This is a genomic window from Burkholderia sp. Ax-1724 (assembly GCF_011752995.1).
Lineage (GTDB): Bacteria > Pseudomonadota > Gammaproteobacteria > Burkholderiales > Burkholderiaceae > Paraburkholderia.
Genome location: NZ_VWWL01000003.1, coordinates 171,787 through 226,547, shown reverse-complemented (window position 1 = coordinate 226,547; position 54,761 = coordinate 171,787). Strand labels below are relative to the sequence as shown.

The 54,761-nt window shown below is 63.1% G+C and carries 65 protein-coding genes and 1 tRNA gene (2 of these 66 only partly in view); 37 read left to right on the top strand and 29 right to left on the bottom strand.

The annotated features are described in order from the left end of the window. A protein-coding gene (locus tag F3J19_RS05040; RefSeq protein WP_167038419.1) for a zinc-binding alcohol dehydrogenase family protein crosses the window boundary here: on the top strand, positions 1-470 show its final stretch. 547 nt of this gene lie to the left of the window's left edge; only the last 470 of its 1,017 coding nucleotides appear in the window; its start codon lies off the left edge, out of view; the stop codon is at positions 468-470. A 299-nt stretch (positions 471-769) separates the two neighbouring features. Continuing rightward, positions 770-1,318: a DUF6013 family protein gene (locus tag F3J19_RS05035; protein ID WP_167038417.1), complete on the top strand. Its 549-nt coding sequence runs from the start codon at positions 770-772 to the stop codon at positions 1,316-1,318. Positions 1,319-1,422: 104 nt separating this feature from the next. Here F3J19_RS05035 and fetB read toward each other — a convergent pair whose 3' ends face one another. Together fetB and F3J19_RS05025 are read right to left on the bottom strand one after the other, a co-directional pair. After that, positions 1,423-2,226: an iron export ABC transporter permease subunit FetB gene (gene fetB / locus F3J19_RS05030; protein ID WP_167038415.1), complete on the bottom strand. Its 804-nt coding sequence runs from the start codon at positions 2,224-2,226 to the stop codon at positions 1,423-1,425. Further along, positions 2,223-2,924: an ATP-binding cassette domain-containing protein gene (locus tag F3J19_RS05025; protein ID WP_167038413.1), complete on the bottom strand. Its 702-nt coding sequence runs from the start codon at positions 2,922-2,924 to the stop codon at positions 2,223-2,225. Before F3J19_RS05025 ends, fetB begins: the two co-directional genes overlap by 4 nt. A 316-nt stretch (positions 2,925-3,240) precedes the next feature. On the opposite strand from F3J19_RS05025, the gene F3J19_RS05020 reads away from it, so the two are divergent. After that, complete coding sequence (locus F3J19_RS05020; protein WP_167038411.1) at positions 3,241-5,784, top strand: AsmA family protein; 2,544 nt, start codon at positions 3,241-3,243, stop codon at positions 5,782-5,784. A gap of 402 nt (positions 5,785-6,186) precedes the next feature. On the opposite strand, the gene F3J19_RS05015 is transcribed toward F3J19_RS05020, so the two are convergent. After that, positions 6,187-6,678 (bottom strand): hypothetical protein, encoded by a 492-nt coding sequence (locus F3J19_RS05015; RefSeq protein WP_167038409.1) that lies wholly within the window; start codon positions 6,676-6,678, stop codon positions 6,187-6,189. Positions 6,679-7,050: 372 nt separating this feature from the next. Here F3J19_RS05015 and F3J19_RS05010 point away from each other — a divergent pair, with 372 nt between their 5' ends. The 3 genes from F3J19_RS05010 (at position 7,051) to F3J19_RS05000 (ending at position 11,361) form a co-directional block, all read left to right on the top strand. Beyond that, on the top strand, positions 7,051-8,661 hold the full coding sequence (locus F3J19_RS05010; protein WP_167038407.1) for an ATP-binding protein: 1,611 nt from the start codon (positions 7,051-7,053) through the stop codon (positions 8,659-8,661). A 109-nt stretch (positions 8,662-8,770) separates the two neighbouring features. After that, complete coding sequence (locus F3J19_RS05005) at positions 8,771-9,271, top strand: response regulator (RefSeq protein ID WP_167038405.1); 501 nt, start codon at positions 8,771-8,773, stop codon at positions 9,269-9,271. Between the two features lie 113 nt (positions 9,272-9,384). Further along, positions 9,385-11,361: a response regulator gene (locus F3J19_RS05000; protein ID WP_167038403.1), complete on the top strand. Its 1,977-nt coding sequence runs from the start codon at positions 9,385-9,387 to the stop codon at positions 11,359-11,361. Positions 11,362-11,578: 217 nt separating this feature from the next. Here F3J19_RS05000 and mscL read toward each other — a convergent pair whose 3' ends face one another. The 4 genes from mscL to mfd form a co-directional block, all read right to left on the bottom strand. Next, entirely contained in the window at positions 11,579-12,025 is a 447-nt protein-coding gene (gene mscL, locus F3J19_RS04995; protein ID WP_167038401.1) for a large conductance mechanosensitive channel protein MscL, read from the bottom strand. Between the two features lie 101 nt (positions 12,026-12,126). Further along, positions 12,127-13,161: a threonine/serine dehydratase gene (locus F3J19_RS04990; protein ID WP_167038399.1), complete on the bottom strand. Its 1,035-nt coding sequence runs from the start codon at positions 13,159-13,161 to the stop codon at positions 12,127-12,129. Positions 13,162-13,316: 155 nt separating this feature from the next. Then, positions 13,317-14,540: an acetylornithine deacetylase gene (gene argE / locus F3J19_RS04985; RefSeq protein WP_167038397.1), complete on the bottom strand. Its 1,224-nt coding sequence runs from the start codon at positions 14,538-14,540 to the stop codon at positions 13,317-13,319. Positions 14,541-14,815: 275 nt separating this feature from the next. Then, positions 14,816-18,298: a transcription-repair coupling factor gene (mfd, locus tag F3J19_RS04980; protein WP_167038395.1), complete on the bottom strand. Its 3,483-nt coding sequence runs from the start codon at positions 18,296-18,298 to the stop codon at positions 14,816-14,818. A gap of 122 nt (positions 18,299-18,420) precedes the next feature. On the opposite strand from mfd, the gene ispD reads away from it, so the two are divergent. Next, complete coding sequence (gene ispD, locus F3J19_RS04975) at positions 18,421-19,134, top strand: 2-C-methyl-D-erythritol 4-phosphate cytidylyltransferase (RefSeq protein ID WP_167038393.1); 714 nt, start codon at positions 18,421-18,423, stop codon at positions 19,132-19,134. 106 nt (positions 19,135-19,240) lie between these two features. Continuing rightward, positions 19,241-19,720, top strand: a complete 480-nt coding sequence (ispF, locus tag F3J19_RS04970) for a 2-C-methyl-D-erythritol 2,4-cyclodiphosphate synthase (RefSeq protein ID WP_167038391.1) — start codon at positions 19,241-19,243, stop codon at positions 19,718-19,720. Between the two features lie 231 nt (positions 19,721-19,951). Here ispF and F3J19_RS04965 read toward each other — a convergent pair whose 3' ends face one another. The 3 genes from F3J19_RS04965 to ompR all read right to left on the bottom strand — a co-directional run bounded on the left by F3J19_RS04965 (position 19,952) and on the right by ompR (position 22,995). Continuing rightward, on the bottom strand, positions 19,952-20,500 hold the full coding sequence (locus F3J19_RS04965) for a peroxiredoxin (RefSeq protein WP_167038389.1): 549 nt from the start codon (positions 20,498-20,500) through the stop codon (positions 19,952-19,954). 211 nt (positions 20,501-20,711) lie between these two features. Beyond that, positions 20,712-22,061, bottom strand: coding sequence for an ATP-binding protein (locus tag F3J19_RS04960; RefSeq protein WP_167038387.1), 1,350 nt, complete (start codon positions 22,059-22,061; stop codon positions 20,712-20,714). 208 nt (positions 22,062-22,269) lie between these two features. Next, on the bottom strand, positions 22,270-22,995 hold the full coding sequence (ompR, locus tag F3J19_RS04955; RefSeq protein ID WP_033379433.1) for a two-component system response regulator OmpR: 726 nt from the start codon (positions 22,993-22,995) through the stop codon (positions 22,270-22,272). Positions 22,996-23,231: 236 nt separating this feature from the next. Between ompR and F3J19_RS04950 the strand changes: the two genes are divergently transcribed. The 3 genes from F3J19_RS04950 to F3J19_RS04940 all read left to right on the top strand — a co-directional run bounded on the left by F3J19_RS04950 (position 23,232) and on the right by F3J19_RS04940 (position 26,868). Beyond that, positions 23,232-23,558, top strand: a complete 327-nt coding sequence (locus tag F3J19_RS04950; RefSeq protein ID WP_167038688.1) for a hypothetical protein — start codon at positions 23,232-23,234, stop codon at positions 23,556-23,558. A 301-nt stretch (positions 23,559-23,859) separates the two neighbouring features. After that, positions 23,860-25,494: a DUF1800 domain-containing protein gene (locus tag F3J19_RS04945; RefSeq protein WP_167038385.1), complete on the top strand. Its 1,635-nt coding sequence runs from the start codon at positions 23,860-23,862 to the stop codon at positions 25,492-25,494. A gap of 111 nt (positions 25,495-25,605) precedes the next feature. Next, on the top strand, positions 25,606-26,868 hold the full coding sequence (locus tag F3J19_RS04940) for a DUF1501 domain-containing protein (protein WP_167038383.1): 1,263 nt from the start codon (positions 25,606-25,608) through the stop codon (positions 26,866-26,868). A 190-nt stretch (positions 26,869-27,058) separates the two neighbouring features. Here F3J19_RS04940 and F3J19_RS04935 read toward each other — a convergent pair whose 3' ends face one another. Further along, a complete protein-coding gene (locus F3J19_RS04935) occupies positions 27,059-27,892 on the bottom strand; it encodes a squalene/phytoene synthase family protein (protein WP_167038381.1) in 834 nt (277 codons plus the stop codon). Positions 27,893-28,122: 230 nt separating this feature from the next. On the opposite strand from F3J19_RS04935, the gene F3J19_RS04930 reads away from it, so the two are divergent. Further along, positions 28,123-28,209, top strand: a tRNA-Leu gene (locus tag F3J19_RS04930). 47 nt (positions 28,210-28,256) lie between these two features. Here the strand turns inward: F3J19_RS04930 and F3J19_RS04925 are convergent. From F3J19_RS04925 to F3J19_RS04850, 17 genes are all read right to left on the bottom strand, one after another. Further along, positions 28,257-29,486 (bottom strand): site-specific integrase, encoded by a 1,230-nt coding sequence (locus F3J19_RS04925; protein WP_167038378.1) that lies wholly within the window; start codon positions 29,484-29,486, stop codon positions 28,257-28,259. A 168-nt stretch (positions 29,487-29,654) separates the two neighbouring features. Then, positions 29,655-30,020, bottom strand: coding sequence for a hypothetical protein (locus F3J19_RS04920; protein ID WP_167038376.1), 366 nt, complete (start codon positions 30,018-30,020; stop codon positions 29,655-29,657). Continuing rightward, a complete protein-coding gene (locus F3J19_RS04915) occupies positions 30,020-30,952 on the bottom strand; it encodes a hypothetical protein (RefSeq protein ID WP_167038374.1) in 933 nt (310 codons plus the stop codon). Before F3J19_RS04915 ends, F3J19_RS04920 begins: the two co-directional genes overlap by 1 nt. After that, the gene (locus tag F3J19_RS04910; RefSeq protein WP_167038372.1) at positions 30,949-31,140 is read right to left on the bottom strand and encodes a hypothetical protein; all 192 of its coding nucleotides are present in this window, start codon (positions 31,138-31,140) and stop codon (positions 30,949-30,951) included. Before F3J19_RS04910 ends, F3J19_RS04915 begins: the two co-directional genes overlap by 4 nt. Beyond that, positions 31,137-31,550, bottom strand: coding sequence for a hypothetical protein (locus tag F3J19_RS04905; RefSeq protein WP_167038370.1), 414 nt, complete (start codon positions 31,548-31,550; stop codon positions 31,137-31,139). Before F3J19_RS04905 ends, F3J19_RS04910 begins: the two co-directional genes overlap by 4 nt. Further along, positions 31,543-31,980 (bottom strand): hypothetical protein, encoded by a 438-nt coding sequence (locus F3J19_RS04900; protein ID WP_167038368.1) that lies wholly within the window; start codon positions 31,978-31,980, stop codon positions 31,543-31,545. Before F3J19_RS04900 ends, F3J19_RS04905 begins: the two co-directional genes overlap by 8 nt. Beyond that, on the bottom strand, positions 31,977-32,876 hold the full coding sequence (locus tag F3J19_RS04895; RefSeq protein WP_167038049.1) for a hypothetical protein: 900 nt from the start codon (positions 32,874-32,876) through the stop codon (positions 31,977-31,979). The genes F3J19_RS04900 and F3J19_RS04895 overlap by 4 nt, the downstream gene beginning before the upstream one ends. 14 nt (positions 32,877-32,890) lie before the next feature. Beyond that, positions 32,891-33,178: a hypothetical protein gene (locus F3J19_RS04890; RefSeq protein ID WP_167038366.1), complete on the bottom strand. Its 288-nt coding sequence runs from the start codon at positions 33,176-33,178 to the stop codon at positions 32,891-32,893. After that, entirely contained in the window at positions 33,175-33,855 is a 681-nt protein-coding gene (locus F3J19_RS04885) for an HNH endonuclease (protein ID WP_167038364.1), read from the bottom strand. The genes F3J19_RS04890 and F3J19_RS04885 overlap by 4 nt, the downstream gene beginning before the upstream one ends. Positions 33,856-33,884: 29 nt before the next feature. Further along, positions 33,885-34,061: a hypothetical protein gene (locus F3J19_RS04880; RefSeq protein WP_167038362.1), complete on the bottom strand. Its 177-nt coding sequence runs from the start codon at positions 34,059-34,061 to the stop codon at positions 33,885-33,887. Beyond that, the gene (locus tag F3J19_RS04875; protein ID WP_167038360.1) at positions 34,058-34,309 is read right to left on the bottom strand and encodes a hypothetical protein; all 252 of its coding nucleotides are present in this window, start codon (positions 34,307-34,309) and stop codon (positions 34,058-34,060) included. Before F3J19_RS04875 ends, F3J19_RS04880 begins: the two co-directional genes overlap by 4 nt. 87 nt (positions 34,310-34,396) lie before the next feature. After that, positions 34,397-35,440, bottom strand: coding sequence for a hypothetical protein (locus F3J19_RS04870; RefSeq protein WP_167038358.1), 1,044 nt, complete (start codon positions 35,438-35,440; stop codon positions 34,397-34,399). Positions 35,441-35,736: 296 nt separating this feature from the next. Then, positions 35,737-35,871, bottom strand: a complete 135-nt coding sequence (locus tag F3J19_RS32955) for a hypothetical protein (RefSeq protein ID WP_275692052.1) — start codon at positions 35,869-35,871, stop codon at positions 35,737-35,739. Next, positions 35,871-36,074, bottom strand: coding sequence for a hypothetical protein (locus F3J19_RS04865; RefSeq protein ID WP_167038356.1), 204 nt, complete (start codon positions 36,072-36,074; stop codon positions 35,871-35,873). The genes F3J19_RS32955 and F3J19_RS04865 overlap by 1 nt, the downstream gene beginning before the upstream one ends. A 13-nt stretch (positions 36,075-36,087) precedes the next feature. Further along, positions 36,088-36,390 (bottom strand): hypothetical protein, encoded by a 303-nt coding sequence (locus tag F3J19_RS04860; protein WP_167038354.1) that lies wholly within the window; start codon positions 36,388-36,390, stop codon positions 36,088-36,090. A gap of 144 nt (positions 36,391-36,534) precedes the next feature. Continuing rightward, positions 36,535-36,927, bottom strand: coding sequence for a hypothetical protein (locus F3J19_RS04855; RefSeq protein ID WP_167038352.1), 393 nt, complete (start codon positions 36,925-36,927; stop codon positions 36,535-36,537). Between the two features lie 270 nt (positions 36,928-37,197). Continuing rightward, positions 37,198-37,728, bottom strand: coding sequence for a helix-turn-helix transcriptional regulator (locus F3J19_RS04850; protein WP_167038350.1), 531 nt, complete (start codon positions 37,726-37,728; stop codon positions 37,198-37,200). A gap of 93 nt (positions 37,729-37,821) precedes the next feature. Between F3J19_RS04850 and F3J19_RS04845 the strand changes: the two genes are divergently transcribed. Beyond that, entirely contained in the window at positions 37,822-38,049 is a 228-nt protein-coding gene (locus F3J19_RS04845; protein ID WP_167038046.1) for a hypothetical protein, read from the top strand. A gap of 60 nt (positions 38,050-38,109) precedes the next feature. Here F3J19_RS04845 and F3J19_RS04840 read toward each other — a convergent pair whose 3' ends face one another. Beyond that, the gene (locus tag F3J19_RS04840) at positions 38,110-38,511 is read right to left on the bottom strand and encodes a hypothetical protein (protein ID WP_167038348.1); all 402 of its coding nucleotides are present in this window, start codon (positions 38,509-38,511) and stop codon (positions 38,110-38,112) included. 32 nt (positions 38,512-38,543) lie between these two features. Here F3J19_RS04840 and F3J19_RS04835 point away from each other — a divergent pair, with 32 nt between their 5' ends. The 24 genes from F3J19_RS04835 to F3J19_RS04720 form a co-directional block, all read left to right on the top strand. Beyond that, positions 38,544-38,738: a hypothetical protein gene (locus tag F3J19_RS04835; RefSeq protein WP_167038346.1), complete on the top strand. Its 195-nt coding sequence runs from the start codon at positions 38,544-38,546 to the stop codon at positions 38,736-38,738. A gap of 95 nt (positions 38,739-38,833) precedes the next feature. After that, on the top strand, positions 38,834-39,229 hold the full coding sequence (locus F3J19_RS04830; protein WP_167038345.1) for an XRE family transcriptional regulator: 396 nt from the start codon (positions 38,834-38,836) through the stop codon (positions 39,227-39,229). Positions 39,230-39,271: 42 nt separating this feature from the next. Next, entirely contained in the window at positions 39,272-39,574 is a 303-nt protein-coding gene (locus F3J19_RS04825; protein ID WP_167038343.1) for a DUF4406 domain-containing protein, read from the top strand. 76 nt (positions 39,575-39,650) lie between these two features. After that, the gene (locus F3J19_RS04820; protein ID WP_167038341.1) at positions 39,651-39,920 is read left to right on the top strand and encodes a hypothetical protein; all 270 of its coding nucleotides are present in this window, start codon (positions 39,651-39,653) and stop codon (positions 39,918-39,920) included. Next, positions 39,917-41,023, top strand: coding sequence for a hypothetical protein (locus tag F3J19_RS04815; protein WP_167038339.1), 1,107 nt, complete (start codon positions 39,917-39,919; stop codon positions 41,021-41,023). The genes F3J19_RS04820 and F3J19_RS04815 overlap by 4 nt, the downstream gene beginning before the upstream one ends. 62 nt (positions 41,024-41,085) lie before the next feature. Next, positions 41,086-41,523: a hypothetical protein gene (locus F3J19_RS04810; RefSeq protein ID WP_345891004.1), complete on the top strand. Its 438-nt coding sequence runs from the start codon at positions 41,086-41,088 to the stop codon at positions 41,521-41,523. Then, the gene (locus tag F3J19_RS04805) at positions 41,524-41,805 is read left to right on the top strand and encodes a hypothetical protein (RefSeq protein ID WP_167038337.1); all 282 of its coding nucleotides are present in this window, start codon (positions 41,524-41,526) and stop codon (positions 41,803-41,805) included. Positions 41,806-41,807: 2 nt separating this feature from the next. Beyond that, complete coding sequence (locus tag F3J19_RS04800) at positions 41,808-42,305, top strand: hypothetical protein (RefSeq protein WP_167038335.1); 498 nt, start codon at positions 41,808-41,810, stop codon at positions 42,303-42,305. A gap of 198 nt (positions 42,306-42,503) precedes the next feature. Further along, positions 42,504-43,247 (top strand): terminase small subunit, encoded by a 744-nt coding sequence (locus tag F3J19_RS04795; protein ID WP_167038333.1) that lies wholly within the window; start codon positions 42,504-42,506, stop codon positions 43,245-43,247. After that, entirely contained in the window at positions 43,168-44,772 is a 1,605-nt protein-coding gene (locus F3J19_RS04790) for a terminase (protein WP_240158744.1), read from the top strand. Before F3J19_RS04795 ends, F3J19_RS04790 begins: the two co-directional genes overlap by 80 nt. An 11-nt stretch (positions 44,773-44,783) precedes the next feature. Further along, a complete protein-coding gene (locus tag F3J19_RS04785; RefSeq protein WP_167038331.1) occupies positions 44,784-44,993 on the top strand; it encodes a hypothetical protein in 210 nt (69 codons plus the stop codon). A 113-nt stretch (positions 44,994-45,106) separates the two neighbouring features. Next, positions 45,107-45,541, top strand: a complete 435-nt coding sequence (locus tag F3J19_RS04780) for a hypothetical protein (RefSeq protein ID WP_167038329.1) — start codon at positions 45,107-45,109, stop codon at positions 45,539-45,541. 26 nt (positions 45,542-45,567) lie between these two features. Then, entirely contained in the window at positions 45,568-47,277 is a 1,710-nt protein-coding gene (locus tag F3J19_RS04775; protein ID WP_167038327.1) for a portal protein, read from the top strand. 178 nt (positions 47,278-47,455) lie between these two features. Next, entirely contained in the window at positions 47,456-47,659 is a 204-nt protein-coding gene (locus F3J19_RS04770; RefSeq protein ID WP_167038325.1) for a hypothetical protein, read from the top strand. 19 nt (positions 47,660-47,678) lie between these two features. Then, positions 47,679-47,927, top strand: coding sequence for a hypothetical protein (locus F3J19_RS04765; protein ID WP_167038323.1), 249 nt, complete (start codon positions 47,679-47,681; stop codon positions 47,925-47,927). Position 47,928: 1 nt separating this feature from the next. After that, positions 47,929-48,624, top strand: coding sequence for a glycosyltransferase (locus tag F3J19_RS04760; protein WP_167038321.1), 696 nt, complete (start codon positions 47,929-47,931; stop codon positions 48,622-48,624). After that, positions 48,593-48,949 (top strand): hypothetical protein, encoded by a 357-nt coding sequence (locus F3J19_RS04755; protein WP_167038319.1) that lies wholly within the window; start codon positions 48,593-48,595, stop codon positions 48,947-48,949. Before F3J19_RS04760 ends, F3J19_RS04755 begins: the two co-directional genes overlap by 32 nt. Further along, positions 48,942-49,694 carry a hypothetical protein gene (locus F3J19_RS04750; protein WP_167038317.1) on the top strand — a complete coding sequence of 251 codons (753 nt, stop codon included), beginning with the start codon at positions 48,942-48,944 and terminating at the stop codon, positions 49,692-49,694. The genes F3J19_RS04755 and F3J19_RS04750 overlap by 8 nt, the downstream gene beginning before the upstream one ends. 97 nt (positions 49,695-49,791) lie before the next feature. Then, the gene (locus F3J19_RS04745) at positions 49,792-50,832 is read left to right on the top strand and encodes a major capsid protein (RefSeq protein ID WP_167038315.1); all 1,041 of its coding nucleotides are present in this window, start codon (positions 49,792-49,794) and stop codon (positions 50,830-50,832) included. A 66-nt stretch (positions 50,833-50,898) separates the two neighbouring features. Beyond that, the gene (locus F3J19_RS04740) at positions 50,899-51,333 is read left to right on the top strand and encodes a Bbp16 family capsid cement protein (RefSeq protein WP_167038313.1); all 435 of its coding nucleotides are present in this window, start codon (positions 50,899-50,901) and stop codon (positions 51,331-51,333) included. 70 nt (positions 51,334-51,403) lie between these two features. Beyond that, positions 51,404-51,661, top strand: a complete 258-nt coding sequence (locus F3J19_RS04735; protein ID WP_167038311.1) for a hypothetical protein — start codon at positions 51,404-51,406, stop codon at positions 51,659-51,661. Between the two features lie 26 nt (positions 51,662-51,687). Then, complete coding sequence (gp10, locus tag F3J19_RS04730) at positions 51,688-52,017, top strand: capsid staple protein (protein ID WP_167038309.1); 330 nt, start codon at positions 51,688-51,690, stop codon at positions 52,015-52,017. Between the two features lie 3 nt (positions 52,018-52,020). Next, positions 52,021-52,737: a hypothetical protein gene (locus F3J19_RS04725; protein WP_167038307.1), complete on the top strand. Its 717-nt coding sequence runs from the start codon at positions 52,021-52,023 to the stop codon at positions 52,735-52,737. Position 52,738: 1 nt separating this feature from the next. Further along, a protein-coding gene (locus tag F3J19_RS04720) for a hypothetical protein (RefSeq protein WP_167038043.1) crosses the window boundary here: on the top strand, positions 52,739-54,761 show its 5' portion. 1,007 nt of this gene lie beyond the right edge of the window; the window shows 2,023 of its 3,030 coding nt (coding positions 1-2,023); it begins with the start codon at positions 52,739-52,741; the stop codon falls past the right edge of the window.

Genomic DNA, 54,761 nt, shown 5'->3' with positions numbered 1-54,761 from the left:
CGCGGCCCGAATCGGCGAAGTGGGTGAAGGAGCTGGGCGCCGATCACGTCGTCGATCATTTCGGCGATCTGCCCGCGCAACTGAAGGCAATCGGCGTCGAGCAGGTCGACTACGTGCTGATCTTCAACGACACCGACCGCAATTTCCCGGCTGCCGCGCAGCTGGTCAAGCCGCAGGGCGGCATCTGCACGATCGTCGAAAACGCTGCGCCGCTGCCGGTCGAACTGCTGAAGGCGAAGAGCGCCGCGTTTCACTGGGAGTTCATGTTCACGCGCTCGATGTTCGGCACGCCTGACATGATCGAGCAGCACAAGCTGCTGACCGAGGTCGCGCGTCTGGTCGATGCGGGCACGCTGCGTACGACGCTCGGCGAGAACCTCGGCCGGATCAACGCGGAGAATCTGCGCCGCGCGCACCGGCAGCTCGAGCAGGGGCGCGCGATCGGCAAACTGGTGTTGAGCGGGTTCTGATCCGGCGATTCGATTCAGCCGGGCACGGACGGCGACGCGTTGACCATGACAGCGAGATGACGCCTCGCCGCGCCGGCCCGACACGCGCAGAAACCGCCGCACCGCAAGCGGGTTAACACCCGAGCTTGCGCGACACGCGCGGCGTCGCGCTTGGCGTTAGACTGGCGGTGCATCATGCTCCAGAACGGTTGCGTGTCCCGCGGCCAGGCTGGCCGGCCGCACCGGTTCGATCCAGCCGGGCAGGGCGCGGGCAGTCGCGCGAAGGCGGGCGCGCAGCGGCACAACAACGAGGTGACAGTATGGGCTTCAGCTTCAAACTCTCCGCCGTTTCCGTTGTCGCTTCTCTCGCCTGCGCGCTCGTACCGGCGGTGCACGCCGCCACGCCGATCACGGTCACGTCCCAGTCCGCGCTCGACGGTCCGATCCGCTACACCGTGCGCGTCACGTCGAAGCAATTCGGCAATTCCCAGGAAACCCGCACGATCCGCTCCGGCGAATCGGACGACTTCACCTGGAAGACCGTGCCGCCGGGCGGTCCCGTGGCCGCGACCGATACGTGCCCGAACTATGCGTCGCTGGCGCTCGACGCGAACGGCGCGATGATCCGTCAGACGCAGATCCGCTTCGCGCCGGTCGTCGCCAAGGACGGCACCGCGAACGTGCAGCTGAGCTTCCAGGCGCAGACGCCGCGCGGTGTCAAGAGCGTGACGAGCGGCGGCAAGACGCTCAAGTGTCCGAACGATGTCCGCATGAGCCAGATCGTGCGTTTCACGATGCCGGTCAACGGCACCACGAAAACGCTGACGCTCAGCGACGGCACCGAAGTGGCGATCAGCGCCAAGCGCTGATCGGCTTCGCGGGTTGGAGCGGGGGCTGACCGTGTGAACCGCAAACGCGGGTCCGCCTCGGCCCGCGCGTGCCGCTTCGTGTACCGCTTGGCCCAACGTCTCGCCTAACGCTTCGCCGCGCGCTCCACGAGCCGCGCCGGCAGAAACTGGTGTTCCGCCGAAAAGAGCCGCCGGTACGTGAGCAGCACCGCGCCCACCGTGCCCAACGCCGACGACGCGGCGATCAGAAACATGATGACGATCTGATACCGCACCGCCTGCAACGGCGACTGGCCGGCCAGCACCTGGCCCGTCATCATGCCGGGCAGGCTCACGACGCCGACCACCGCCATCTGGTTCAGGGTCGGCATCATGCCGGCGCGCACCGCCTGGCGCGCGGGCCCCTGAGCCGCTTCCCAGCGCGTCGCGCCGAGCGCGAGCGCCATCTCGACGCGATCGCGCCGCGCGGTCAGCTCCTCGGTCATGCGTTCGATGCCGAGCGAGACGCCGGTCAGCGTATTGCCGAGGATCATGCCGAGAATCGGAATCGCGTATTGCGGCTCGTACCACGGGTGAATGCGGATCACGACGAAGAGCCCCACGGCCGCGACGAGCCACGAACTGACCCAGATCGACAGCACGCTGTCCGCGCGTTGCCCGGCATAGGTGCGGCTGCCGCGCTGCGCGCCGGCAAAGCCGGCGATCAGCGTCATCACGACCATGAGCGGCAGCACGACGTACCAGCGGTCGTACTGGAACACCCAGCCGAGCACGTAGCCGATCGCGAGCAGTTGCACCACGGTCCGCACCGCGGCCCACGCGAGCTTGCGTTCGAGATCGAGCTTCAGCGCCACCGACACCGCGCCGTTCACGACGATCAGCAGCGCCGCGATCGCGACGTCCCACAAACCGAGATTCTGCAGGCTCATCGAGGCGACTCCTCGGGCGAGGTGGCTTCTTCGAGCACGCCGGCGCGCATCGTCAGATGCCGGCCGCTCATGCGCGCGGCCTGCGCGAGATCGTGCGAGACCCACACCGACGCGTGACGTCCCGGTGCGGCCTCGAACCAGGCTTCCACGAGCGCTTCGATCGCGAGCGACGACGCGGGATCGAGCGCAGCGGTCGGCTCGTCGAGCAGCAGTACTTCGGGCACGAGTTGCAGCACGCGGATCAGCGCGGCGATCTGCGCTTCGCCGCCCGACAGCTCGCTCGCGGGCTTGCCGAGAAAGTCGCTGCTGCGGCCGGCCTGTTCGGCGAGCAGGCTGGCGCGTTCGCGATCGAAGCGCACGTCGCGATAGACGCCGAGCTCGAACGGATAGCGCAGATTGTCCTCGACGCTGCCGTCGACGAGCGCGGGCCGCTGGCGGATATACGCGACGTTGCGCCGGTAGCGCGGAAGCGCGGCGCGCCCGAGCGGCGCGCCATGCCACAGGATGCGTCCGGCATCGAGCGGATCGAGCAGCGCGAGCGCGCGCAGGAACACGCTCTTGCCCGAGCCGGACGGCCCGGTGATCGCGACGCGCTCGCCGGCGCGCAGCGCGAAGGTGGTCGGCTGCAACAGCGTCTGCGCGCGCTGCGCATCGCGCCGCGCGATGCCGTCGGCGAGAACGAGGGGAACGTCGGTCATGGTTGGATCGGGGTGGGGAGCGTGAGGCACGATGCGTTATTCGATGTGTGCTTGAAGTGTGCGTGGTGCGTTGTGGCTGGCGCGAGCGGCAATCTGCAGAGCAATCTGTCGCCGAACCGTGCGCCATGATAAAACGGCAAGGTCGAACGCAAACGCAAACACAAGCGAAAACGCAGGCACGAGAACGAACACAAGTGCCGGCTCAGACGCATGCGCCGCGATAGACAAGGCGACAGACAGGGCGACTCATCGCTCACGTCCGGGCACGCTATCTGCTGTCCGGTGTACAACATAGAACAACACGCGGAGCCTCTCAATGGCAGTGTCGAGCAGCATCGGACGACGGATCGGAAAAATCATCGCATGGCTGCTGGCGGCGCTCGTCATCCTGATTGCCGCACTCGTCATCTTCATTCTGAGCTTCGACTGGAATCGCGCCCGGCCCTACATCAACGACAAGGTGACGCAGGCGATCGGCCGGCCGTTCGCGATCAACGGCGATCTGAAGGTGGGCTGGCAGAAGCCGGCCGGCGAAACGGGCTGGCGCGGCTGGGTGCCCTGGCCGCGCTTCTCGGCGGCCAACATCACGCTCGGCAATCCCGACTGGGCCAAACAGCCGCAATTCGCGACGCTCGACGAGATCGACTTCGAGGTCGAGGTGCTGCCGCTGCTCGCGCACGACATCGTGATCCCGGCGATCAATCTCGTGAATCCGTCCGTCGATCTCGAACGCATGCTCGACGGGCGCAACAACTGGACCTTCAAGCTGCCGTCCTCGAGCGGGCCGTCCGAATGGACGCTCGATCTGCACGACATCGCGTTCGCGAAGGGCAATATCGCGCTGTCCGATCAGCAGATGAAGGTCGAGTTGCGGATGGCCGTCGACACGCTCGGTCAGCCGATTCCGCTCGGCGAGGCCTTGAAGCAGCAGGAAGCGGCGTCGCGCAGCGCGTCGGCGCAGGCGATCGGCAAGGCCGGCGCGAGCAGGCTCGCTGCGCAGGCCGAGGCGCAGGCGGCGTCGGAAGCGAAGGCGGCGTCCGAGGCGGCGGCTTCGGCGGCTGCGGCGAATGCGTCGGCGGTATCGGGGGCTGACGGGGCAGCGGGCGCGGCGGCCACGTCCGCGACTTCTGGCGCGCCCGCCGCGAGCGGTGCCTTGGCGACCGGGGCGAGCGGTGGCGCGAGTGCGGGTGTCGGTGCAGGTACAAGCACAAGTGCAGGCGCTAGTGTAGCGGCAGCCGAAACAACCTCAGCCGCGAGCGTCCCCGCCACCGCGCCCGCCGCCCCGCGCGCGACGCCGCTCTACGCGATCGCGTGGACCGTCAAAGGCAGCTACAACAAGACGCCGGTATCGGGTAGCGGCAAAGTCGGCGGCGTGCTCGCGCTGCAGGACGCGGACCGGCCGTTTCCGGTGCAGGCCGACGTGAAGGCTGGCGATCTGCACGTCGCGTTCGTCGGCACGATCGGCGATCCCGCGCATCTCGCCGCGCTCGATCTGCGCCTCTGGCTGCAAGGCAACAGCATGGCGCGGCTCTATGCGCTGACCGGCGTGACCTTGCCCGACACGCCGCCGTATGCGACCGAAGGACATCTGATCGGCCACTTCAGGTCGGGCGGCAACGTCTTTACGTACGAGAATTTTACGGGCCGGGTGGGCGGCAGCGATCTGAACGGCTCGCTGACCTATACGGCGCGCGAACCGCGTCCGCTGCTGCAGGGCGAACTCGTCTCGCATCTGTTGCAGTTCGCCGATCTCGCGCCCGTGATCGGCGCCGATTCGAATGCGAGCAAGGCGAAGCGCGGCGACGCCACCGCGCAGCCGGGCGGCCGCGTGTTGCCGGTCGAGGAATTCCGCACCGACCGCTGGAAGGCCATCGACGCCGACGTCAAGTTCACGGGCCGGCGCATCGTCAAGAGTTCGAAGCTGCCGATCACGGACCTCTACACGCACGTCGTGCTGAGCAACGGCGTGCTGTCGCTCGAACCGCTGAAGTTCGGCGTCGCGGGCGGCTCGCTCGCCTCGGACATTCATCTGGACGGCAGCGCGACGCCGCTGAAGGGCCGCTTCTCGACCTCGGCGCGGCATCTGAAGCTCAAGCAATTGTTCCCGGACTTCAAGACGATGCAGAACGCGCTCGGCGAGGTCAACGGCGATGCCTCGCTGTCCGCGACCGGCAACTCGCCGGCGGCGCTCGCAGCGACCTCGAACGGCGAGGTGAAGGCGCTCGTCACCGACGGCACCGTGAGCCGTCTCTTGATGGAAGCGGCGGGGCTCAATGTCGCGAATGTCGTCTATGAAAAGCTGTTCGGCAATCGCGACGTGAAGATCAACTGCGCGGCCGCCGATTTCGTCGCGACCAATGGCGTGCTCGAACCGCGCGTGTTCGCGCTCGATACCGACGACGCGGTCATCAACATCGACGGTCACGTGAGCTTGCGCGACGAGACGCTGGACCTCGGCGTGCATCCGCATACGAAGGGTTTCCGGGTCTTTTCGCTGCGCTCGCCGCTGTACGTGAAGGGCACCTTCAAGGACCCGCACGTGGGTGTGGACGCGGCCGCGCTCGCGTTGCGCGGCGGCGCGGCGATCGGCCTCGGGCTCATCAACCCGTTTGCGGCGCTGATTCCGCTGCTCGCGCCGAGCAACAACAAGCCGTTGCCGTGCGGCGAACTGCTCGCGCAGGTCAGGCAGCGGCCGACCGCGCCGCCGCCGGGCGTCCGCCAGCAGCCGAAGGCGCCGCTTTCGCTCGATGGCGCGCCGGCCGGCAAGTCCCCGGGCGGTGCGGCGGCGCCGGCCGCACCGCGCTCGCAGCGGGGCGCGGATCGCAAGCCCGTGACCGCCGCCGAATACAAGGGCAGCTGATAGCGTCGCTGCTATGCAGTTGGCCCGCGCACGGGTGGAGATGGAGCGTGGGCGGTGGGCGTGGTGTCGTGTTTCCGTGGCCGATCAGCGTGCCGTCCGCGCGCGATCATGTCGACGATGCGATGAGCGAACAAGGGGCGCACGGCTATCGGATGGCACCGTCACGGTTTCGGCCGGAGGCTGCGGCGCAGGACACAGAGCACAGCGAAAGAGAAAAACAAGGCCGCGGTGTTCGACACGGCGGCCTTGCTCGAAAAAGAACGATAAGAGAAACGGCAACGCGGGAAAACCCCAGCACGCGACAGTCGGCCGCGTCACACCCGCAGCCCGTCAGCAGCCCTGATCTTCAGCCAGCCTGAAGTGTTGGCTGACGTGTCGCGCTAAAGACGCTACCCGAGCACGCTACCTGAGCGAACGCGGCGTGGCGTCTCCCGCCGCATCGAGGCGCCGCACGCCGCGCCGGGTGCCGGCCCGCGTCGCGCCGAATTCGGTCAGGATCTTGCTGCGCGCGCGGCTGGCAAACACGAGGAAGCCGAAGCCATCCGCCTCGTACCAGTAGCCGCCGTTCTCGAGCCCGTCGAGCGGCTGTTCCAGTGCGTTGGTGATCGATTCGATGCAGCGCCGCCGCAATTCGGCCGGCGCGGGATAGGGCGGCTGCGCGCCGCGTACGCTGCACAGAAGCACGTCGAGCCCGGGCAGCACATGCGCATAGAGAACCGGCTCGTCTTGCGAGCGGGCACGCGCAATCTTGGTGTCGAGCTGACCGAACGGCTTGAAATGCCGTAGGACCGCGAGGAACGACTCGTCGCCGTCCACCTTCGCGCGCCTACGCTTTTTCGGGAAGGACATAAAAATTCGCCTGAAAAAGAATTGCAAGAAACGCTGCGTCCTCATGCGACCACTCCCGGCTTTCGCGCGCCGCACGTCGATCTTTTATAGCATACGAGAAGGCCGGATTCACGATGATTCGACTGCCTGCGTCGCCTCACCGTTTCCCGCACGAATCATGCCGAATCGCCTTGCTGCGCGCTTTCGCTTCCCAGCACATGTTCTCTCCATCATAGACTCACGAGGCGCCGAAAAAACATCCCGTGCCAATAAAAAAGTCATTTTTGTGTGCGAGAGCGCTTCTTGACGCTACGTTGAAATATCTCGAATTCACGTCGATAATGGCCCGTCTGGTCGCGCTGCGCCAGCATCGCGGGCGCGACGGGCGCGCGCGAGCCGCCACGGTTTAAACGGCCGTCTGAACGCGCTTGCGGGAACATGAAACTATTCACCAAGGGTCTGCTGCTGATTGCGGTGCCGAGCGTGGTCGAACTCGCGCTGCTCGGCATCGTCTTCGATACGCAGGAGCAGACCGCGCAGGCCGCGCAATGGGTCGATAACAGCAAGCAGATTCTTTACCAGTCGTCGGCCATCGTCGATCCGCTGCTGCGCCAGGCGGCGCGCGTGCGCACGGCCATGGTGACCGGCGACGCTTCGTTGATCGACCGCCGCGCGGTGTGGGTCGACCTCAGCGACCGGCTCGCGAAGCTCGACACGCTGGTCGCCGACACGCCGCAGCAGGCCGAGCGCGTGCATAACATGCGGCGCGCGATCGACGCCTACCGCGAGCAGAGCGTCGCGATCTCGCAGGCGCTGCACGAGCGCCGCAGTCTGAGCCCCTACCTCGCGCTCGAAAGCGGCCCATTGCCGCAGCAGGTCGCCGGGTTTCGCGACGAGCTGGCCGCGTTCGGCGCCGAGGCGTCGCGGCTCGACGTCGAGCGCTCGATCGCGCTCGCGCAGCGGCGCGAGAGCCAGCAATACGCGCTGATCGCCGCCGTGTTCGGCTCGATGCTGATCTGGGCGGCCACCGCGATCGTGTTCGCGCGCAGCATCGGCCGGCGTCTCGAAGTGCTGACCGATAATGCCGAGCGTCTCGGCAGTGGGCGGCCGCTCGCGGCGCCGCTCTCGGGCAGCGACGAAATCGCCGCGCTCGACGTCGTGCTGCATCAGACCGAGGCGCGTCTGCGCGAGGCCGAGGCCGAGCAGGCTGCGCTGAAGGCGCAACTCGAAGCGCGCGCGCACGAACTGGCGGCGGTCAATGACGAGTTGCGCCAGGAAACGCAAGACAACGAAATGTTCATCTACAGCGTGTCGCACGATCTGCGCTCGCCGCTCGTGAACCTGCAAGGCTTTTCGAAGGAGCTGCACGTCTCGTGCGACGAGCTGGACGGCATCGTCGCGAGCGCCGGACTGCCGGCGGGCGAAGAGCACCGCATGAAGCACATTCTCGATGGCGACGTGCGCGAGTCGCTGTACTATCTGCGCACCGCGGTGGCGCGCGCGGCGTCGATCATCGACGCGCTGCTGCGCATTTCGCGCGCGGGCCGGCTCGAATACCAGTGGCAGCGCGTGAGCGTCGGGCGTGCGGTGGACCGGGTCGTCGAGGCGCTGCAGGGGACGATCAGTCAGCGCGAGGCGGTCGTCACGGTGCGCGATCTGCCGCCCGCGTGGGGCGATCCGGCGGCGGTCGAGCAGATCTTCGGCAATCTCATCGGCAATGCGCTGAATTTTCTGGACCCGGCGCGGCGCGGGCGCATCGAGATCGGCGCGCTCGAACTCGAACCCGTCGACGCCAGCGAGCCGCGCGCGGTGCGCATGCGCACGTATTACGTCCGCGATAACGGGCTCGGCATTCCGGCCGCGTATCTGTCGAAGGTGTTTCGCGCGTTCCAGCGTCTGCATGGCGACGTGGCGAGCGGCGAGGGCATCGGCCTCGCGGTGGTGCGGCGCACGGTCGAGCGGCATGGCGGGAGCGTATGGGTCGAGTCGGCCGAAGGCGCGGGCTCGACGTTTTTCGTGGTGCTGCCCGAGCAGCCGATACGGCTTTGAGGCAGAACGAACGCAGCACAAATGTTGCACAAACGCAGCACAGAAGCGATGCGAACGTCGGCAGCAGTCAGCCTGACCGGTCGCCGGCACGGTTCAGCAGGGAGAGCATATGAGTCACGCGAGTCACGCGCAAACGGTCAGCATCGTGCTGATCGAAGATGACGACGGCCATGCGACGCTCGTCGAGCGTAATTTGCGTCGCGCCGGCATTTCGAACGGTTTCGTGCGCTTTCGCGACGGCCAGCAGGCACTCGATTATTTTTTCGGCCCGGCATCCGCGGGCGCCCCGCGCGATACCGACGGCAATCCTTTTCCGCCGCACGAAACGCTCGAAAACCTCGTCGTGCTGCTCGATCTGAAAATGCCGCGCGTGGACGGCTTCGAGGTCTTGCGGCGTCTGAAGGAAGCGCCCGAAACCGCTGCGGTGCCGGTGATCGTGCTGACCACGACCGACGATCCGCGCGAAATCGCGCGCTGCTACGAGCTCGGTTGCAACGTCTACATCTGCAAGCCGGTCGAATACGACGTGTTCATCGAAGCGGTACGCCGGCTCGGCTTTTTCCTGCAAGTGGTCAAGCTGCCGCCGGGGCATCGGTTGGCGCCGTCCTGACCCGGCCGCCGGCGCCCACGGTCTATGGGACAAGTCCGTGGACAGGCCGCATGAAGCTGACCGAAAGCCATTCGTGACAAGATAAGCACCGAACCTAGCCAGAGAAGACCTGCATGACCGACGAAGTATCCACGCCGCATGCCGCCTATGTGCTCGTCGTCGACGACGACGAAGGTATCCTGCGGCTCGCGCGCAAGTCGCTCGAACGCGCCGGCTGCCGGGTGGCCATCTGCGCCGGCATCGAGGCCGCGCGCGACCGGCTCGCGAACGGTGCCCCCGATCTGCTGGTGCTCGACTATCAGCTGAGCGGGCCGGAGACCGGGCTCGATTTCTTCCGCCGCCTGCGCGCGGAAGGCGTGCGCATTCCGGCGATCCTCGTGACCGGCTTCACCGACGAATCGCGCGTGATCGAAGCGCTGCGCGCCGGGGTGTCCGACGTGGTGCCGAAGTCCGGCGACTATCTCGACTATCTGCCCGAGGCCGTCGAGCGCGTGCTGTCGCAGGTGCGGCTGCAACGCGCCTCGGACGAAGCGTGGCTGTTGCGCGATCGCGAGCTGCATTACCGCACGCTGTCCGAGGCGCTGCCGCATCTGGTGCTGACCTGCAACGCGGCCGGCGATTGCGATTTCCTCTCGAAGCAGTGGTACGACTACACGGGCATGGCCGAGCCCTGTCCCGCTCACGGTCTCGCATGGCTCGACGCGGTGCATCCCGACGATCGCGAGGAGATTCGCTGCAGCTGGCTCAAGGCCGTCGCCAGCCAGAGCGGCGACTATCGCCACGAGATGCGGATTCGCCGTCACGATGGCGAGTACCGCTGGTTCGACGTGCGCGTGGTGGCGATGCGCGACGCCGAGCACAACGTCAGCAAATGGTTCGGCAGTTGCACGGACATTCATTCGCAGCGCGAGGCGATCGAGGAGCGCGAGCGGCTGCTCGCGTCGGAGCAGGCCGCGCGCCAGGCCGCCGAGGAAGCGAACCGCGCCAAAGACCGCTTTCTCGCGATGCTGTCGCACGAATTGCGCACGCCGCTCACGCCGGTGCTCGCGGGCGCGAGCGTGCTCGAGATGATCCCCGATCTGCCCGACCAGGCGCGCGGCAGCGTGCGCATGATTCGCCGCAACGTCGAACTCGAGGCACGGCTCATCGACGATCTGCTCGATCTCACGCGCGTCGCGAACGGCAAGCTGCGGCTGTCGCTCGAAACCGTCGACGTCCACGAAGTGATCGACAGCGTGCTCGAGCTCTTTCGCAGCGAGATTCAGGTCAAGCAGCAGGACGTGCATATCGACAAGCACGCGGCGCATCACTACGTGCTCGCCGATCGCGCGCGTCTGCAACAGATGCTGTGGAACCTGATTCGCAATGCCGCGAAGTTCACGCCGGACGGCGGCCACATCTACGTGCGCACGCGCGACGAGCGCATGCACGTGCAGATCTCGGTCGAGGATACCGGCATCGGCATCGAGCCGGAGCAGATCGGCAAGCTGTTCAATGCGTTCGAGCAGGGCGACCAGAACATGACGCGGCAATTCGGCGGCCTCGGTCTCGGCCTCGCGATCACCAAGGCGCTGACCGACGTGCATGGCGGCAGCGTGATCGCGCAGAGCCCCGGCCCGCACTGCGGCGCGACCTTCACGATCACGCTGCCGACCGCGGCCGCGCCCGCCGCGGCGCGGCCCGTGGTGGTGCCGAGCACCGTGCAGCCGGCGAGTCCGCTGACCGTGCTGCTGATCGAAGATCACGCGGATACCGCCGAGGTGATGGCGCAGCTCATCCACAGCCTCGGCCATGAGGTGACGGTGGTCGGACGCGTCGATGACGCGCTCGCCGCGACGCAATTGCAGCGCTTCGATCTGATCGTCAGCGATGTCGGCTTGCCCGACGGCACCGGCCTCGATTTCGTCAAGGCGTTCCGCGAGCATTCGGATGCGCCGGCCGTGGCGCTGACCGGCTTCGGCACCGACGAGGACGTGCGCCGCTGCCTGAGCGCGGGCTTTACCTCGCATCTGACCAAGCCTGTCAATTTCGGCCAGCTCGAAACGATGATCGACAGCGCGGCGCAGTTGAAGGCGCGCAAGGACGGCTGAGGGGTCCGTGCTTTGATCTGACGTAACGTTTAACGTTTCGGCATGCGCTGGCGTACGCGTGGCGCGACGGCTGGTGCATACCGGCTGCTTCGTGCAGAAAAAATCGGGAAAAACACAAAGGCCTGTTGCGACGGCAATCGCAACAGGCCTTTGTGTTTGTATTGCTTCGACTCCGGCTTTCAGTCTTTAAACCGCGAACCGGAGTTTCACTGCCTCTTCAATGCTGTTGATTCTTCAGCGAATCGCGAATCTCGCGCAGCAGCAGCACGTCTTCGGGCGTCGCCGGCGGTTCTTCCGGTGCGGCTTCGGCCGGCTTGCGCAGATTGTTGATGAACTTGACCATCAGGAAAATGATGAACGCGAGGATGATGAAATTGATCAACACCGTGATGAACGAACCATAGCCGATCACCGCGACGCCGGCCGTTTGCAGGTCCTTGTACGAACCGGGGCTGCCTTTGTAGGTCGCCGGAATATCGCCGAGGCGAATGAACATATTGGAGAAGTCGAGGCCGCCGGTAGCGAGCCCGACGATCGGCATGATCAGGTCTTTGACGACCGAATTAACAATGCTGGAAAAAGCGCCGCCGATAATCACACCGACAGCGAGATCCATCACATTGCCCTTGAGGGCAAATTCTTTAAATTCTTTAACTATGCTCATAGAAGTACCTCCCCAGATATGAATAGCCGAATAATACCAATCTGAGGCGGATAGGCTAGTGTTTTAGCCGCAATACGAGCAACGCTTTCAGATGGCACGCGCTAGTGCGGAAACTGTGACGCGCTATGACGCGCGCGTTCGAGATGCGCGGCAAAACTGACCGGGTCCGTGTTGGTGCCGCACAGCAGGACGCCGACGCGCCGGCCATGCAACGGTTCGCGCAATGGTCCGAGCAATGCCGCCGTGGCGGCGGCGCAAGCGGGTTCGACGGCGAGCTTCAGTTGCTGGAAGAGAACCAGCATCGCCGCGCGCAATTGATCGTCGGAAACGGTGACGAGCCGATCGATATGACGGCGGCAGAGTTCATAGCTGAATTGCTCGGTATGCGGCGACATCAATGAGTCGGCAATGCTGTGCATATGGCCCATTCTGACCGTATGGTTGGCGGCAAAGCTCTTGCTCATCACGTCCGCGCCTTCGGGTTCGACGCCGTACACGTGGATGTTCGGGTTCGCGAGCCGCAGCGCCGTGGCGACACCGGCGGCGAGCCCGCCGCCGCCGACCGGCACGATTGCCGCTTCGAGGTCGGGCGTTTGCGTCGCCCATTCGTAGCCGAGCGTGGCCGAACCGAGCACCGTGCGATAGCCGTTGAACGGATGCACGAAATAGCGGCCTTCCTCGGCTTCGATGCGGCGCACCAGTTCGAATGCCTCGGCGAGATCTTCCGCATAGACGATGTCGGCGCCGTACTCGCGGCATAGCGCGACGCGCGCCGAATTCGCCGCGCTGAACAGCACGACCTTCGCGCCGATGCCAAGACGCATCGCCGCGTACGCCACCGCCACCGCATGATTGCCGCCCGACACGCAGGTCACGCCCGCGCTCTTTTGCGTATCGTCGAGCGCGAGCAGGTTCGTGAATGCGCCACGCGCCTTGAAGCTGCCGCCCGCCTGCAGCAGTTCGAACTTGAAATTCACCGGCGTGCCTTGCAGCGATGCAAAATCGAGCCGGTCGAATACTGGCGTGCGCACGACCCACGGCGTCAACGCAAAGTGCTGCGCGGCGATTTCGTCGAGCGTGGGGATCGGTTCGCCGTCGATCGTGTGATCCGTGTGCTGAGGCATGGCGCTTGACATGGCGTGAGCTCCGGCGTCGTCGATATGGCTGAGACCCGTTTCGCGGCGTGCAGTTTCAGTGCGACGGACCTTGCCTCACGACTTTGTGCCGCCCGGCGTTGCCTTGCCGCGCTGTCTTGTGCACCGTTGCTGCGCGCACCGCTACTTCGCGCGTCTCATCGAGCCGCCTCGACCGACATGCTATGAATGAACTTGCCGAGAAAACGCTCGCAGGCCGCGAGCTGTTCGAGTTCGACGAATTCGTTGGCCTTGTGCGCCTGCTGGATGTCGCCGGGGCCGCACACGATGCTCGGAATGCCCGCGTTCGAAAACAGTCCGGCTTCGGTGCCGTAGGCGACCTTGCGCTTGTCCTGATCGGCGGTGAGCGCGCGCACGAGCTGCGTGATCGCGGCCTGTTCAGACGAATCGAGTCCGGGCGCCGCGGCGATCTTCGTGATCTCGATCGCGGCCGACGGATGCTCGCGCAGCATTTTCGGCAGCAGCGTGTCGCGCGCGTAGGTCTCGATGCGCGCGAAAATCTGCTCGGGATCGAGCGTCGGCAGATTGCGGAACTCGAACTGGAACTGGCATTCGGCCGGTACCGTGTTGATCGCGTTGCCGCCCGAGATCGTGCTGGTTTGCGCGGTGCTGAACGGCACGTCGTACAGTTCGTCGAACGGGCCTTGCTCGCGGAACTGGTCGGCCATGTCGCGGATATAGCAGATCAGGCGCGCGGCGTACTCGATCGCGTTCAAGCCCTTGGGCGTCAGCGATGAATGCGCGGCCTGGCCGCGCACGCAGCACTGATACGCGTTGATGCCTTTGTGCGCGATGATCGGGCGCATGCTGGTCGGTTCGCCGACAATGCAGCCGTCCGGCTTCACGCCGCGCTTCATCAGATCGGCGATCAACAGCGGCGCGCCGACGCAGCCGACTTCCTCGTCGAACGACAGCGCGAAGTGAATCGGCTTCGCGAGCTTCGTGCGCTGCATGTCCGGCACGAGTGCGAGCGCCGCGCCGATAAAGCCTTTCATGTCGCAGGTGCCGCGGCCATAGAGCTTGTTGCCGCGAATCTCGGGCTTGAACGGATCGCTGTCCCACTGCTGGCCGTCCACCGGCACCACGTCGGTGTGGCCCGACAGCACCACGCCGCCATTCGTTTCGCCATCGTGCGCGGGAATCGTCGCGAACAGATTGGCCCACTTGCCGCCCTTGCCGTGCGTGAGCGTCGCGTCGATGCCGGCCGTGCGCAATGCGTCGCGCACGGTTTCGATGAGGCCGAGATTCGGGTTGCGGCTCACGGTGTCCATCGAGACGAGGCGGGTGACCCAGGGGAGGGAAATCGGCGAAGCGGGAGCAGAAGACGTGGAGGATTGCGCTGCTTCAGCGGCATGAGACATGACTGGACTCCGGCATTTTAGTCTGTCGATCATATCCCAAACGAAAGCGGGCAAGCGCATTCGTCAGCTGAAGCGGCATTGGCGCAGCGCAGCATCGACAGACAGAAAACGGGGGGACGTCCCCCGTTTTCTGCATCGTCCGTACGTGGCGTACGTAATGCGGCGTGCGTGAGCGATATGCTTCGTTGCACGATCCGCCTCTCATGCGCGACTCGACTCAACTCAACTTGACGCATCGGCCATGTGCGCACCATGCCTGCGCACACCCCGGCGCCTCAACGCGCAGCCGTGGCGGCTGCCGTATCGCGGCTCGGCGAACCGAGCGCGCGCAAGGTCTCCTTGACGGTCGCGACGCGCACTGCGAGATCGGGGCTGCGCGTTTCGATGCGCAGCTTGTCCTGACCCGCGAGCTTGATGTGCTTGTGCTTCTGCACCATCTCGATGATCCGCATCGCGTCGACGGGCGGATTGGGGATGAACTGCAGCCCGATCACCGCTTCGCCCGCATCGATCTTCGAAATGCCGAGCGGCTTCGCGGCGAGCCGCAGACGGTGCGTTTCCACGAGCGCATGTGCCGGCGGCGGCAACTTGCCGAAACGGTCGATCAATTCTTCCTGGATGCCGTCGATCGAATCGTTGTGTTCGCAGTTCGCGAGCCGCTTGTAGAGCGACAGACGCTCCTGCACGTCGCCGCAATAGTCCGACGGCAGGATTGCCGGCGTGTGCAGGTTGATCTCGGTGGTCGCGGCAAGCGGCGCGGTGAGGTCAGGCTCCTTGCCGTTCTTGAGCGCCTTGACCGCGTCGTTGAGCATATCGGTATACAACTGGAAGCCGATCTCGTGAATCTCGCCCGATTGCTTGTCGCCGAGCACTTCGCCCGTGCCGCGAATTTCGAGGTCGTGCATCGCGAGATAGAAACCCGAGCCGAGTTCTTCCATCTGCTGGATCGCTTCGAGGCGGCGCTGTGCCTGCTTGGTGAGCCCCTGCGGATCGTGCACGAGCAGATACGAATACGCCTGGTGATGCGAGCGCCCGACGCGGCCGCGCAACTGGTGCAATTGCGCGAGCCCGAACTTGTCGGCGCGATGGATCAGGATCGTGTTCGCGCTCGGCACGTCGATGCCGGTTTCGATGATCGTCGTGCACAGCAGCACGTTCGCGCGCTGCGCGACGAAATCGCGCATCACGCGTTCGAGTTCACGCTCGTGCATCTGGCCGTGCGCGACCGCGATGCGCGCTTCGGGCACGAGCGCTTCGAGCATCTGTCGGCGATTCTCGATCGTCTCGACCTCGTTGTGCAGGAAGTACACCTGGCCGCCGCGCTTCAGTTCGCGCAGCATCGCCTCGCGAATCACGCTGTCTTCCTCGCGGCGCACGAAGGTCTTGATCGCGAGGCGCTTTTGCGGCGCGGTCGCGATGACCGAGAAATCGCGCAGGCCTTCGAGCGCCATGCCGAGTGTGCGCGGGATCGGCGTCGCGGTCAGCGTCAGCACGTCGACCTCGGCGCGCAGCGCCTTCAGCGCTTCCTTCTGGCGCACGCCGAAGCGATGCTCCTCGTCGATGATGACGAGCCCGAGCCGCTTGAACTGCACGTCCGACGAGAGCAGCTTGTGCGTGCCGATCACGATGTCGACCGAGCCTTCGTTGATCTGCTGGATCGCCGCGTTGACTTCCTTGGCCGACTTGAAGCGCGACAGTTCGGCGATGCGCACGGGCCAGTCGGAGAAGCGGTCGCTGAAAGTTTGCGTGTGCTGCTCGGCGAGCAGCGTGGTGGGCGAGAGCAGCGCGACCTGCTTGCCGCCCATCACCGCGATAAAGGCCGCGCGCAAGGCGACCTCGGTCTTGCCGAAGCCGACGTCGCCGCACACGAGCCGGTCCATCGGCTTGCCGCTCGTCATGTCGCCGATCACGGCCGCGATCGCGGCGGCCTGGTCCGGCGTTTCCTCGAAGCCGAAGCTCTCGGCGAACTTCACGTAGTCTTTCGGTTCGAGCCCGAATGCGTGGCCCGAGCGGGCGGCGCGGCGCGCGTAGAGATTGAGCAGTTCGGCCGCGGTGTCGCGAATCTGCTGCGCGGCCTTGCGCTTGGCCTTTTCCCACTGGCCGGAGCCGAGCGAGTGCAGCGGCGCGCTTTCGGGATCGGCGCCGCTGTAGCGCGAGATCACGTGCAACTGCGCGACCGGCACGTAGAGCTTGCTGTCGCCCGCGTATTCGAGGTGCAGGAACTCGGTTTCGCCTTCGCCGAGGTCCATCGTCACGAGCCCCATATAGCGGCCGATGCCGTGCTGCGAATGCACGACCGGATCGCCGACCTTCAGCTCGGACAGGTCGCGCACCATCGAATCGACGTTGCTCGCCTGTTCCTGGCGGCGGCGTCCCGCGCGGCGCGCGAGCGGCCCGTACAGCTCGGTTTCGGTGATGATCGCGAGGCCGTCGCACGGCAGCGCGAAGCCGTTCGCGAGCGGCGCGACGCCGAGCGAGAAGTGTGCGTCGCCGGTGAGCCAGTCCTGGAAGCTGTCGGCCGAGGCGGGCTTCAGATGATTGTCGGCGAGCAGTTGCAGCAGCGTTTCGCGGCGGCCCGCCGATTCGGCGGCGAACAGCACGCGGTTCGGCGTCGTGCCCAGATACGCGCGCAAGGCCGCGACGGGGTCGTCGGCGTGGCGGTCGATCGCGAGGTTCGGCAGCGCGACCGACCAGGCGCCGCCGCCGTTGATGGGCAGCACGAGCCGCCCGAACGGCTTGGCGAGCGTGAAGAAATCCTCGTCCGACAGAAACAGCTTCTGCGGTTCGAGAATCGGCCGGTCACGATCGTGCGCGAGGAAATTGAAGCGCTGCTTCGTGTCGTTGGTGAAGCGCCGGATCGCCGCGTCGAGATCGCCGATGAACGCAAGCTGCGAGCCGTCGGGCAGATAGTGGAAGAGCGTGGCCGTGTCGTCGAAAAACAGCGGCAGATAGTATTCGATGCCCGCCGACGGCACGCCGTTGCCGATGTCCTTATAGATCGACGCGCGGCTCGGATCGCCCTCGAAGGTCTCGCGCCAGCGGCTGCGGAATGCGGTGCGCGCGGCTTCGTCGAACGGGAATTCGCGGCCCGGCAGCAGGCGCACGTCCTTGACCGGATAGAGGCTGCGCTGCGTGTCGGGATCGAACGCGCGGATCGAGTCGACCTGGTCGTCGAACAGATCGATCCGGTACGGCAGCGGCGAGCCCATCGGGAACAGATCGAGCAGCGAGCCGCGCACGCAGTATTCGCCGGGCCGCACGACCTGGCTCACGTGCTCGTAGCCGGCGAGCGTCAGTTGCGCCTTCAGCTTCGCCTCGTCGAGGCGTTCGCCTTGCGAGAACGAGAACGTGTAGGCCGCGAGGAACGAGGCGGGCGGCATGCGGTACAGGGCGGTCGTGGCCGGCACGAGCAGGATGTCGCAGCGGCCCTCGCCGAGATCGTGCAGCGTCGCGAGGCGCTCGGAGACGAGGTCCTGGTGCGGTGAAAACGTATCGTAAGGCAGCGTCTCCCAGTCGGGCAGCAGACGCACGCGCGCTTCAGGTGCGAAGAAGCCTATTTCCTGCGAGAGCCGCTGCGCATCGACCGCGCTTTCGCAGACGACGGCCAGCAGCGGCATCTTCTCGCGATAGGCGAGATGGTAGCGGGCGATCAGCAGCGCGTCGGACGAGCCGCGCGTGCCGTCGAAGGCGAAACGCTGGCCGGCCTTGACGAGCGCGACGGGCGGGGAGGACTGCGAGGATGCGGCGATGTCTGACATAAAGAAGAGAAAAAGCGGCTCGGTCTCACACGAACGGCCAAGTTTACGCGTGTCGGAGCATGGATGGCGAAGGACCTATTATAAAATCCGTCCTTTACTTTGACTTCGCGGCATCCGCACTCGTGACTTCCCGTCTCTTCGCCCTGATTCCGTGCGCAGGCACCGGCAGCCGTTCCGGCGCCGCGATGCCGAAACAATATCGCACTGTCGCCGGTCGCGACATGCTCCATTACTCGCTCGCCGCGTTCGATGCGTGCAGCGAATTCACCCAGACCCTCGTCGTGATCGCGCCCGACGACCAGCATTTCGACGCGCGCCGCTTCGGCGGCCTGCGCTTCGCGGTGCGCCGCGCGGGCGGTGCGTCGCGCCAGGCGTCGGTGCTCAACGGCCTCCATGCGCTCGCCGAATTCGGCGCCCACGACGACGACTGGGTGCTCGTGCATGACGCCGCGCGTCCCGGCATCACGCCCGCGCTGATCCGCACGCTGATCGGCTCGCTCAAGGACGACGCGGTCGGCGGCATCATGGCGCTGCCGGTCGCCGATACGCTGAAGCGCATCGACGGCGCGTCCCACGATGGCCGCATCGCCCGCACCGAAGCGCGCGACGGGCTGTGGCAGGCGCAGACGCCGCAGATGTTCCGCATCGGCATGCTGCGCGAGGCGATCCTGCGCGCCCAGGCCGAGGGCCACGATCTGACCGACGAGGCCAGCGCGATCGAATGGTCGGGCCATGCGCCGAAGCTCGTGCAAGGCAGCCTGCGCAATTTCAAGGTGACGTATCCCGAGGATTTCGAGCTGGCCGAGGCGATTCTGAGCCGCGGCGCGGCGTCGTGAGATTGCTCGTCGGCGTTGGATCGGTGCCGGGTCGGCGGTTCGCCGGCCGGCATCGACGACGATTCAAAAAAGCTTTAAAGCTTCAGTACTTGAGGATGTGACGCAAATGGATTTCAGGATTGGGCAGGGCTATGACGTGCATGCGCTGGTGCCGGGGCGCGCGTTGATTATCGGTGGCGTGACGATTCCGTACGAGCGCGGGCTGCTCGGCCACTCGGATGCGGACGTGCTGCTGCATGCGATCACCGACGCGCTGTTCGGCGCGGCCGCGCTCGGCGATATCGGCCGCCATTTCTCCGACACCGACGCGCAGTTCGCCGGCGCGGACAGCCGCGTGCTGCTGCGCGAATGCGTGGCGCGCGTGAGGGCGGCGGGCTTTTCGATCGGCAACGTCGACAGCAGCGTGATCGCCCAGGCGCCGAAGCTTGCGCCGCATATCGACGGCATGCGCGCGAATATCGCGGCCGATCTCGGTTTGCCGATCGAGCTCGTCAACGTCAAGGCGAAGACGAACGAGAAGCTCGGCTACCTCGGCAGGGGCGAGGGGATCGAAGCGCAGGCCGCGGTGCTGCTGGTCAGGAAGTGAGCGGGTCTGCCGGCAGCGGCATCGCGCGCTGCCGGGAAATACAGCACGAGCGACAACACGAGCGCGCGTGCCTGTCATCAGGCGCAACTCGCCCGAGATTTTTCCCCGCCAGGGGAATGGATAAAGAGGCCCACCGTTATTGCAGACCGGTGGGCTTTTGTCATGTCATGTCATGTCGTGTCGTGTCATGTCGTGTCATGTCGTGTCGTGTCGTGCGGCCGGCGGCAGCACTTACAGCGTTGCGCCGCCGATCGTCCGGTTGCTCGGACACAATTCGTCCGTGAGCAAGCCGTCGAGAATCCGCAGCACTTCCATGGGGCTACGGCCGACGTTCAGATTATTGACCGACACATGCTGGATCGTGTTGTCCGGATCGACGATGAAGGTTGCGCGCAGCGCGACGCCCGCTTCCTGGTCGCGCACGCCGAGCTGGTCGATCAGTTCGCCCTTCACGTCGCCGAACGAGTAGTGGTTCAGCCGGTCGAGTTCCTTGTTTTCGCGGCGCCACGCGAGCTTCACGAATTCATTGTCGACGCTGCCGCCGAGCAGCACCGCCTCGCGGTCCTCGAATTCCTTCACGAGCTTGCCGAACTCGACGATTTCCGTCGGGCAGACCAGCGAGAAATCCTTCGGATAGAAGTAGATGATTTTCCACTTGCCTGGAAACGACTGCTCGGTGATGTCCTCGAACGCCGAGACGCCGTGTTCCTCGTGATGATTGAAGCCCGGCTTGGCGGCAGTGACCGTGAACGCTTCGAGTTTATCGCCAACGGTTTTCATGCGGGTGCTCCTTCGGAAGTCGACAACGGCATGCCTGGAAGTTCACGGGCCATCCCGCGCGGCGGGTGCCACCGGGTTCACTCTAGATTTATCGGGCCGTCGCTTCAAGAGCCGGCTGCCGACGAATCGGTACGCGGCGGCGGGCGTCGAGCCGCATTGCGCGCGATTCGGGCTTCATGCCGGGGCGGCATGGCGCCGCGCGCGCGTCGGCTCAGGCGCCTTTCGCGAGCGGAAATTCGATCGTGACTTCGAGCCCCGGTCCGGGCGTGCGATTGCGCAGCCGCAAGGCGCCGCGATAGCGCGCGACGAGCCGTTGCACGATCGCCATGCCGAGGCCCGTGCCGTTGGCCTGGGTGCGCGCCGAATTGACGCGATAGAACGGCCGTGTGACGAGCGCGAGCTGGTCTTCGGGGATGCCGGGGCCTTCGTCGACGACCGACAGTTCCACCCGCGAATGCGAGACACGCGTTTCGAGAATCACGTGCGGAATGCCGTCCTCGTCGCTGCTGCCGTATTTGCGCGCATTCTCGAGCAGGTTGCCGACCACGCGCCGCATATCGGTTTCGTCGGCCTCGATCACCGCCGACGGCGCGAGCCGCGTGATGAGCCGCATACTGTCCTCGCTCTGCATGCGCGCGGCGATCTCGCCCGCGATCACGGAGAGATCGACGGGCTCCGGCACGCGCTGCACCGGCCGCGCGTAATCGAGGAAGCGGCCGATGATCATGTCCATCTGCTCGATGTCGTCGACCATCGCGTCCTTCGTGCTCTGATCGGACGGGCTCATTTCGGTTTCGAGGCGCAACCGCGCGAGCGGCGTGCGCAGATCGTGCGAGATGCCCGCGAGCATCAGCGCGCGGTCGGCTTCGAGCTGTTCGAGGTCGCGCACCATCTGGTTGAAGCTGCGATTGGTTTCGGCGGCCACGCCCATGCCGCGCTCCGGCAGCGGCTCGGGCGACTGCCCCGAGCCGACCTTGCGCGCGGCCATCGCGAGACGCGCGAACGGCCGGTTCACGAGACTCGTGATGAACGCCGCGCCGAACAGCGACAGCGCCAGCGCGAACACGCCCCAGCCGGCCCATTGCAGACCCGTGGCATTGTCGAGCTGATCGCGGTCGAGCGCGACCCAGTAGTCGTCGTCGTCGATCTTGAAGCTGATCCATACGCCGTTGATGTCGTTCACGCTTTGCGCGATCACGGTGTCGTCGCCGAGACGGCCGCGAATGTCGTGCTCGATCAGGCGGTTCAGCGATTCGTCGGGCTGGAGCTTGTATTTGTCGGTGGCTTCGCGCGGATACACGCGCACCCCTTCATTGCTCTCCAGATCCTGCAGCAGCGCGCGCCGCAGGTCGGGGTCGGAATAGAGGAGTGCGGTGCGCGTGAGCTTGACGATCGCGACGAGTTGCAAAGCCACGCGCTGCGCGCGCGGCTCGCGCTCGATCACGCGAAAGCTCTGGAACCACGCGGCGAGACTGACTGCGATCAACAGCGCGATCAGCAGAAAAGTCCGCCAGAAAAGGCCGCCGAACGCGAGCGTCAGGAGGCGCCGGTCGATCCGCATGGGCCCTTCTTATGAGAGATCAAGGACAGCAACTATTTTGTGTGAGATCGGAGCGGGTGCTTTGCACTTGCTCCGGTCGAGTGCGGCGGGGCGCATGGGATCAGAGTAGGCGCTGACGCGCCAACTCTGATCGACCGCGACAAAGCGCATGGGACCGGAGTAGGCGCTAAAGCGCCAACTCCGGTCGACACCGCCGTGGGGTGCATGGTCAGGCTGCACCGTCGGGGATGAACACGTAGCCCAGACCCCACACGGTCTGAATGAAGCGCGGGCTGCCCGGATCGGGTTCGATCAGCTTGCGCAAACGCGAGATCTGCACGTCGAGGCTGCGGTCGAAAACTTCGTATTCGCGGCCGCGTGCGAGCTCCATGAGCTTTTCACGCGAAAGCGGTTGACGCGGATGACGCGCGAACACCTTGAGCACCGAAAATTCGCCCGTGGTCAACGGAATTTCCTGGCCGGCCTTCGTGAGCGTGCGCGTCGCGAGATTGAGCGCGAATTCGCCGAACTCGAATACTTCGGTCGTCTCCGAGGGCGCACCCGGCAATTCGGACGGCGACTGGCGACGCAGCACCGCGTGAATGCGCGCGACCAGCTCGCGCGGATTGAACGGCTTGGGCAGATAATCGTCCGCGCCCATTTCAAGGCCGACGATGCGATCGACATCCTCACCCTTGGCCGTCAGCATGATGATCGGCGTGCGGTCGTTGCTGCCGCGCAGACGGCGGCAGATCGACAGGCCGTCCTCGCCGGGCAGCATCAGATCGAGCACCAGCAGATCGAAGCGCTCGCGTACCCACAGCTTGTTCATCGACGGCGCGTTTTCGGCGACGTAGACATTGAAGCCTTGTTCGCCGAGGTAGCGGCGCAGCAGATCGCGCAGGCGTGGATCGTCGTCGACGACGAGGATTTTCGAAGGGTTTTTGGTTTCCATGGTCGGCATCTTAGCGCGATTAGAAAGTGGTGCGCGGTTACACCATTTCTGGGGTTACAGTCAGTTACAAAATTTACCCGCAGTGTGGCACGACGTAAAGTAGGGGCGTTTAGACTTCTTTACTGAAGGCGGCCGTTCGGTGGATACTTCACTCGACAAAACTTTCGTACCCGGCTGTTACCGGGGTTTGTACACGCATCTGAGGTAGCCGGTTGCCGCGCCACGAAGGGAACAACATGAAGGGAGGGGTTTGGCCAAATGTGCGCCTGAGCGTGATTGCACTGGCGGTAGCCGGTACGCTCGCAGGATCACTGAGCCCGACGCTCGCCCATGCGCAGCCGCTCGCCGACAGAGCCGCGAGTGAACGCGCGCCCCACCCGGGCAATGGCCGAGCCAATCACCACAACATGGCCATCGATCATCCTGCATCAGACGTGATGATGCGCACCGTGGTTCCCCCCGATCTCGATCAACGCCGTCGCGACGGCCATATGACGCCCGAAGAGCGGCGTCTGCTACGTCAGCATATCGAAGACGCCGTGCGCGAGCTGTATAAGCGCTAGCCGAGCGCGGGCGTGGGTGCCCGGTTTGTGCCTGCGCAGAGGCATTTTCCATCCACGCAAACGTTCGCGTACCGGTGTGTTTCAAGGTGCTTGTGTCAAGCGATGCGTCAGGCCATGCCGGCTTGATGCCTGCGTAATATCCGCCCGATACGAATCGCGCCGCCTGAAAAATCCTGTTGCATCTTCAGCGTCAACTTCCTGTTCCGTTGTGCCGTTGAGCCGTCAGTGCATGGCCCATTTCGCCTGCACGTTTGCGCGAAAGCCTCGACGCGTGACGTCGTGAAAACCCGGATCAGCGATCATGAAACTTCTTCGACGTGTTGGCTGCAAGCCGTGGTTTTTCGTTTCGGCGACGGCACTGGCCGCATTGACCTACGGTGCAACGGACGCGCTCGCGCAGCAGCGCGTCGTGCACGGCGCGCATCGCGCGCCGGCGGCCGCGGCGACCGCATTGCCCGCGGCCGGAAGCGCGCAAAGCATTCTCGATCCCGACGACGCGCGCTTTTTTCTGACGCGTGTCGGCTTCGCGCCCGATAACGCCGAGCTCGCTCAATACGCGGGACTCACGCGTGAGCAGGCCGTCGACAAGCTGCTCGCGAGCACCCGAAGCGAAGCGCTCGTGCCGCCTCCCGACTGGATCGCCGAACCGATTCCGACCCGAGCCGAACGTCAGGCATGGACGCCGGAACAGCGTATCGAGCAACAACGCCTGCGCACCCAGCGTTACGAACTATTACGAGCATGGTGGCTGCGCGAGATGCTGAGCACCCCTTCGCCGTTGACCGAACGCATGACGCTTTTCTGGCACAACCACTTCACGTCGGGGCTGGACAAGGTGCAGTTTCCGCAGCAGATGGCGCAGCAAAACATGTTGTTGCGTCGTCACGCGCTCGGTCATTTCGGCGAGCTGCTGCACGATGTCGCGAAAGACCCGGCCATGCTGCAATACCTCGATGGCGCGAGCAATCGCAAAGGCAATCCCAACGAAAATTTCGCGCGCGAAGTGATGGAGCTGTTCACGCTCGGCGAGGGGCATTACACGCAGCGCGACGTCGCGCAAGCCGCGCGCGCCTACACGGGCTGGAGTCTCGATCCCGATACGCAGACGTACGTGTGGCGCGCCAACCAGCATGACGACGGCGAGAAGACCGTGCTCGGGCAAACCGGTACGTTCGACGGCGATCAGGTGCTCGACATCCTGCTTGCACAGCCCGAAACGGCGACGTTCGTCACCACGAAGCTCTGGCGCGAATTCGTCTCCGACACGCCCGACCCCGCGCTCATCGAGCCGATTGCTGTGCAGTTTCGCGCGAGCCGCTACGACATCAAGGTCGCGCTGCGCGGGCTCTTTCTGAGCGACGCGTTCTGGAGCGACGACAATCGCGGCGTGCTCGTGAAGTCGCCGGTCGAGTTCGTGGTCGGCACGCTGCGCGCATTCGATATCGGCTACGACAACACCGAGCCGTTCGCCGCGCAGGTTCGCACGCTCGGCGAGAACCTGTTCTATCCGCCGAACGTCAGAGGCTGGCCGGGTGGCACGACGTGGATCAATAGCTCGACGCTGCTTGCGCGCAAGCAGTTCGTCGAGCAACTGTTTCGCGCGACCGAAACCGCGATGCCCGCGCGCATGAGCGCCCCGGCGAGCGCGAAGAACGAGGCGCGCGGCGCGCGGACAGCGGCAGCCAGTCAGGTAAGCGCGACGCCGCCACGCACGATGTCGATGGCGCGCAAGGGGCAGGGTGGCGTACGCTTTGACATCGCGAGCTGGCTTGCGCACTACAACACTTCACCGACCGCGAGGCTCGGGCTGTCGGCCGAATTGCAGTTGCAGCACGCGGTGCTGCCGTTCACGCCGGTGGATGCGATCGCAACCGATTCGACTGCGAGCGCGTATCTCGAAGCGTTGCTGATGGACCCGGCCTATCAGCTGAAGTAAGCGTTGAAGCAGGAATTGAAGCAGGAGTTCAAGCGAGCGGTGCCTGGAGATTGTCGGCGCCGGCCGCGCGGCGGTGAAACTCGCGCCGGCACAATCACGACGAGGTGCAGCATGAAACGACGCAGCTTTCTTTCGATGAGCGCGGCAGCGAGTGCCTCGCTATGGCTGCCGCGCGCGTTCGGCGCGGGGTTCTCCGATGCGCCGAATGTCGCGAGCGCGCCGGCTTCGACGGGGCGCGGCTACGACAATCTGCTGATCCTGATTGAGCTGAAAGGCGGCAACGACGGCTTGAACACTGTGATTCCGTTCGCCGATCCCACCTACTACGCGCTGCGCAAGAACATCGCCATCCGGCGCGAGCAGGCGATTCAACTCGACGAGCGCACTGCGCTGCACCCCGCGTTGCAGCCGCTCATGCCGCTGTGGCGCGGCGGCCAGCTCGCGATCGTGCAGGGCGTGAGCTACGCGCAGCCGAATCTTTCGCATTTCCGCTCGATCGAGATCTGGGACACGGCTTCGCGCTCCGATCAATATCTGCGCGACGGCTGGCTCACGCGCGCGTTCGCGATGAAGCCGGTGCCGGCCGGTTTTGCAGCCGATGGCGTGGTGATCGGCAGCGCCGAAATGGGGCCGCTCGCAAATGGCGCGCGCGCGATTGCGCTCGTCAATCCTGTGCAATTCGTCAGGGCGTCGCGGCTCGCGGTGCCGGTGTCCCTGCACGAGCGCAATCCGGAGCTCGCGCATATTCTCGACGTCGAAAACGACATCGTGAAAGCCGCGGACCGCCTGCGTCCAGTGCAGGGGCAGCCGCCATTGAAGACCGCGTTTCCGGGCGGCGCGTTCGGCAGTTCGATCAGAACGGCGATGCAGGTGCTCGCCGCGAGCGAGGCGGCGCAGCCGGTGCCCCCTGCCGGCACGCCGAGACGGCAGCCACGGGGCGGGCAGGGCGTGGCCGTGATCCGCCTGACGCTGAACGGTTTCGATACGCATCAGAACCAGCCGGGTCAGCAGGCCGCGCTGCTCAGGCAGTTCGCGGAAGGACTCGCGGCGATGCAGGCGGCGCTCGTCGAACTGGGCCGCTGGAACGATACGCTCGTGATGACGTATGCGGAGTTCGGGCGCCGTCCACGAGAGAACCAGAGCAACGGCACCGACCACGGCACGGTGGCACCGCATTTCGTGACGGGCGGCCGTGTGCGCGGCGGCCTGTATGGCGTGCCGCCGATGCTGGCGCGGCTCGATGGCAACGGCAATCTGCCGGTCGGCGTCGATTTTCGCGAGCTTTATGCGACGGTGCTCGGCCCCTGGTGGGGGCTCGATGCGCCGGCGATTCTGCAGCAGCGATTCGAGCCGCTGCCGCTGCTGCGCGTTTGAGTTGGCGCGGTCGGGGCCGTTCGGGTTTTGCGCGCGATCCGACGCACCTCGATGCTGCGTGCCGGTGTTGCGTTGCGGTGGCGTTCTGATTGCGGCGTTATCGCGGGCTTATTGCGGTTTTATCGAGTCGCCGCTGCGAGTTCGCCATGACCGTTCGTGCTGATTGATGTTGATTGGTTCTGACTGGAGCCTATTTGGCGCGCCAGGCGATCCAGAGCTTGCGGATCGGCGTCAACGCGATGCGTTGATGCAGCACGTGATAGCCGTCCCGTTCGATCTCGTCGAGCAACGCCAGGGCGAGCGCGGCCAGCGCGAGCAGCGTGCGCTGCGCGCGGCGCGCGCCAGCGGGCACCGCGGCGAGCGCGGTCTGCACCGCATCGCGCGCGCGGCTCGTTTCGAAGCGCATCAGCTCCGTGAACGCGTCGGTGTATTTGCGGTTGATCAGATCGGCCGCGGTGACGTTGAAGCGCTGCATCTCGTCGATCGGAATGTAGATGCGCCCGTGGCGTGCGTCGTTGCCCGTTTCCGCGACGAACTGCGCAAGCATCAGCGCCTCGCCGAGCGGCGCGGCCCAGTTCGAATCCGGTGCGGCGTCGTGGGCGGCAGGCGCCGCGGCGCGTGAAACCAGCGCCGCAAAGCTGCCGCCGACGCCGCGCACGTAGCGCCGCAGATTCGGATAGTCGAGATAGCGTGCCTGGTCGAGGTCCATCTCGAAGCCGCCGAGCAGTTCCTGCAATGCCGGATATTCCATCTTCACATCGGGCAGATACGCAGCCAGCGCCTTCGATACCGGATGCGACGGCGAGCCTCCGGCCAGCGCGGCGATTTCGTTTTGCCACCAGGCGAGCTTCGTGCGGCCGATGGTGGGGTCGCTCGTTTCCTTGACCGTCTCCTCGAACTCGCGGCGCAATGCGAAGAGCGCCGTCAACAGCGGCTGACTGGCCGCGCGCGCCTGGCGAAGCGCATAGTAGGTGCCCGATCCTGGCGGCGCCGCTTTCTGCTGGCAGTATTCGTCGAAATTCACTGGCTTGGCGTGTGAGGAAGGACTGACGGGAAGAGTGCTCGGCGGATGTCGCGGCGCCTTTGCATCGAGCCGAAAATTGTAGCATCGGCGCCGCTCGCGCAGATATCGGCAGGGGCAGACAAGCGCGAATCAATCGGTTAGAATCTCGCGCTTACGCTTTTGGGCGCGCCTTGTGCGTGCTTTTGAGCGAACAGGACAAGCGGGCAAGACGCATCGCGGCGTGCCCGGCTGCGAGGGTGGCGAAATTGGTAGACGCACCAGGTTTAGGTCCTGACGCCCGCAAGGGTGTAGGGGTTCGAGTCCCCTTCCTCGCACCATTAACTATTTGATTTTTAACGAATCTGATATTTTTGCCGTTAAAAATCTAGCCAGTTTTTGCCGGGTTTACGGAAGATTTGCCAGCAAATATGCCAGTATTTCCCGCGAACTTTTCGACGGCCTTGTTTCCGGCTTCAGTGTCTGCAGACGGCATCCAGCGACCGTATACGCGCGCGATCATCGTCCAATCCCGGTGGCCCATCTGCTTTGACACCCACATCGGATGCTCGCCGGCCGAGAGCATCATCGACGCGTACGTGTGACGGGTTTGATAGGGGCGACGATACCGCACGCTCGCGCGCTTCAGTGCTGTTTTCCATACCTTGCGAATCTGTTTCGGCCCAGTGAAGCGTTCGCGCGTCGTCGGGTTGATAAATACCGCGCCGTCGGCGTCGGCCATATACGTCAACACCTTCTGTGCAAGCAGGGCGGCGCGCGCGGGTGCGAGCAGCTTCACGTCTCGACGCCCGGCGGCAGTCTTGGGGAACTCGGCAATTCCTTTCGCCTCGCCGGTCATCGCGCGGCGCACGCGCACATAACCATGCGTCAAATCGATGTCCGACCAGTTGAGGGCGACAGCCTCAGAGGTGCGGAGTCCAGTCCAGAAGAAAAACTGGAAAAGGTTGTTTTCGCCGTCGCGCAACTTCGCGATCACAGCCGCTTGCTCTTCGGGTGAAAACGGGTCGACATCATCGTCCGGCTCGTCTTCGTCGGGCCGCTCTGCGCGCGAATACGTAAAATCTGCGAGCGGATTCGATTCAATCAGTTCATCGTCGACAGCATCGGTAAGGGCAGAGCGCATGCAACTCTGTATGTTTGAGAGGCGCTTGTTGGTGACCATGTGCTCTTTCTTTTCATCGAACTTCGACAGCCAGTTTCGAATGGCGGCGCGCTTCAACTCAGATAGTGCAAACTTTCCGAACTTGGGGATGACGTGATTATTGACGATCCCGCTATACCCCTGATACGTCGATGCCTTAACCTCAACTTTCTTTCTGGTGAGCCAATCATCGAAATATTTTTCGACGGTGAGCACCTCGCCTGGCATCTCGGCAAACTGGGCTGCGTGTTTCGAATTCGGAAATACCTGAGCATAATTGAACGTTCCATCTTCGATTGCGAACAACAACTTCTGCCTGAATTTTTCTAGCTTTTGAGTGTTGGCAGGCGAAGGGGTGGCCTTGACGCGCTCGCGACACCTTTTGCCCTTGTAATTGAAGGCGATCTCATAACTGGAGTCCGAGATGATGGTAACTCCGGTCCCTTTTCTACCCATTGTTCGTAAGCCTCGATGTCCATCAGGATCGTTTTCGATCCGGGTGCATAGCGCCACACGCTGCCCTCAAGCCACACGCCTTTACACTTTTTCGTATAGACGGCGGCCGGCGTCATGCCGGTTAATTCGCAAAATTTGGCAATTGTTACAAAGCGCACTATCCACATGTCACTCCCCGTTACTGCGTATCAACATGCATAGCGCCCGGCGGCGCGCGATCTCCGCGTCATAGCCGACAAGCTGGCCGCTCATCACTTCGAACGTGCGCGGCATTGCGATGGTTGCTGGATCGATGACCGGCTTTTCGACAACCTTTTCTCGAAGGCGCATCGTATTGGCGAGGATGAAACGCACGCCTTTGTGCGGCTTTGTTGCCTCTACCTTTCCCGCGGCGACCAGATCGAGCAGAATCACCTTGATGTCGGCTGATGACATGCCGACCTTGTGACCCAGCTTGTACGGCGCGTAGGTGGAGCCCGGCTTCATGAGAGAAAGGATCAGTTCGGGCGTGGCATTCTTCGGCGCGTATGGCATCACACCTCCTGCCTGCGGCAGCCGCGAATCGCGATCTCCCGGAGCTTCGCGAGCACGACTGGTGCATCACGTTTCTTGTCGATGGCATAGCAGGCCGACCCGAGCAATTCGCGGGGAACAAGCACCGGGTCGTCGACGTTCTCTGCGCCCTCGTCGGGCTGCGCAACCATATTGTGGGACTGCGTAAATTGGTCGTTCTGCGCTGCCAGTGCACCAAGCACCTTACCGTCATCCAGCCCCGTCTTATAGCCTCGGTTCGCCGCCGCGATGATTCTCGGATCGTCGCGCTCGATCGCTGCCGTATCTGCTGCGACGGTAGGCGTACGGGCGGCGAGAATGGCGTGCGCGAAATTCAGTAGTTCGTCAGGCGTCACGCCCTCTTCGTGCTTCGGGATGAAAACGTGCTTGCGCGCGATTTCAATGATGCGTTCATCCGTCATCGGCGCTACCGCAGCAGGGGCGTGCTGTCGAAAGGCGGCTAGGAGTGCGCGGATTTCTGTTCCCACTTGCACGATTAGGCTGGCGTCGTGCAGATGCTTTGTGGACGCTCCGACTATTTCAAGGATGCGTTCATCGGTCAGCGGCGCAGCAGGGGCGACGGGAGCGGCGAGCATGTCGCCCACCAGTTCGCGCAAAATTGCCGAGGCGATACTTTCGTCATCCGATTTGCACACGATGCCGCCGAGGCCATCTTTCTCAACCACTGCGGCGTTGTCGTCGAAGATTCGAATGCGCCAGCCGTGCGGCAGACTCGCGGCAGGCTTGCCTGCAGATAGCAGGGCGCGGGCGAAGCCGTAAATATCCAGCCGCATCACGTTTCGTTCTTTGTCTTCATCGTACATGGCCCCCGTATGCTTTTCAGCAAGCGCCTCAATCTGTTCATCTGTGAGTTGCATCATTGCTCCATCTGGCGTGGTAGGGTTGGCGGTCATTGCTTTACCTTCAGGCAGGTACCCGAAATGCTTCTCGGTGCGCCCTCGGAACGATTGATCTGATCGCTGGCGATGTCGTAGGCGGCATGACAGGCTTCGCGAGTTGGATAGTCGTGTTCGACGTGAACGATGGTGTGGTTGTTGCCATAGGCATAAAAGGTGACAGTGAAAATCAGCGTGTAGATCACGACTCCACCCCCCCCTGATCCCCGGTAGATGAAGCGGGAGCGTCGTTGAGCCGAGAAAGGTTGCCTTTCTTCTGCATGAACTGCGCATGCGCTTTCATCTGAAGCTCGAAAACATCACGCAACATATCCGCGCTTTCGGCCGTCATGTGGTCGGGCCAGCGCAATATAATGCTTCCACCTTCTGGAAGTATCAGCCTCATCTCCTGGTAGCGAATGCCGTTGACCATTTGCAGTTGGCGCTCAAGATCGGCAATACGAGCAGTTTGACGTAACGATTCTTGCCGCGATGATTCGCTCGCATCGGATATGGCACTCAGGCTTTTGAGCAATTCACCAATAGCTGAGGCGGCGTCCGGTCTGTCGGCACGTAAATTTTCGGCTAACTCAATAAACCTTCTCGCGTCATTCATGGCGCGCTCCCTCTGCCCCAGCCGCTGAAGCGTGGGAAGGGGCTGAAGATGCGGCGCGGGCCAGCAATGCGCGCGCATGGTTCCGAATGCTGAGCATGCAATCGACGCGGCTGGCACGGTCCCTGTATGCCGCGACGCTGTTTAGGGGCTCACTGTTGGCTTTCGCGAGGTTTTCGAGAAACGCGCGGACCTCAACATCAAGCGACGCCGCCCGCTCGTCTTGGCTATCTGCCGACCTCGATTCGTCGTCATTAAACGGGCCCGATACGCCATATTCGATTTCGTCGGCGTCATTGAATCTATAAAGCCGACCTCGAACCAGAATCCTATACGCCGCATCGCGCAAGCGCTGATTGCTCATTTCATGCCGGGTAAATCCCGCATCCTTCATTTCTTGATCGAACAAGAAACCTGAAATTGGCTGGCTCACATTTCCTCCGATTTGTTTTGGCTATCTGCGGTGGGGGTTGCGGCGAGAAGGGCGCGCAGATGCGTTGCACGAGCGCGGTCGATAGCGGTCCAACTACGTTCAAGGCTGGTCGCCGAGAACTCGATTGCTTCGCGCTGCTCATCCGTCAGCGGCACAGCCGCAGCATCTTGGGGGGGGGCGGCAAACGACGCGTTGCGTTCGGCGACGGCACGTTCGAGCCGTTGCTTGTGTGCGGTCAGCGATCGGACGATCGGCGTCTTGTCGAGGAACTTGCCCGGCGCGCGCTCGGCGATCAGTTCGAGCTGGCGGCCGATCGTGTCGATCGTGTGCTCGACGACTTCGAGCAGATGCGCTTCCCACTGCACATCGCTGGCCGCCACAGTCGCGGCTTCGCGAGGGAGCGGAGCGGCGTAGACGATGCGCTTGTCGAAGTCAGCAGGGTCTTTGCGCTCCCATTCTTCTGCCTCGACATCAAACCAGAGCGAACTCTTCGAGCCAATTTTTACTTGGATCTGATAGCGCGGCTCTTGCACCACTCCACCAGCAGCGAGAGCAACGAGCTTTTCTTCGATGCGGTTCCAGACGGCCTTAGCTTCGGCGCCCGCCTTGACGTTGATCCAGTCGAGCATCAGCGTCTGGATAGTCGCGACGGCATCCGTAACCGGTGCGGCGTCTGCGTGCGCCTCGGGAGCGGCAGACGCTTCGAGCTCGGCTTGCTTGCGGCCGATCTTCCAAAACGGTGCGAGCCAATGATCGTCGCTGGGCGGCGCGTTCGTGTTCTGGTAGCCGAATGCGATCGCGCCGTCGATTGCCTCGCACGTAAGCTTGCGTTCAAGCTGGATTTGTTCGCTCGTCATGCTCGCGCGAATCTGCGCTTCGTCTTTTGTCGTCGTCATGATGGTGTACTCGGTTAGCCTTTCATCCGATGGACAAAGCCAGTGGTCGTACGCTCGATCGATCCCTTGCTCTCGCTGCCAAGCAGGCGGCTCGGATCAGCGTTGAGCGGCGAGATGAACAGCGAATTGCCGGTGGCGCCCGTCGCCTTGATGTAGTCAACCTCGACCTTGGCGCTGTCGACCAGCACGCTGGCGACTTGGGCCACGGCGCGTGCTCGCTCGACGTCCATCGGGTTATCGCGGTCACGCAGCGACGCAAGCGTCTGCATCAGGTGTTCGCGCATGTCGGTGATCGTGCTCATGACGATTGCTCCTTCGCTTCTCGGGCGATTCTGTTGACTTGACGGGTGATCGCGCCTTTCAGCTGAACCAGCTTCGCTAGCTCCGGATCGCGCGATCGAGGATGATTGCGGTGTGCGAGCTCGGCGCGGTGAACGAGCTCCAGCGCGTCGAGCGTAATTTTTTCGAGTTCCGCAGTGCGGCGTCCCGGCAGGAAGCAGACGACATGGCCTGCGGGAATCGGGCCGCTGGCGGCTTCCCACACGAGGCGATGCACTCCAGTCCACCGCCGCGCGGGAGCGATCGACGGATCGTCGGTGACCTTTTGTTCGAGATAGCCATCCTTGCTGATGCGCAGCGAGCCGAGGGGGGCGTAGTTGCGCGCCTCAGACGCAGCGCGGCCCGGTTTGAACTGCGTCCGGCGAGAGTTCGGATGCGTGCCGCAAATACCCCTCACGCCCTTGTTCCACGATGTCTGCCCAGGTTTGAAGCGCGTAGCACCGCCGCGCACACCATCCGCACGCCCGGCATGGGGGCCAGCCAGATACGCATCCGACTTATACAATCCGAGGGCTTGGGCCTTTTGATACATGGCTCCGATTGGTCGCCCCATTGAGCGCGCAAGCGTGGGCGTGTGAGAATCAGCGTATTCGCGCTTCAGGCGCTCAATCTCGGCGGTAGTCCAGAACTGGCGTGCCATGTCTATTCCGATAACTGTGTAGGAGGGGATCAGTCGTCGTCACGCTCATCGTCGATGCGATCGCTAAACCTGATGTCGATCAGCGCCATGCCACCGTCGCTACGCTCGAGGAACTTCACCTGACGGAAATCGGAATGTGTGCGCACCGCGACTTCAGCGTCCGTGTTGAACTGCCGAAGCGCGTCCATCAGCTGGCCGACCCTCATGTGGCACGCGCTGCAAGCTGCATTGCAGTCCGTGCATCGACGAGTTTCGAGAGCATGGGCGCCTTCGACGTGGCGAGTTTGTATGCGTCCGACGCTGCCTTCTTCCACGCAACGGCCGTCTGATAACTGCCGGAGAGAACTGCCGGAGGAACGCGATTGCACAGAGCCTTAAGCTCTTCACGCATCTTTTCGACCTGTTCCTGCTCGGCCTTAATGGCTTCCGGAGTCTTTGTGATCTTTTCACGCATGGCGTACCTCTATTTGGATCGCTGGCGGAGCGTAAATTTGCTCAGCAGCGAGACCGGCCGCGCCGGGCCAGTCACGCGGCGGCGCGCTTACTCCAAGTCGATCATTCGCGAGAAAAGTTCGTGCGCGGCGCCCTGGAGGGCCTTAACCGTAGGTTCGAGCTTCGCCCATGCGGCAGCCCCTGCGGCATCCCATGCGGCATCCCATGCGGCAGCCCCTGCGGCAGCCCCTGCGGCAGCCCCTGCGGCATCCCATGCGGCATCCCATGCGGCATCCCATGCGGCATCCCATGCGGCAGCCCGTGCGGCATCCCGTGCGGCATCCCGTGCGGCATCCCGTGCGGCAGCCCGTGCGGCATCCCGTGCGGTAGCCCCTGCGGCAGCCCCTGCGGCAGCCCCTGCGGCAGCCCCTGCGGCATCCCATGCGGCATCCCCTGCGGCATCCCATGCGGCATCCCATGCGGCAGCCCGTGCGGCATCCCGTGCGGCAGCCCATGCGGCATCCCATGCGGCAGCCCGTGCGGCATCCCGTGCGGCATCCCCTGCGGCATCCCGTGCGGCAGCCCCTGCGGTAGCCCCTGCGGCAGCCCCTGCGGTAGCCCCTGCGGCATCCCCTGCGGCATCCCGTGCGGCATCCCGTGCGGCATCCCATGCGGCAGCCCATGCGGCAGCCCGTGCGGCAGCCCGTGCCTCTCGCGCGCTGGTGCGCGCTTTATCAAGTGCTGGCATCGCCCGACTAAGGTCGGCCTCGCACGAGATCGGCTCCAGCGCTTTCAGCGCTTCGCCGTGTGGAGCGAGCGCTGGCGTCAGGCAAAGCCATGCAGCCGCGTGAACGCGAATCAGCCAGTCGACTGCCATCCACGCCCGCTTTTGCGAAAGCGTCGGACCCTTAGCTGTTCCGGGCAGGCGTGCGATATATTGCTTGAGCTGGGCACGCTCTTCATCCGAACGCATGCCGTCATTCCACGACATGCCAAACGCTGCGAGAACCGAATCGACACAAACCGGATGGTCGCCGAACGGCTCGCCAGAAAAGAGCGCGGTCGCTTCGAGCAGGCACATCCCCTCATCCGGGCCAATATGCTTGCCATGGCTGAGCGTGATCGTGTCGAGATTTTCAATCGTGAGTTTCATTTGGTATCCTTAAAAAGCTCCGACCCATACTGGCGCCGGACAAAAGGTCGCGCCACATACGCGACTCCGAGGGTCTTCAGCAATCAGTCTTTCCGCAAATAAACGTGAAGCAGGCCCAGCAGCACGCCGGCTGCAGCGCCCAGCACAACCACAGCAATAACAAGAATGGCAGTCGATCCGGAGCACATATCAGCGCCTCCAGCCGGCACGAACCATGGCTCGCAGAAGCCGAAAGCCATCCCGGCGCGAGAGTGAGTGATTAGCGATGTCTTCGACGATCTGCCAGAGGGTGCGCATCAGGCACCCCGACCCAGCGACACGCGTACATGCTGCGTTTCAACCTCATCCCACTGCTGAACAACAGCGAGCACGAGAACCGCAGCGACGAGCACGACCAGCGCCCGAGCCCAGAGGAACAGAAGCGCTTTCATTACCAGGCACCCAGAAGGCGGCAAATCAGTTCGGCGACGAACGGGGAAGCGGCGAGCACGGCGAAGCACAAACCCGGGTGCCGGGTCGTGCGCCGCGCATAGGAGGCGAGCTCGGCATCGGTCAAGCCGCCGCGCGAGAAGTACTCGACTTCGTCAGCGGTGCGCGTCTCGGCGGTGAAGCGGGGAACGGTCTGGATAGCCATGATCGTCGCTCGCTCAGACTGAAAGGGCTTCGATCCAGACTCGCGCGGCGGCGGCTGCCTCATCGGCCACTCGCCACTGATGCTGAATCAGGCGCTCATGGCGCACACGGCAGATGATCCGGTCGAATGCGAATTCCTGACCCGACACGGTCCGCTCGGCGTCGAGCCGGCGCTTTGCTGCCTTGCGCTCGCGCTTGGCGACTGCGCGCGCAATCATTGCGTGATCGTGCGCCGTACGCGGCTTCTTCAGTGTGGGCGCCTGCCTGGCGCCGCGCCGTGCGATCGACTTCGCGGCGGCAATCGTTCTCTTGAGCATGGTCTCTCCGCATGGGGGGGGGTGAAGGTGCGTTGAGACAATATTAGGCCAACCTAAATAACCGCGCAAGCTATTTTTAGGTTTGACTAAAAACGGGGGCAAAAAAAATCCCGCCGAAGCGGGATTTTTGCGGCTACTGCCCCTTCATTTCTGAACCAGCACCACATCGTAGACCTTGCCCGCATCATCAACGCAAATGCCGCCCCCGGAATGCCCCTGTCCGCGCAGGTCGCACCGAAGTCCGTGCCCGTCGGCCGACGATAGGAGTGCTTTAACGAATTTGTCGCCAGAGGAGTAGCTGCTGGCAAAGCTGGATGCGCTGCCGCCATGATTGTTGAACCCGTACGCCGAAGCAAAGCCAAACGTGTCGTTCGACCCTACGCGTGCCGCCGGGCCAGAATAAGTGGCGCTGTCGATCGTGACGCTCATGGTGCCAACCCCCATGCCGTTCCCCACCAATTCACCGGTATAGGTGCGGCCCGAGTCGCGCGACATAAGTGTCGCGTTGAACGAGCACGCGGTCAGTGCCACTGCCACGAATGCTCCGATTGCGATTCTTCTCATGAGATCCCTGATCACTGTGTTTCCTCGTCGATGGCTATTTTTAGAAGTTGTCCTGCGAGGTATAGCGTTGGCTCGAGGAGAAATAGGGCGTTGTCCCTATCGGCCCGCGCGAGCCCATACGCAAGCCTGCCGCCGGAGTCGAGGTGTACGTAGACACTGGCGTTTTCGTCGCCTTCAGGCTCTCGCGGCTTGCTAGCCACGAACCGTCGTCGTGATGTGCGGTACGCGTTGAGATCAATCACCTCAGCCCGTACCGGTCGCCTTCCTCGGGGCTGGCCGTGCATGTTTCAGTTTGACCGTTTTTGTATGGTGCTGGTCGCCCCGAACAGGCGTGTTCGATCCTGCGCGGATCATCCACGCAATAGCGTTCAACAACTCGTTCGAAAGGCCCTCTCCAGTGACGGCCTGTACTATCAGTTCTTTTAACTGGTCGGCGTCTGCTGTAGTCGTATCTTTTACGCTGTTGGGAGTCTGCAAGGAATCATGGTAAACATCCGCTTCAGATGCATCTTTCTTTGCCGTTAACCCTTGGTCCGAATTTGCCCGCAGCACCTTCGGCATGCGCCGGTATAGAACCCATTCGGGCCTTACGTTGAGTAGATCGCATACGCGCCACAGGTTGTTTGCGGTGATGTCCTGTGCCGGCGCGATCTTGCCAGACCCTATCCACGCCGACACGGTTGGTGCGCTGACACCGATGATGCCAGCGAGCCGGTTTGCCGTGTAATCGCTCTCTTCCAAAGCCTGAGCCAGGCGCTTATTCCAAGTTTCCATTTAGGTAAGCCTAACGGAAAGTATTTTAGGTATCCCTTGCATTTTTGTATTAGGTCAACCTAAAATGCGTGTGTGTTTTCACAGGAAATGGTAATGACCATCGACCCGAATGTCGTCATCGATCGCTTGGGCGGCACGTCTGAGACCGCGCGGCTTTTTGAGATCGAGCCGGCATCCGTGTCGGGTTGGCGAAAGCTTGGTATTCCCAAGGCTCGACTGCAATTTTTGAGGGTGGCTCGCCCCGATGTGCTGGTGCTGGAAGCTCCCTCTGAGTCGGTCGAATCACTGTCAGGGGGGCGATGTGCATGCCGATGCGATTAATGATCAGGAGGCCAAGGTGAGTTAAGTGATTCTTTTGCCTTTTGCTTGCATTGAGCATTGTTACCTCTGGAGGGTTTTGAGTTGGCTGCGAACAATACTTTCCGCGTATTGCTCCGTTTCTAAACGATCTATCTCCATTCGCTCAATGGCGTAGTTTGAGTCGTCCACGCTTGGGGTGGGTGTTGCACGTTGCATCTTCATCCAGATGTCCCCACTGCAAATACCCGTAACGGAGGTGGCAATTGCGGCGCTGGAGAGGTCCATATCCACATTCAGGTGTTGCGCCTGGTATCTGGATATCTGCTTGGCGGTTTCGCGAAACATGCAGTTCGTGCGCGCTTCATAGTCAGCCGCGCCTGGCTGCGGCCCAGGCGTCCAGCGCTTAACTGGCGCGCAGGCTGCGAGGATGGTGAGCGAGAGTGCGCATATCCCGAAAGTCATTGAGTTGGTAGCGAGTTGCATGTGTCGTCCTTTTTTATTTGATGGAGGTACAGATGGAAAGCCAAAACGCAGAGCAGGGCGCGGTCGATACCGTCCGCCTGGCACCGGATCAGGTCGGTTATCTGACGGCGCTGATCTGCGAGGAATACCGCCGCGGCGCCCGCGGCGAAGAACTTGCCCGGGTGCGCACGGAACTGGTTGCGGAGTTTCGCGCGCTGAACAGGGCTGCCGCTGGCGTCTCCGACTAACTGCGCTGCTGCTCGCCAAAAAATTTTGGCGACACGATGAGTGCAAATTCAAGAACAAAAGCGATTGTTTTTCGCAATAAGGGAGGTTTCTCGCTATGACGATTATCCGCCTGTTCCAGACCATCGGTCGCCAGCGCGTGCGACCCGAGCCTCACGGCGATCTCGTGTTCGTGCCGACCGATCTGATCGCGCAGTGCAAGACATTCCGCGATGCATGCCGGCTTGCGTGGGACTGGCGGCGCGTCGAGAACCTGACGAAGCTTGGCCTCGCCGAACGTTGCGGGTTGCGCGCATGTTTCGTGACCGACTACTTCAACGAGGAAGCGAACGACCGCAAGGGTCGCCGGCGGCGCGAGTTGCCACCGGACAAGATCGACGTGGTCGAGGAAGAACTCGGCAACAACGCGATCAGCCAGTACCTGAACCGGAAGAAAGGCTTCCGGATCTGGGAAGAGGTGAAGGCTCTCGCTGACCGCATGGTTGCCGCCTGAGCGGCGCGCCGCATGCCTGTTTGCATTTATTGGGAGCAGCCGATGAGGATTTACGTAGCGGGCCCGATGACGGGCATCCCCGACCTCAACTTCCCGGCGTTCCACGCCGCGGCGGCGCGCTTGCGCGCAGAAGGTCACGAAGTCATCAATCCCGCCGAGATCAACGCCGACCCGACGGCCGCATGGGCAGCGTGCATGCGGGCCGATATCCGCGAGCTCGTGACGTGCGAGGCGATCTACCTGCTGCCGGGATTCGAAGACTCGCGCGGAGCCCGTCTGGAGCGCCATATCGCGGTCGAGCTTGGCATGACCATTCTCTACGCAGCCCAGAAGGAGTTCGCATGAACGACGCTGATTTTGTTTCGCTGGTAATGCTGAGCCTCTTCATCGGCTCGGCCATCTTTTGCTGGAGGTCCACCCGATGAGCCTCGTTCACGAAGTAGTCGCCTGGGATTTCGACATGCCGGGCCTGAAGAAGATCGTCATGCTTCAGCTCGCGCGCAGCGCCCACCGCGCCAGCCAGGAGGCCAGCCTGCCCATCCACAAGGTCACGTCGGCTTGCGGCATCAGCGAATCGGCGGCGCGCAAGTACATCGCCGAACTGGCGCGCGAGGGCTATATCGCCTTCATCCCGGCGCCAGGCCGAGGCGTGCACTACCGGTTGACGATCGATTCGAGGGTTCCTGCGTGAAGGCTGCTGATCTGCTTCGCGAAATCGGCCGACCCATCGCCTATTACCCCATGCTGGCAAAGCGTCTGGGGGGCGTAAATGCGGCCGTGCTCTTCTGTCAGATTTTCTACTGGCAGGACAAGGCTGAGAGCCCGCTAGGGGTCCACAAGACCCGCGACGAGCTTGAGTCAGAGACCGGCTTGACGCACGAAGAGCAGGCGACTGCGCGGCGGAAACTGAAGAAGTGCGGTGTGCTGATCGAGACGCAGAAACGCATCGATCACAAGGTGTATTTCAAGATCGATGAATCGGCTCTCGAAGCCCTGCTGTCGGATGATTCGCCCGAAACCATGAATCCCGGTTTCGGGAAACCGCAAACAACGGTTTCGGGAAACCGCAAACAACGGTTTCGGGAAACCGTGAATCACGGCGTCGCGAAACAGGAAAACACGGCGTCGCGAAGCGGGCAATCACGGCGTCGCGAAGCGGGCAATCACGGTTCCGTTAACAGGACAGAGACTACAGCAGAGACTACAGCAGCAACGCGCGCGAGCGGCGCTGTGGATAAGTCCGTTGCTGCTGCTGCCGAAAATGAAAAAGCACACCCGAACCCCAACGCCGAGCGCGAACTGACCGACCTGCTGATTGCGCTTGAGGCTGCGCGCGGCAAATCGCTGACCGTCGATCGAAGTCGTGACCGCACCCACGTGCTGACGTGGGTCGGCAAGGGCGTGACGGCCGCGCGACTGCGTGAGGCGCATGCGTTGGCCGCGGCGGCGCGCAAGCGGGAAAACGACGACCGGCCGACCTACACGGGCTTCATCTCGACATTCCTCGATGCCGAGGCTGCAACGCCGCCGCCATCGGTCCCTCCGGCCGATGTGGACTGGTGGCTCGCCGGCGAACCGGTGCTGATCGCGGCCGGCGAGAAGCTCGGCGCGCGGCCAAAGCATCGCGACGAATCTCTGCCGGTGTACCGCGCCGTAGTCGCCCGTGCGGCCGGCAAGGGGCCATGGATCGACGCCATCCTGCGCGATGCCCAGAAGACCGGCGGCCAATTCCTGCAAACGATCGTGGCGACGCTTGGCGAACGCCTGATGCCCCTCGACTGGTATGCATCATGAGCAAAAACACACTCCGCTTCCCGGAAAGCTCGATCGCAGGCGGCATGTTTGGCACGGCGCGTGTGCGCGATGCGGTCGCTGGCGCGGCGGCGCGCCTGGCATCGCCGTTGCCCGCGGCTCTGGATGCGCCGATCAGCCAGCTGATTGGCGGCGCGCTGACGCCCCAGCAGCGTATGCAGGCGCTGGGCCGTCAGCCTCGCGGCGAAATGAACAAGACCGAGGCTGCCTACGCGCAATTGCTCGGCGCGCGCAAGCATATTGGCGAAATCGACTGGTTCGAATTTGAGGCGATGAAGTTGCGGCTCGCTGGCGCGAAGCTGTGCTTCTACACACCCGACTTCGCGGTATGGACCGGCGGCGCGCTCGAGCTGCACGAGGTCAAGGGATTCTGGACCGACGATGCTCGCGTGAAGATCAAGGTTGCAGCCGCCGCGTTTCCGTGGGCCCGCTTCGTCGCAGTGCGCCGCGTGAAAGGTGAGTGGATTCGGGAGGAGTTCTAAGTGCAATCGAAGAACAAACGTAAGCCGACGGTTGCCGAGCAGCAGCACATCGTCGCCGTCAAGGAAATGGATTGCGGTGTATGTGACCAGTCTGGACCGTCCGAGGCACATGAGATCGAGCAGGGCCAGTGGTTCACGTCGATCCCGTTGTGTGCCGATTGCCATCGCGGTGCATTTAATGGAATCCACGGTCAGGCGCGTATCTGGAAGGTAAAGAAGCTTGACGAGCTTGCGGTGCTGAATGCGACGATTGCGAAGATGCTGTACGGCCGTGCGGCCTGATCGTGCGGCTGATCGACGAAAACGATAAGGGACCGGATATGGGAATGCTGGGTGCGTGGGTTCGGGAAGCGTCAAAGGTTCAGATGGGTGACTCGGCGCCGGCCGGCAGTGATCGTATTGGCGATGTGCTCGCGGAGTGGTACGAATATGAAGACGCGTTCCGCCCCAAGTTGGGCTACGAGCGTCGGTCGTCGTCATGCAACTTCCAGATCAGCCGGCAGTGGGACGAGTCGGATCATGACGATCGTGTCGACGATGATCTCCTTGCGGCGCGCGCGCGAGCCGTCGCTGAGTGCATCGAAAAGCTCGACACGAGGTTTCGTGTCGCGATCCAGACAGAGATGCACAATCGAAATGTTGGGCGCTCAGTCTACAGGAACCCTCGAAACCCCGAAACGCAGGCGGCTGACTTCAATGCAGCGCTCGCGATACTTGCGCCCATGCTCGCCGCGAGAGGCCTCATTGAAAAAAAGATTGCAGACAAAAAAAAGCACGCGTAGAATCTGTTTCCGTTGGGCGTTCTCGCGCCCATAGCAAATGCAAATTCTAGTGAAAAGCCCGCTCTAACCCAGTGGGCTTTTTGCATTTCCACCGTGTCTCCTTCAGGGGCTTTTTAGCGAGGGTTCCTGAACTTCGAAACGCCCGTTCCGGTTAGTGCCGGCGCGGGCGTTTCTTTTTTCTGGATCTGAAATCGCGCGATGGCAAAGAAACTGACCGAACAGCAGAAGCGATTCGCCGACGCGTTCCTCGTCAGCCTCAATGCGACTGATGCGTATAGGTCTGCTGGTTACAAGGCTACTGGCAATTCGGCTGAGGTGAACGCTTCTCGCCTGCTCAGAAATGCTCAGGTTGTCGCATATCTGGCGGAACGCCGCTCTGCTCGCATGGCTCGCGTCGAAATCACGCAGGACGACGTGCTGCGTGAGTTGCGCGCGGTGATGACGTCCGACACCAACGAGATCGTGCAATACCGCCGCGGTTGCTGTCGGCACTGCTGGGGCGCTGCCTTCCGATACCAGTGCACGCCGTCTGAGCAGGAGCAGCGCCGCAAGGATTACAACCGCGAACGCGGCAAGCTGATGCAGCAGGGCGCGCCGGAGGATTTGATTCCGCCGTTCGACGAGCTGGGTGGCATTGGCTTCAACAAGAAGCGTGACCCGAACCCTGATTGCCCCGAGTGTTTCGGCGACGGGCGCGGCGAGATCTTCGTGGCCGACACGCGCAAGCTGCCCCCGGCTTTGAAGTCGCTTTACGCGGGCGTGAAGATCGGTAAGGACGGCCTTGAGGTGAAGCTGCATTCGAAAGATAAGGCGACCGAACTGGTCGCGCGTCACTTGGGGATGTTGAAGGACAAGGTCGAGGTTGAAGTCGGCGACAAGCTGGCTGAGCAGCTCGCAGCCGCACGTCGTCGTCGCGCGAATGGTAACGCGAGCGGCGCTTGAGGCCGAGCTAGTCGAGGAGATCGGTGCCTTTGTGGGCGATCCACTCGGCTTCGTCTACTTCGCGTTCGATTGGGGCTGCGGCGAGTTGGCGAAGTTTGAGGGGCCGGACGAGTGGCAGATCGAGATCCTGACGAGGCTGCGCGATGGCCTGCTGACGTTGCGGGAAGCGATCCAGATTGCGATCGCGTCAGGCCACGGTATCGGCAAATCGGCGTTCGTTGCCTGGCTGATTCTGTGGGCGATTTGTACGCGCGAAGACACGCGTGGCGTCGTGACGGCGAACACCGACACGCAGTTGCGCACGAAGACCTGGCCGGAGCTGATGAAGTGGCACCGGCTCTGTATTTGTGGCCACTGGTTCGAGGTCACGGCGACCGCGATCTTTTCGAAGCAGCTGCAGCACGAAAAGACGTGGCGTATTGATTCAGTGCCGTGGTCGGAGACGAACACGGAAGCGTTTGCCGGTCTGCACAACCAGGGCAATCGCATCCTGCTGATCTTCGACGAAGGGTCGGCGATCGCCGACAAGATCTGGGAAGTTGCAGAGGGTGCGTTGACTGACGAGGACACCGAGATCATCTGGTTTGTCGCAGGCAACCCTACGCGGAACACTGGACGGTTCCGCGAGTGCTTTGGGCGGTTGAAACACCGCTGGATACACAAGCAGGTTGATTCGCGAACTTGTCGTATGACGAACAAACGGCAGATTGCGAAGTGGGTGACGGACTACGGTGAGGACAGCGACTTTGTCCGCGTGCGTGTCCGAGGTCAATTTCCGAATGCGAGTGCGATGCAGTTCATACCGAGCGACCGAGCAGCAGAGGCGATGAAGCGCGAGGCGTCAGCGAGCCTGCACGATGCGCTCGTGCTCGGCGTCGACGTCGCTCGTTCGGAGGATGGCGACGAGACCGTTATCGCCGTTCGGAAGGGTCGCGACGCGCGCACGCATGAGTGGCGAATCCTGAAGACCCGCGACACGATGAAGATCGCATCTGTCGTGGCCGAGATGTTCGACCGTTTGCACGCTGATGGTCTGTTTGTCGATGTCGGCGGTGTCGGTGGTGGCGTCGTCGATCGCTTGATTCAGTTGGGCTATCCGGCGATCGAGGTCGCATTCGGCGCCGAAGCGGATCGTTCGATGCCGGGTACCGAGCACATCAGCTACTTCAACAAGCGCGCCGAAATCTGGGGCGAGATGAAGGAGTGGCTGAGACACGGCGCCATCCCGGACGACACCGACCTTGAGCAGCAGTTGATCGGCGTTGAGTACGGATATAAGCAGAAGCACGGGCGCGACGCGATCCTGCTCGAATCGAAGAAAGACATGAAGGCGCGCGGGCTCGCATCGCCGGACCGCGCTGATGCGTTGGCAGTCACGTTTGCCTATCCGGTTGCGGCTCGCGAACACGCGGGCCGCGCGGGCATCCCGAACGGTCTGCGTCGCGGTCACGCGCAGACCGATTACGACCCGTACGCAGAAGCGCACGGGAATCAGGTCCAGACAGACTACGACCCGTACAACTGATGGAGCGAAACATGGGATTTGGAAAACCCTCGATGCCGAGCGCTGCCGCACCGCTTCCGCCGCCGCCGGCGCCGACCGCGCAGTCAGCTCAGGGCGCTGATGCAGCGAAGTCGGCGCAGCAGCGCGCGGCGATGGCTGGCGGTCCGTCGAGCACGATCATCACCGGCGCGGCCGGTTTGACCAATCCGGCCAGCACGACCAAGACGACGCTGGGCAGTTGATTCTGGCCGAGAGGCCAAAACGAGTTCCGCGCGGAGAGCGCCCCACGGGGATTAATCGCTGCGACAGACCGACAGACGGCTTGCCGCGCGGAACACAAACAGAGGAGCTATCGATGTCGTTGAAAGAGAAATTTGCTGCAGTGAAGGCTGCCGTCGCGCAGGCGTTGAGCTACGCGAACCCGGAAGAGGTGCTCAAGAACGCCGAGCATGAATTCCTCGAAGCAGCGGCTAATGCGTATCACGCCCTCGAACGTCGTGTGATCGAGCTCGAATCGCGTCTGAAGCAACTGATCGAGCCGGGTGAGCCCGTCGCCGCGGCCGCCGCGCAAGGGGTGGCCAATGTGGGGGAGCAGTCGAGCGGCTCGTCGACCTCTGCTGCTGGGACTTCGGGTGATCCGGGAAACGCGAGCGCTGCCCCGGATGCGGCGGCGTCGACCCAAGCGAATGCGACGGACAGCCCGGATGCCTTGCAGACCACAGCGACGGCGAATACGACTACGTCCGCACCTACTGGTGACGGTGCGACGGCGCCGTCGACCGCATCGTAATCAACTGCTAACTGGAGACCGCGCGCATGGGAGCCACGCCGAAGATTCTGTCCATGATGCTCACGCAGCCCGAAATTGTCCGGCTGCGCGCGCATGTGGACCAGCGCCTCGTCGGCCTGCGCGTGGAGCGGTATTCTTGGTGGCAGCACTGGCGCGAGATCGCCGACTATCTGCTGCCGCGCCGCTACAACTGGCTCGTCACGCCGAACAAGGTCAATCGCGGAAGCCCGATCAATCAGCGCATCATCGACAGCTCTGCGACCAAGTCGTGGCGCACGCTCGCGTCGGGGATGATGTCGGGCATGACGTCGCCGGGCCGTCCGTGGTTTCGTCAGACGCTCGAAGACCAGGACCTTGCCGAAGCTCCAGGCGTCAAGCTCTGGCTCGATCAGGTCACGAAGCGCATGGAACGCGTATTCGCCTCCTCGAACTTTTACAACAGCATGGCGACGCTGCATGGTGATCTTGGATCGTTTGGCACGGCGCCGATGATCATTTACGAAGACTTCGATTCCGTCATTCGTTGCTATAACCCATGTGCCGGCGAATACTACCTTGCCGTCGGCCCGCGCGGCGACGTCGATACGCTCTATCGCGAGTTCGTCTATACGACGTACCAGTGCGTGAAGGAATTCGGCCTCTCGAACTGCTCGCCGACGGTTCAACAGGCAGTGCAAACCGGTGGCGCCGCGCTGACGCGCGAGATTGTGATCGGCCATGCTATCGAGCCCAACGAAGATTTTCTGCCCGGCGCGAGCGGATTCCGCGGCGCGGCATATCGCGAGGTTTATTGGGAGTTGGGTTCCAGTGAAACCGACGTGCTGCGTTTGCGCGGATTCCCGGAGCGCCCATTCATCGCGCCGCGCTGGGACGTATCAGGCAATGACGCGTACGGCCGCAGCCCCGCGATGGATGCGCTGGGCGACATCAAGCAGTTGCAGGTCGAGCAGAAGCGCAAGGCACAGGCGATCGACAAGATGGTCAATCCGCCTATGGTCGCAGACGTGCAGTTGAAGAATCAGCCGGCGTCTCTGCTGCCTGGTGGGGTGACGTACGTGAACAACGTTGCGAACGGCGTTGGATTCAAGCCCGCGTACGAGATCAATCCGCAGATCCAGCATCTGCTCGCAGACATCGAAGACGTGCGCAAACGCATCGGCGACACGTTCTTCGAAGACCTGTTCATGATGATCAGCCAGCTCGATACGGTACGTACCGCGACCGAGATCGACGAGCGCAAAGAGGAAAAGCTTGTGCAGCTCGGCCCCGTGATCGAGCGCTTCGACAACGAGGCGCTCGATCCGTCCATCAATCGCGCGTTCAACATCATGCTGCGCAAGGGGCTGCTGCCGCCGATTCCCGACGCGCTGCGGGGTCAGCACATCCAGATCGAGTACATCTCCATGCTCAGCGAGGCGCAGAAAGCCGCTGCGACCGCGAGCGTGGAGCGTTTCGCGCAGTTCGTCGGCAACATCGCCGGCGCTGTGCCAGATGCTCTCGATAACGTCGATTGGGACGAGATGATCGACGAGTATGCGGAGATGCTCGGCGTGTCGCCGAAAGTCGTCGTGCCGCTCGCGAAGGTCGTCCAGATTCGCTCGCAGCGCGCGAAGCAGCAGGCCCAGCAACAGCAGGGCGCGAACGCAATGGCCGCAGTGCAGGGCGCGCAGGTGCTTTCGAATACCGATGTTGGCGGTGGCGTCAACGCTCTGCAGAAGCTCGTCGGGAATGGCTGATCGATGTACGTACTGGTGGAGATCGAGATAGCCGCACTTGAGCGTGTCGCGCTGGAGCGGATGCTTTTCGTTGATGTGCGAACGGCGGCCTCACTGGTGGCGAGGGGTTATCTGCGGCGTGTGAACTGTTGGCCGCGCGTCAGTTGGGAATTAACCGATCGCGGGCGTGCTGCCCTCGATGAAATTGGAGGAAGTGATGCCCGACGTACCAGGCGCAATTCCGGCGGCGGTAGTGCAGGCGGCAATGCAGCAGGCGCAGCCCAACCTCGCCGACGCGGCCAAGCAGTCAGCTGGAAAAAAGAAGAAGCCCGCAGCCAAGACGGCTGCGCAGACCATGTATCCGCAGCTCCCGTCCGCACAGGATGTGGGCGCAAATAGCTAAGACCCAAGGAGGGCACGCAATGCTTGACCGCGCTGCAGCAGCCGACACCGACCAGAAAGGCTGGCTGATCGAGATGAACGACGCAGGGACGAAGTCCGTGCTGTCGCTGAGCGAGGGCCGCGCACTCGGCCGGCCGCTCGGCGCATGGACGCCCGATCAGGCGCTTGGGCTTCGGCTCGCGCGTCGGTGCGACGCCGAGGACTTCGTTAAGGCTTTCCTGCGCAACGAAGCGCCGTTCATCACCATCGTGCCTTTCACGGGAGTCTGACATGTCGAAAATACAGCTTCCGTACGAGGGGTCGTTTGCCGAGAACCGTCCGCGCGGCGTCGCGATCTGCGTTCCATCGAATGACATGGTCCATGCCGACTTCGCCATGCGCCTGTCGGCGCTGACGTATTCGACGCGCATGCCGCTCGCGATCCTGAACACGAAGGGCTCGCTCGTCGCGACGAATCGCAACGCGCTTGTCGAGCAGGCCGAGCGCGTCAATGCTGAATGGCTGCTGTTCCTCGACTCAGATCTGCTGTTCCCGCGCGACACGATCACTCGCCTGATCGCGCACGACAAAGACATCGTCGGGGCAACCTATTGCAAACGCGTGCCGCCGTATGAAGTCCTAGGTCGCACGCTAGACGGCGAGCGCCTCGAAGCAGCGAGTGGTCTTGTCGAAGTCAGCGGCCTGCCGACCGGCTGCCTGCTCGTTCGCCGCAGCGTGTTCGAGAAGATGACGCGTCCGTACTTTCGCACGCCCGCGCACGAGGATGGCGAGATCGAGGGCCTCCCGGCGCACATCGAGGGCGAGGACTATTACTTCTGCCGCGTCGCGCGCGAAGCGGGCTTCAGCGTTTGGCTCGACGTCGATCTCACGATGCAGATCGGTCACATCGGCCAGCAGGTGTTCCAGATTCCCAATCACGAGGAAGTGATCGCAGATGCCGAAGGACGAATCCAGCTTGCGCACTGATATCGAAGACGGCGCCGACGCTGGTGCCGCCGAGTTCAATGCGGGCGACCCGGGCAAGGTCGGCGAGCGTCGCTCGAAGGTCAAGCAACTCGAAGATCGTCGTGCCAATGGACTGCGGCAGATCATGTCGTCGCCTGACGGTCGTGCGTGGATGTGGGAGTTGCTCGCGTCGTGCGAGATCTTCAGCCCGTGTTTTACGGGCAACTCGACGACGTTTTTCAACGAAGGTAAGCGGGCCGTCGGGCTGCCGGTATTTCACGCGGTGACCGAGCTGTTTCCTGACCAATACCTGTTGATGGCGAAGGAGGCCAAACAGAATGTTTAAGCGATTGATGCAACGCTTCGTGCTCCTCGAAGGTGAAGGTGGAGGCGATGCGCCCGCCGGCGGTGCTGCGGCCGTAGCGCCGGCCGCGCCCGTCGCGCCCGGCAATCTCGTCGCTGATGCCGTCGTGCCTGCGGCTGCGGCGGTGGAGGCCGGCACGGATGCCAAAGCTGGCGCCGGTGATGCTGCTGGCGCGGCCAAGCCGGGCGAGCCAAGCGAAGCAGGCAAGCCCGAAGGCGATACCGCCGGCGAGAAGAAGCCGATCGAATACACGGATTTCAAGTTGCCCGATGGCGTCGAGGTCGACGCAGCGAAGCTGACCGAGTTCAAGGACAAAGCCCGTGAAGCGGGTTTGACCCAGGAGCAGGCCCAGCAGCTCGTCGATCTCCATGCCAACACGCTGAAATCTGCCACCGATGCCAGCACGCAAGCCTGGTACGACACGCAGAAGCAGTGGCAGGAAGCGGTGAAGAACGACCCAGAAATTGGCGGCAAGAACTTCGAACCCATGAAGGCCGTGGTCGCGAATGCGATCGACACGATTGGGGGTGAGGACGCCGCGAAGATCCGGCAGGCGTTCGACTACACCGGCGCCGGGAACAACCCCGACGTGATTCGTTTCCTGTATCGGCTCGGGCAAGCCATCGGCGAGGGCGGTGCGGTGAACAGCGGCAAACCGGCCGCCGTGGAAGCGCCCAGGTCCGCAGCCGAAAAGCTGTACCCCTCGCAGTCTCAAACCAACCAGTAATCCTGTTCGTTCGCTGACACGGGCACACACTTGACACTGCCTAAACCGCGACCAGACAGATCGATAAGGAGAGCGCTATGAAGATCTAGGAGCTTGAATGGCAACGATCGGAGCACTCGCCCTTACCTATGCGGATTGGGCAAAGCGTGTCGACCCGGACGGCAAGATCGCCGTGGTCGTCGAAATGCTGTCGCAGACCAACGAGATCATGGACGACATGCTTCTCGTTGAAGCAAACCAGGCATCCGGACACAAGACGACCGTTCGCACGGGGCTGCCAAAGGCCACGTGGCGCATGCTGAATTACGGCGTGCCGAAGGGCAAGAGCACCACCGCTCAGATCATCGACAACATCGGCATGCTCGAGGTGTATAGCGAGATCGATAAGTCGCTGGCCGACCTGAACGGAAACAGCTCGGAATTTCGTCTGTCCGAGGATCAGCCGTTTATGGAAGGCATGAACCAGCAGATGGCATCGGCCATTTTCTACAGCAACAGCGCGGGCACGCCCGAGCAGATCATGGGCCTCGCACCGCGGTTCAACACCGTGACCAGCGCCAATGCAGCGAGCGCACAGAACGTGATCGACTGCGGCGGTACCGGCTCGACCAATACGTCGATCTGGCTGGTGTGCTGGGGTGCGAACACGGTCCACGGGATTTTCCCGAAGGGCCAGCCGACCGGCCTGCAGCACCGCGACCTCGGCGAGTGGACGCTCCAGGACGGCAACGGCGGCCAGTACCAGGGCTACCGTACCCATTACAAGTGGGACATGGGCCTGTCGGTTCGCGACTGGCGCTACGTCGTCCGCATCTGCAACATCGACGTGGTCAACCTGATCAGCGGCACGGCACCGAACCTGATCAACGCGCTGATCCGCGCGGTACATCGTCTGCCGACGCAGCCGCGCGCGGCAGGCCCGGTGCAGACGTCGGACGCAAAGAACGGCATGCCGCAGTTCCGCGCGGCGTTTTACTGCAACCGCACGATCAGCACGTACCTCGACATGCAGGCGGTGAACAAGCAGAACGTGCTGCTCAAGCAGGACGAATGGGACGGCAAGCCGGTCCTGACGTTCCGCGGCATTCCCGTGCGCACCTGCGACGCGCTCGTGTCGACCGAAGCGCGCGTCGTCTAAGCGCGCTATGGCGATAGCGAACTGTTGAACCAGCGGGCCGAGATCGGCCCGCCACTGGAGATAGACATGCTTCTCGATGCAAATTTGCTGTTCGACACGCAGAGCGCGATTACCAGCTCGCGCGCGTCCACGAACGTACTCGATCTCGGCGCCAATCGCGATATGGGCATCGGCGACGATCCGTCGCTCAAGCTGCTCGTGCTCTGCCCGACTGGTTTCACGACGACGAACGCGGCAACGCTGCAGGTGCAGTTTCAGGCCAGCACGGACAGTGCGACGTGGTCCACGATCGCGCAGACCGACGTACTGCCGGCGGCTCAGCTCGGCGCTGGCGCCAAGATCGCCAGGATGGACGCGCCGAACAATGGCCTGACGCGTTATCTGCGCCTGAATTACCTGGTCGGTACTGGGGTGTTCAGCGCCGGCGCGGTAACTGCCGCAATCGTGCTCAGCCGCGACGACAGTCCGCAGTACCAGGCCAACTACAACGCCGCGAACTAGTCGGCAGCTTGGGGCGGCCTGGCTGCAAGCCGCCTCAGGATTTCCCCGGCAGCACCACCAAGGAATCGACATGCCCGACGTAATCGAGAAATCCCAGGCCGGCGAAGCTCAATCGCGCGAGTGCCCGCGGTATGAACTCACCGAGCAAGCCTATCTGCGCATGGAAAACGACAACTTCGAGCGGTTGCACGCAGAAGGCGAAACCATCGAATTCCGTGGCGTGCCCGGCTACCACATGGTGCCGTTGAACGAGGCCGCGAAAGCAATGTGCGCGAAGCACAAGCCGAAGCAGTTCGACTTCAACAAGCTCGCGCCGCTGACGGCGTAATCGCGCAAACGCAATCGGGAGCCCACATGAAGCTCATCAGCATGGAGCGCACCGAGGCCGAGAAGAAGGCCGCGGAGGAGCGCTGGAGCGCCGAGGCCGAAACTGGGCCGGATTACCCCTATGGGTTGTGCATCAACCTCGGCGCCGACGAGCTGAAGAAGCTCGGCATCGACGATCTGCCTTCGGTTGGCGCGGAGATGACCATGACGGCAACGGTCAAGGTGACGAGCGTCAGCAGCTACGAATCATCGGGGTCGGAGGGTAGCAAGTCGGTCAGCCTGCAGATCACGCAGATGGCGCTCGATGATGGCAATGGGCCATCGGCAGCCGAGAAGCTTTACGGTTCGAAGGGGTGACGCGTGCCAGCCAGTCAGGTCCAGATCTGCAATCTCGCACTCGCCGGTGTCGGCACGCGCTCGACGATCGCCTCGCTCGACGAGGGTAGCGCCGAGGCCAACCAGTGCTCGCTCCATTACGACGTCGCGCTCGAAGCGACGCTGCGCGGTGCGCACTGGAATTTCGCGCGCAAGCAGGTCGCCTTGTCCCTGATCGCCGATGCGACGCAGGGGCAGCCGGTGCCGCAGCCGTGGACGTACGAATACGCGCTTCCATCGAATTGCCTACTCGCGCGGTTTGTCCTGCCGCAGATGGCGATCACTGGCGCGCCATTCCCGGTCGCGCAGCAGCGGCCGGTGCCGTTCATCATCGGCTCCGATCAGGATGCGGACGGCAACGACATCACGGTGCTGCTGAGCAACGAGCCGCAGGCCCAACTCGTGTACACGGCCCGCATGACCAATCCGGCCGTCTACGACCCGTCGTTCGTCGACGCGTTCGTGCCGATTCTTGGCTCGAAGCTTGCCATCCCGCTGACTGGCGACAAGGGCGCCCGGCAAACGCTGATTCAGCTTGCGCAGGCGCTGCTCAATTCGGCGCAGGTCAGCAACGGTAATGAGGGGCTGACAGTCATCGATCACCAGCCCGACTGGATGCGCGTACGCGGCTTCGCGGGCGACTGGATTCCGGACGGCTCGTGCTGGTTCAACGCGCCGATCGCACTCACACCTTACGACTGACATGGGCACTCCGGTAATACAACCGTCCTTTGCCGCCGGGGAGCTGAGTCCCGCACTGTGGTCGCGCGTCGACCTCGACAAGTACCACGTCGGCGCCGCGCTGCTGCGCAATTTCTTCGTCGATTTCCGTGGTGGTGCGTCGAATCGCGCGGGTACGGCATTCACCGGCCCATGCGTGAGCGCCGCGACTGCCAACCGGCTGATCCCGTTCACGTTCTCGACGGTGCAGACGTATGCGCTGCTGTTCGGCAACCGCACGATGCGAGTGGTGATGAATGGCGGCCTGGTGCTTGAGCCGGCCTTTACGGTGCAATCGGTCTCGAATGCCGATCCGTGTGCGGTCGAGGCTGACGGACATAATTTCGAAAATGGCGACACGGTCGAACTGGCCGCGCCGGGCATGGCGATCGACGGCCGACTGTTCTTCGTCCAGAACGTCTCGGGCAACACCTTCACGCTGGCCGACATGTTCGGCAACCCGATCGACGCGACGGGCGCTGGCCCATTCGCGAGCGGGAGTATCGCGCGCGTCTTCACGGCGCAAACTCCATATTCGTCGGCTGACCTTGCAACGCTGAAGTATGTACAGAGCGCCGACGTGATGACGCTCACGCATACGAGTTATCCCGCGTATCAGCTGACCCGAACGCAGCACTGGGTCTGGACGTTCACGGAAATTGCATTCCAGTCGAAGACGCCGGCACCGAGCGGCATCACGGCGACTGCGGGGTTCATGCCCACGTCGTTCGCCATTGCGGATGCAAATAATGAAGCGCCCGGTGACATGCGCGCGCCGAACAATGACTTTGCAAACGGCGATCACGTTCAGCTATTGCTCACAGGCGATTGGGCTACATTGAACGGCATTACATACACCATCGTCAGTGCGCAGACCGACGGAACCTATTGCCTGCAGAAATCAGACGGAACGCAGCTCAGTCTGGCTGGATTTGGTGCGTTCACCAGCGGCACCGTCGCTCACACGCCGACCGAGTATCAGTATGTGGCGACCACGATCGGGGCAAACGGCACGACGGAGAGCCTCCCGTCTTCAGTCGCCAGTTGCAGCGGCGCGACCCTGTCTAGGGTTGGTGGCGCGTCCAATGTCCTGACCATCGAGCCTGAAGACGGCGCGACGATGTTCAACATCTATCGGACGGCCGAAGTCGAAGGCGGTAGTCCGCCGACCGGCGCGCTGTTCGGCTTTATCGGCTCTGTCACCGCGCAGGGCTCGACGATGACTTTCGTCGACAACAACATCACGCCGGATTTTTCGAACTGCCCGCCGCAGGAAAACAACCCGTTCGAGAACGGCAACAATCCCGGCGCGAGCACGTATTTCCAGCAGCGCCAGGTTTTCGCCGGCATGGCGAATCAGCCTGATGGTCTTTCCCTGTCGAAGTCGGGCGATTTCCTGAACATGGACTATTCGAGCCCATCGAAGGACGACGACGCGATTCAGGCGACGATTGCCTCACAGCAGGTCAACGCGATCAAGCACCTGTTGCCGATGACGTCGCTGATCGCCCTCACGGCGAGCGGCGCGTGGCGTATCGACGGCGGCACGCAGTCGAGCGTCATCACGCCGTCGCAGTTCGACGCGGTGCCGCAGGCCTATAACGGCTGCTCGGACGTTCCGCCGATCGTCATCAACTACGACATCCTGTACGTGCAGGCGAAGGGCGCGACGGTGCGCGACCTCTCGTACAACTTCTACGTGAACATCTACACCGGCACCGACATGACGGTGCTGTCCAAACACCTGTTTGACGGTCATCAGATCGTCGAGTGGGCTTACTCGGAAGAGCCGTACAAGGTGATCTGGGCGGTGCGCGAAGACGGCGCGCTGCTGTCGTTCACCTATATCAAGGAGCAGGACGTCTACGCGTGGTGCCGCCACGATACGAACGGCCTGTTCAAATCCGTCTGCTCGATCTCCGAGGGCAACGAGAACGCCGTCTATTTCGTCGTCGAGCGCATGGTCAAGGGACAGATCGTGCAATACGTCGAGCGCATGGCAAGCC

Bases quoted from the DNA above. Each gene is read 5' to 3' on its own strand.
- F3J19_RS05035 (WP_167038417.1), top strand. From the start codon at position 770: ATGGGCTTCAGCTTCAAACTCTCCGCCGTTTCCGTTGTCGCTTCTCTC.
- fetB (WP_167038415.1), bottom strand. From the start codon at position 2,226: ATGAGCCTGCAGAATCTCGGTTTGTGGGACGTCGCGATCGCGGCGCTG.
- F3J19_RS05025 (WP_167038413.1), bottom strand. From the start codon at position 2,924: ATGACCGACGTTCCCCTCGTTCTCGCCGACGGCATCGCGCGGCGCGAT.
- F3J19_RS05020 (WP_167038411.1), top strand. From the start codon at position 3,241: ATGGCAGTGTCGAGCAGCATCGGACGACGGATCGGAAAAATCATCGCA.
- F3J19_RS05015 (WP_167038409.1), bottom strand. From the start codon at position 6,678: ATGAGGACGCAGCGTTTCTTGCAATTCTTTTTCAGGCGAATTTTTATG.
- F3J19_RS05010 (WP_167038407.1), top strand. From the start codon at position 7,051: ATGAAACTATTCACCAAGGGTCTGCTGCTGATTGCGGTGCCGAGCGTG.
- F3J19_RS05005 (WP_167038405.1), top strand. From the start codon at position 8,771: ATGAGTCACGCGAGTCACGCGCAAACGGTCAGCATCGTGCTGATCGAA.
- F3J19_RS05000 (WP_167038403.1), top strand. From the start codon at position 9,385: ATGACCGACGAAGTATCCACGCCGCATGCCGCCTATGTGCTCGTCGTC.
- mscL (WP_167038401.1), bottom strand. From the start codon at position 12,025: ATGAGCATAGTTAAAGAATTTAAAGAATTTGCCCTCAAGGGCAATGTG.
- F3J19_RS04990 (WP_167038399.1), bottom strand. From the start codon at position 13,161: ATGTCAAGCGCCATGCCTCAGCACACGGATCACACGATCGACGGCGAA.
- argE (WP_167038397.1), bottom strand. From the start codon at position 14,540: ATGTCTCATGCCGCTGAAGCAGCGCAATCCTCCACGTCTTCTGCTCCC.
- mfd (WP_167038395.1), bottom strand. From the start codon at position 18,298: ATGTCAGACATCGCCGCATCCTCGCAGTCCTCCCCGCCCGTCGCGCTC.
- ispF (WP_167038391.1), top strand. From the start codon at position 19,241: ATGGATTTCAGGATTGGGCAGGGCTATGACGTGCATGCGCTGGTGCCG.
- F3J19_RS04965 (WP_167038389.1), bottom strand. From the start codon at position 20,500: ATGAAAACCGTTGGCGATAAACTCGAAGCGTTCACGGTCACTGCCGCC.
- F3J19_RS04960 (WP_167038387.1), bottom strand. From the start codon at position 22,061: ATGCGGATCGACCGGCGCCTCCTGACGCTCGCGTTCGGCGGCCTTTTC.
- ompR (WP_033379433.1), bottom strand. From the start codon at position 22,995: ATGGAAACCAAAAACCCTTCGAAAATCCTCGTCGTCGACGACGATCCA.
- F3J19_RS04950 (WP_167038688.1), top strand. From the start codon at position 23,232: ATGAAGGGAGGGGTTTGGCCAAATGTGCGCCTGAGCGTGATTGCACTG.
- F3J19_RS04945 (WP_167038385.1), top strand. From the start codon at position 23,860: ATGAAACTTCTTCGACGTGTTGGCTGCAAGCCGTGGTTTTTCGTTTCG.
- F3J19_RS04940 (WP_167038383.1), top strand. From the start codon at position 25,606: ATGAAACGACGCAGCTTTCTTTCGATGAGCGCGGCAGCGAGTGCCTCG.
- F3J19_RS04925 (WP_167038378.1), bottom strand. From the start codon at position 29,486: ATGGGTAGAAAAGGGACCGGAGTTACCATCATCTCGGACTCCAGTTAT.
- F3J19_RS04920 (WP_167038376.1), bottom strand. From the start codon at position 30,020: ATGCCATACGCGCCGAAGAATGCCACGCCCGAACTGATCCTTTCTCTC.
- F3J19_RS04915 (WP_167038374.1), bottom strand. From the start codon at position 30,952: ATGACCGCCAACCCTACCACGCCAGATGGAGCAATGATGCAACTCACA.
- F3J19_RS04905 (WP_167038370.1), bottom strand. From the start codon at position 31,550: ATGAATGACGCGAGAAGGTTTATTGAGTTAGCCGAAAATTTACGTGCC.
- F3J19_RS04895 (WP_167038049.1), bottom strand. From the start codon at position 32,876: ATGACGACGACAAAAGACGAAGCGCAGATTCGCGCGAGCATGACGAGC.
- F3J19_RS04890 (WP_167038366.1), bottom strand. From the start codon at position 33,178: ATGAGCACGATCACCGACATGCGCGAACACCTGATGCAGACGCTTGCG.
- F3J19_RS04885 (WP_167038364.1), bottom strand. From the start codon at position 33,855: ATGGCACGCCAGTTCTGGACTACCGCCGAGATTGAGCGCCTGAAGCGC.
- F3J19_RS04880 (WP_167038362.1), bottom strand. From the start codon at position 34,061: ATGAGGGTCGGCCAGCTGATGGACGCGCTTCGGCAGTTCAACACGGAC.
- F3J19_RS04875 (WP_167038360.1), bottom strand. From the start codon at position 34,309: ATGCGTGAAAAGATCACAAAGACTCCGGAAGCCATTAAGGCCGAGCAG.
- F3J19_RS04870 (WP_167038358.1), bottom strand. From the start codon at position 35,440: ATGAAACTCACGATTGAAAATCTCGACACGATCACGCTCAGCCATGGC.
- F3J19_RS32955 (WP_275692052.1), bottom strand. From the start codon at position 35,871: ATGAAAGCGCTTCTGTTCCTCTGGGCTCGGGCGCTGGTCGTGCTCGTC.
- F3J19_RS04865 (WP_167038356.1), bottom strand. From the start codon at position 36,074: ATGGCTATCCAGACCGTTCCCCGCTTCACCGCCGAGACGCGCACCGCT.
- F3J19_RS04860 (WP_167038354.1), bottom strand. From the start codon at position 36,390: ATGCTCAAGAGAACGATTGCCGCCGCGAAGTCGATCGCACGGCGCGGC.
- F3J19_RS04850 (WP_167038350.1), bottom strand. From the start codon at position 37,728: ATGGAAACTTGGAATAAGCGCCTGGCTCAGGCTTTGGAAGAGAGCGAT.
- F3J19_RS04845 (WP_167038046.1), top strand. From the start codon at position 37,822: ATGACCATCGACCCGAATGTCGTCATCGATCGCTTGGGCGGCACGTCT.
- F3J19_RS04840 (WP_167038348.1), bottom strand. From the start codon at position 38,511: ATGCAACTCGCTACCAACTCAATGACTTTCGGGATATGCGCACTCTCG.
- F3J19_RS04835 (WP_167038346.1), top strand. From the start codon at position 38,544: ATGGAAAGCCAAAACGCAGAGCAGGGCGCGGTCGATACCGTCCGCCTG.
- F3J19_RS04830 (WP_167038345.1), top strand. From the start codon at position 38,834: ATGACGATTATCCGCCTGTTCCAGACCATCGGTCGCCAGCGCGTGCGA.
- F3J19_RS04825 (WP_167038343.1), top strand. From the start codon at position 39,272: ATGAGGATTTACGTAGCGGGCCCGATGACGGGCATCCCCGACCTCAAC.
- F3J19_RS04820 (WP_167038341.1), top strand. From the start codon at position 39,651: ATGAGCCTCGTTCACGAAGTAGTCGCCTGGGATTTCGACATGCCGGGC.
- F3J19_RS04795 (WP_167038333.1), top strand. From the start codon at position 42,504: ATGGCAAAGAAACTGACCGAACAGCAGAAGCGATTCGCCGACGCGTTC.
- F3J19_RS04785 (WP_167038331.1), top strand. From the start codon at position 44,784: ATGGGATTTGGAAAACCCTCGATGCCGAGCGCTGCCGCACCGCTTCCG.
- F3J19_RS04780 (WP_167038329.1), top strand. From the start codon at position 45,107: ATGTCGTTGAAAGAGAAATTTGCTGCAGTGAAGGCTGCCGTCGCGCAG.
- F3J19_RS04775 (WP_167038327.1), top strand. From the start codon at position 45,568: ATGGGAGCCACGCCGAAGATTCTGTCCATGATGCTCACGCAGCCCGAA.
- F3J19_RS04770 (WP_167038325.1), top strand. From the start codon at position 47,456: ATGAAATTGGAGGAAGTGATGCCCGACGTACCAGGCGCAATTCCGGCG.
- F3J19_RS04765 (WP_167038323.1), top strand. From the start codon at position 47,679: ATGCTTGACCGCGCTGCAGCAGCCGACACCGACCAGAAAGGCTGGCTG.
- F3J19_RS04760 (WP_167038321.1), top strand. From the start codon at position 47,929: ATGTCGAAAATACAGCTTCCGTACGAGGGGTCGTTTGCCGAGAACCGT.
- F3J19_RS04755 (WP_167038319.1), top strand. From the start codon at position 48,593: ATGCCGAAGGACGAATCCAGCTTGCGCACTGATATCGAAGACGGCGCC.
- F3J19_RS04750 (WP_167038317.1), top strand. From the start codon at position 48,942: ATGTTTAAGCGATTGATGCAACGCTTCGTGCTCCTCGAAGGTGAAGGT.
- F3J19_RS04745 (WP_167038315.1), top strand. From the start codon at position 49,792: ATGGCAACGATCGGAGCACTCGCCCTTACCTATGCGGATTGGGCAAAG.
- F3J19_RS04740 (WP_167038313.1), top strand. From the start codon at position 50,899: ATGCTTCTCGATGCAAATTTGCTGTTCGACACGCAGAGCGCGATTACC.
- F3J19_RS04735 (WP_167038311.1), top strand. From the start codon at position 51,404: ATGCCCGACGTAATCGAGAAATCCCAGGCCGGCGAAGCTCAATCGCGC.
- gp10 (WP_167038309.1), top strand. From the start codon at position 51,688: ATGAAGCTCATCAGCATGGAGCGCACCGAGGCCGAGAAGAAGGCCGCG.